Source organism: Klebsiella sp. 141251 (genome assembly GCF_050600725.1).
Lineage (GTDB): Bacteria > Pseudomonadota > Gammaproteobacteria > Enterobacterales > Enterobacteriaceae > Klebsiella > Klebsiella aerogenes.
Window position 1 is genome coordinate 1 of record NZ_JAQIRG010000010.1, and the last position, 57,671, is coordinate 57,671.

Sequence of the window (57,671 nt, forward strand, 5' to 3'; positions counted from 1 at the left end):
GGCGTATATTACGCTTTCCTCTTTCAGAGTCAACCCTGAATTTCAGAATTTTTCTCTTCAACCGAACCGGCTGTTTGTGTGAAGTGATTCACATCCGCCGTGTCGATGGAGGCGCATTATAGGGAGCCCGCCGGGAATGACAAGCGGAAAAATACATTTTTATTTCAACCGCTCATCTTTTATACGTAACGCTTATTTTTGCTGCTTTTTGATAGCCGCAGGCAGGTCCGCCAGGCTATTTAGCACCCAATCCGCGGCGCTTTCCGCTTCTGCGGTAACCGGCTTACCGGTACGCACCAGCACTTTCGTTCCGACATTCGCCGCCGCAGCCGCCTGCATGTCTTCGAGTTTATCGCCCACCATATAAGAAGCAGCCATATCAATATGCAGGAAATCGCGTGCGGAAATGAGCATCCCCGGATGCGGCTTGCGGCAATCGCAGGTCTGGCGGAACTCTTCAACGCTCCCCTGCGGATGATGCGGACAATAATAGATACCGTCGAGATCCACGCCGCGGTCTGCCAGCGACCAGTCCATCCATTCGGTGAGGGTCTCAAATTGCGCTTCCGTGAATTTACCGCGCGCGATGCCTGACTGGTTGGTCACCAGCACTAACGCAAATCCCATTGCCTTTAGTTCACGCATGGCATCAATGACGCCGTCGATAAACTCAAAGTTGTCGATTTCGTGGACGTAACCATGATCGATATTAATCGTGCCGTCACGGTCGAGAAAAATTGCGGGTACAGACTTTGCCACCGGTTTGCTCCTGATAAAGGCTAATGCCGTTAGTATCGCATGTTTCGCCATGCAAGAAAGTGCTCATTATAAAGAGTCAGATTGATTTAGACGTCTGGATGCCTTAACATCCATTTCATTGACAGGCATCGCCTGCACACGGCAGAAGAAAATGCCACGGCAAACGGCTAAACGATAATAAATAACTGATGATTAAACTTTCGAATATTACCAAAGTGTTCCAGCAGGGGAACCGCACCATACAGGCGCTGAACAATGTCAGCCTGCATGTCCCTGCCGGGCAAATTTACGGCGTGATCGGCGCTTCCGGCGCAGGTAAAAGTACGCTGATTCGCTGCGTTAACCTGCTGGAACGCCCAACCGAAGGCAGCGTGCAGGTTGATAACCAGGAACTCACCGCACTGACTGAAAAAGAACTGACTCGCGCACGCCGTCAGATTGGAATGATCTTCCAGCACTTTAACTTGCTTGCTTCACGTACCGTTTTCGGCAACGTGGCGCTGCCGCTTGAGCTGGACAACACGCCGCCGGCGGAAATCAAACGCCGCGTTAATGAACTGCTGGACCTGGTTGGTCTTGGCGATAAGCACGACAGCTATCCGGCAAACCTCTCCGGTGGCCAGAAACAGCGCGTGGCGATTGCCCGCGCGCTGGCCAGTAACCCAAAAGTGCTACTGTGCGATGAAGCCACCAGCGCGCTCGACCCGGCAACGACCCGTTCAATCCTCGAACTGTTAAAAGACATCAACCGTCGTCTGGGGCTGACCATTCTATTGATCACCCATGAAATGGACGTGGTTAAACGTATCTGCGACTGCGTGGCGGTCATTAGTAACGGTCAACTGATCGAGCAGGACACCGTGAGCGAAGTCTTCTCGCATCCTAAGACGCCGCTGGCTCAGCAGTTCATTCAGTCTACCCTGCATCTGGATATTCCAGATGACTATCAGGCACGCCTGAAGCCCACCCCGCTGCCTGACAGCGTGCCGATGCTGCGTATGGAGTTCACCGGCCATTCCGTCGATGCGCCGCTGCTGTCGGAAACCGCCCGCCGCTTTAATGTGAATAACAACATTATTAGCGCGCAGATGGATTACGCCGGCGGAGTGAAGTTCGGCATCATGCTGACCGAAATGCACGGCACACCGGAAGATACCCAGGCGGCGATCGCCTGGCTGCAGGAACATCATGTAAAAGTAGAGGTACTGGGATATGTCTGAACCAATGATCTGGCTGCTGGTTCGCGGCGTGTGGGAAACGCTGGCTATGACGTTTGTCTCCGGCTTCTTTGGCTTTGTGCTCGGCTTGCCGGTCGGGGTACTGCTGTACGTTACCCGTCCGGGGCAGATTGCCGCCAACGCCCGACTGTATCGTACGCTATCGGCGCTGGTTAATATCTTCCGCTCGATTCCATTCATTATTCTGCTGGTGTGGATGATTCCGTTTACCCGCGTGATCGTTGGTACCTCAATCGGCCTGCAGGCAGCGATTGTGCCGTTAACGGTCGGCGCCGCGCCGTTTATCGCACGTATGGTGGAAAACGCGCTGCTCGAGATCCCGACCGGGCTTATCGAAGCCTCACGCGCGATGGGCGCAACGCCGCTGCAGATCGTGCGTAAGGTCCTGCTACCTGAAGCATTACCGGGTCTGGTGAACGCCGCTACCATCACGCTTATTACCCTCGTGGGCTATTCTGCGATGGGCGGTGCGGTGGGTGCCGGTGGTCTGGGTCAGATTGGCTATCAGTACGGCTACATCGGCTATAACGCGACGGTAATGAATACCGTGCTGGTATTGCTGGTTATTCTGGTTTATTTAATTCAATTCTCAGGCGATCGTATCGTCCGGGCTGTGACTCACAAATAACGTTATTGACACACAACACTAATTCTTACAGGAAGGAAATAACATGGCCTTTAATTTCAAAACCTTTGCGGCAGTTGGCGCATTAATCGGTTCTCTGGCTCTGGTGGGTTGCGGTCAGGATGAAAAAGATCCTAACCATATTAAAGTCGGCGTAATCGTCGGCGCGGAACAGCAGGTTGCTGAAGTCGCGCAGAAAGTGGCAAAAGAGAAGTATGGCCTCGACGTTGAGCTGGTGACCTTCAACGACTACGTGTTGCCGAACGAAGCGCTGAGCAAAGGCGACATCGACGTTAACGCCTTCCAGCACAAACCGTATCTCGATCAGCAGATTAAAGACCGCGGTTATAAACTGGTTTCCGTCGGCAACACCTTCGTCTATCCGATCGCTGGCTACTCGAAGAAAATCAAATCTCTGGACGAACTGCAGCCGGGCTCACAGATTGCCGTTCCGAACGATCCGACCAACCTCGGCCGTTCCCTGCTGCTGCTGCAGCAAGTGGGCCTGATTAAACTGAAAGAAGGCGTAGGTCTGCTGCCGACGTCTCTGGACGTGGTTGAGAACCCGAAAAACCTGAAGATTGTTGAGCTGGAAGCGCCGCAGCTGCCGCGTTCTCTGGACGACGCGCAGATCGCTCTGGCGGTCATCAACACCACTTACGCCAGCCAGATTGGCCTGACGCCGGCGAAAGACGGTATCTTCGTTGAAGACAAAAACTCGCCGTACGTAAACCTGATCGTCGCCCGCGAAGATAATAAAGACGCGGAAAATGTTAAGAAATTTGTTCAGGCTTACCAAAGCGATGAAGTTTACGAAGCCGCTAACAAAATCTTTAACGGCGGCGCAGTGAAAGGCTGGTAATCTGCTTTCAGCGTAATATCATTCAGGACGGGCTTTATGCCCGTCTTGTCATTTATGCAAGCACCTGATTCAATAGCGCCCTGTTTATAATTCATTGAGGAAATACTATGCGTGCTTTACCGGTCTGTTTGTTAGCACTCATGTTAAGCGGTTGTTCTATGCTAAGCAGATCCCCCGTTGAGCCTGTTAAAAGCACCGCAACCACGCCAGTCCAGACGGAAACGGCTAAACCAAAAGTCTCACGTCCCGCGCCGGTCAGAATCTATACCGATGCCGCCGCGCTGGTAGGCAAACCCTTCCGCGATCTGGGTGAAGTGAGCGGCGAATCATGCCAGGCTTCAAACCAGGACTCCCCGCCGAATATCCCGACCGCCCGTAAACGCATGCAAATCAACGCGGCCAAAATGAAGGCCAACGCCGTGCTGCTGCACAGCTGCGAAGTGACCAGCGGTACGCCAGGCTGCTACCGTCAGGCCGTTTGCCTGGGTTCAGCGCTTAACGTCTCGGCACAATGAGTGCATTTCAGTTCGCGCAGATAGGCGTCATCCGCTCGCCGTATAAAGAGAAGTTTGCCGTTCCTCGCCAGCCAGGCCTGGTTGAACACGGCAGCGGAGAGCTGCATCTGCTCGCGCCTTATAACCAGGCTGACGCCGTGCGTGGGCTGGAAAACTTCAGCCATCTGTGGGTCCTGTTTGTCTTTCATCAGACCATGGCTGGCGGCTGGCGTCCGACCGTGCGCCCTCCCCGCCTTGGCGGCAACGCACGCATGGGCGTCTTTGCAACCCGCTCGACGTTTCGCCCCAACCCTATCGGCATGTCGCTGGTTGAACTAAAAGGCGTTCGCTGCCAGAAGGATCAGGTGATACTGGAACTTGGCAGCCTCGATCTCGTGGACGGTACGCCGGTGGTTGATATCAAACCTTATCTTCCCTTTGCCGAAGCCCTGCCGGACGCCAGCGCCAGCTATGCGCAGCAGGCGCCGCTGGCAGGCATGAATGTCAGCTTTACGCCGGAAATAGAAGCACAGTTACTGACGCTGGAAAAACGCTACCCGCATATCAAAGCGTTTATCCGTGAAGTACTGGCGCAGGATCCGCGTCCGGCTTATCGTAAAGAGGAAGAAGCAGGGAAAACCTACGCCGTCTGGCTGCTCGATTTCAACGTGCGCTGGCGGGTAATCCCCTACGGTTTTGAAGTCTTTTCTCTCGAACCGCGCTAATTTTATTTTCCTCTCTTTTGGCATCTTTGCCACACTGGTAAACTAAACCACTTTTTTTGTTTCAGGCTGGCTCTCCAGCCTGTTCCGATCGTCCAAATGGAACCGTAACAACATGCGTACTAGCCAATATCTGCTCTCCACTCTGAAGGAGACACCTGCCGACGCCGAAGTCATCAGCCATCAGCTGATGCTGCGCGCCGGGATGATCCGCAAGCTGGCCTCAGGGTTGTACACCTGGCTGCCGACCGGCGTGCGCGTTCTGAAAAAAGTCGAGAACATCGTGCGTGAAGAGATGAACAACGCCGGTGCTATCGAGGTGTTAATGCCGGTAGTTCAGCCTTCTGAACTGTGGCAGGAGAGCGGTCGCTGGGAGCAATATGGCCCTGAGCTGCTGCGCATTGCCGATCGTGGCGATCGCCCGTTCGTTCTCGGCCCGACTCACGAAGAGGTCATTACCGACCTGATTCGCAACGAGCTGAACTCTTATAAACAGCTGCCGCTGAACTTCTATCAGATTCAGACCAAGTTCCGCGATGAAGTCCGCCCGCGTTTCGGCGTGATGCGCTCCCGTGAGTTCCTGATGAAAGATGCTTACTCTTTCCATACCTCTCAGGAATCGCTGCAGGAAACCTACGACGCGATGTATACCGCTTACAGCAAAATCTTCAGCCGTATGGGGCTGGATTTCCGCGCGGTACAGGCTGACACCGGTTCGATCGGCGGTAGCGCTTCTCATGAGTTCCAGGTGCTGGCGCAGAGCGGCGAAGATGACGTGATCTTCTCTGATAGCTCCGACTACGCGGCGAACATTGAGTTTGCCGAAGCCGTCGCGCCGAAAGAGCCGCGCGCCGCCGCGACGCAAGAAATGACGCTGGTAGACACGCCGAACGCGAAAACCATCGCCGAGCTGGTTGAGCAGTTCAATCTGCCAATCGAAAAAACCGTGAAGACCCTGCTGGTGAAAGCGGTGGAAGATAGCAGCTACCCGCTGGTCGCCCTGCTGGTACGCGGCGATCACGAGCTCAACGAAGTGAAAGCGGAAAAACTGCCGCAGGTCGCGAGCCCGCTGACCTTCGCCAGCGAAGAAGAGATCCGCGCTATCGTTAACGCGGGACCTGGTTCTCTCGGTCCGGTTAACATGCCGATTCCGGTGGTTATCGACCGTACCGTCGCGGCAATGAGCGATTTCGCCGCCGGCGCTAACATCGATGGCAAACACTATTTCGGCATTAATTGGGATCGCGACGTCGCGACTCCGGAAGTTGCTGATATTCGTAATGTCGTTGCCGGCGACCCGAGCCCGGACGGCAAAGGTACCCTGCTTATCAAACGCGGTATCGAAGTCGGCCACATCTTCCAGCTGGGCACCAAGTACTCTCAGGCAATGAATGCCGCGGTGCAGGGCGAAGATGGCCGTAACCAGATTCTGACCATGGGTTGCTACGGTATTGGGGTGACCCGCGTGGTGGCCGCCGCTATTGAGCAGAACTTTGACGATCGCGGGATTATCTGGCCGGACGCCATCGCGCCGTTCCAGGTCGCTATTCTGCCGATGAACATGCACAAGTCCTATCGCGTGCAGGAGCTGGCCGAGAAGCTGTACGTCGAGCTGCGTGCGCATGGCATCGACGTGCTGATGGACGACCGTAAAGAGCGTCCGGGCGTGATGTTCGCCGATATGGAGCTGATCGGTATTCCTCACACCATCGTGCTCGGCGACCGTAACCTCGACAACGATGATATCGAATACAAACATCGTCGCAACGGCGAGAAGCAGCTGATTAAGACCGGGGATATCGTGAATTACCTGGTGCAGCAGATTAAGGGGTAATTTCCCCTTAAAAGCTAAAAGGCCTCGCAATAGCGAGGCCTTTTTTATAGCAACTGCAAGAATTAATTACCGCAGTCTTTACCCGGAATAAATTTACTGTCTTTATCCGTCATTAGCGTTTTCATCATCTCGCCGGTATCCGGGTTTGCTTCAAGGGTGAAATGTCCTTCAACCACCAGCAGCACCGGACGAGTATCGGTACCGCGCGCGGCGGCATAATCGCGCTCAAGCTGGGCGTTATTCGCGACCGCGATCGTTTTACCGGTCACGCAATCGGTAAAGGTTGCCGCATCCGCCATATAGAAATACATCCCGCGCATCGCCATTGGCGTCGTCGGCAGGCTGGCCTTCACAGGCTCAAGCGTATAATTCAGCGTTGATTTAATCGGATTGCCGTCGCGATCGAGCATTTCCAGCTTGTCGCCTTTCGCCCGATAGTAAGATTTCTCGCCTTTGCTGTTGGTCAATACCAGTTTATCGGCGGTACGCGCCCAGGTACCATATGAAGCGAAAGATGACGGCTCGCGGCTAACGCCCTGATAACGTTCGTTCATAACCCAGGTGCCATCTTTCTCAAGGAACAAAGAGGTCTCAATCCCTTCGCAATCCGCGCAAGGCAAAATACCGCGCCAGCTTTGCTGCATCGGTTTCAGCTCTTCCATCGCCGCCGGCTGAACCGTCTCCACCTCAGCGCGATGATTGCAGCCAAACAGCGCAAAGAGCGAACAGGCCGCTGCGAGCGAAAATACAATTTTCTTCACTGTGAATTCCTTATAATCCATTCCACCCGTCCGCCACGCCGCTCAATGGCGAACCTTCCCACGCAGCGCTTTGACTGAGGACTTTTGCGCCTTGGAGGCAAGTCGTCGCTCTTTTGACGCCCGAGTCGGTCGCGTCTCCCGGCGGCTTTTTTGCACTGCGGTTAATTCTTTTATCAGCGTAACCAGTCGCGAGATCGCCGCTTCGCGGTTCATCTCCTGGCTACGATATTCCTGAGCCTTAATGATAACCACACCGTCAGCAGAAATTAAGTGGTGACTGGCGGCGAGCAGGCGTTCTTTATAAAACTCAGGCAGGCTCGATGCTTTAATATCAAAACGTAAGTGAATCGCCGTCGAGGCCTTATTCACATGCTGACCGCCCGCCCCCTGTGCGCGGACCCCGGTAAGCGAGATCTCCTCATCCGGGATGGAAACGCTGCGGCTAATCGTTATCATGCCGGCTGCTGCCAGGCCGTTAAATGAATTTCCAGATTATTCCGATCGTCGGATAACCAGATACCGCCGTCCTGCAGGGTTGCCTGCAGCGTCATAGTGCGATCGGCAAAAGCACTTAGCTGCGCCAGCTGCGTATCATCAAGATACCAGATAGTCAGCTTCGGATACGCCGCAAGCTTGTTCTGATTTTGCTGCCACCAGATTTCAGCCGCCCGGCTATTATAGGCAAACAGCGCCACCTCCTGCGCCCGCGAGCAGGCTTTCTTGAGGCGCTTCTCGTCCGGCAGCCCCAGCTCAATCCACAGATCAACACCCAAATGGTCGTTCAACTGCCACAGCTCCGGTTCATCATCCGAGGACAACCCGCGGGTAAACTGCAGACGTTCGTTGGCATATTTAATCCACGCCAGCAGACGCAGCATCATACGCTCCTGGGTTTCTGAGGGATGTTGCGCCAGCGTCAGGTTAGCATCCAGAAACTGGTTGCGATCTAAATCGGCAACATTAACCACAGCTTTATAAATCGTCGCTTTCAGCGCCATGAATAAACTCCTGAAAAAAATGGCGTACATTGTAGCGAAACTGGCGACAAAAGGCTGTCGGCAATCGCAGGTACTCCTTTCATCCTGCTGATATTGCTTAGATGACTATGGTATAGTCACCTTGCTAAACAGAGTTTATCTTCGTAGGCTTAAACTTGCATCCCACGGTTAAGTCAGAACGCTGACAGGAGGGCATGTGGATCAATATTGTGAGTTAATACGCAAGCGGTATGCGGAAATAGCCAGCGGAGACTTAGGGTATATCCCGGATGCGCTGGGCTGCGTGTTGAAAGTATTAAATGAGGTTGCGGCGGATCAGGCCCTTTCGGAGTCAGTCAGGGAAAAGGCCGCTTATGCGGCGGCAAACTTATTGGTGAGCGATTATGTCAATGAATGATACTTATCAACCCATTAACTGCGATGATTATGACAACCTCGAACTTGCCTGCCAGCATCACCTGGTGCTGGCGCTGGCCCTGAAAGATGGTGAACAGCTACAGGCCAAAGCGAGCGATCTTATCTCGCGTAAAAATGTCGAGTATCTGGTGGTAGAACTTGCCGGTAACGTCCGCGAGCTACGCCTGGATAAAATCGCCAGTTTCAGCCACCCGGAAATCGGCACCGTGGTGGTCAGCGAATCCTGAAGCCCACCGGGCGGCTTAGCCGCCCGTTTTCCGCCATATCAGCTGTAACCCTTCGCCTTCCTGTACTTGCCCCTCTCTGGTGACAAACAGCCCATCGGCTGCGGCAATCAAGGTTTCGCCATAAAACAGCAGCGGCGTGGCGTCGCGACGCCAGGGCGCGACCGCCATTTCCTGCCAGATTTTCTTAAGCTTACGGCCACCCTGACGCCCAACAATGTGCAGATTACCGCTGGCGCGAAAACGTATCGATACCGACTCATCCGCGCGTGGCGCGCGTAGCGGCCCGCCGGACTGCAATGCCAGTTCTCCCAGCGCTTCCGGTAGCGTCAGCGCTTTAGTCGCATCGCCCCAAGGTATTTCCCGTTCCGCCAGGCTTGCCAGATGCTTTACCCAAAACAGGCGCTGCTGGTAGCGCCGAACGGCAAAACCGCCTAACCGCAGGCAAGGCGCGGCGTCTTCACGCGCCAGCGCCACTTCCTGCCAGATGCGCTCCGGCATTTCGCGCGACGGCATCGGCGCCTGTTGGGAAGCCAGCCAGCGGCGCAGCAACGCCGCACGACGCGGCGCGCTCATCGCGCTCAGCGGTTCTATCGCCAGAGAACCACGCTCATCAACCAGCGCGGCAAGTTCTGCCGACAGCATTTCATCGAGCAACTGTTCCTGTTCGCCACATAAGCTGGCACTGCGGGCGACAGCCTCGGCAAAATGCGGCCAGCGCTCGCTCAGCAGCGGTACCACACGCAGACGCAGAAAGTTACGATCGTACGCATCGTCCTGATTACTTTCGTCTTCAATCCACCGCAGTTGATGAGTCAGCGCCCATTGATGCAGGGATTCACGGCTCTCACTGAGCAGCGGACGCAGCAATTTTCCGCCAGCGAACTCGCTACTGGCGGCCATCGCCGACAAGCCGGTCGGGCCGCTACCGCGCTTAAGCGCCAGCAGGAAGGTCTCGCATTGGTCGTCGAGATGTTGTGCCGTCAATAACGCCTCGCCTGGCAGCAGCGCCTCACGGAAAGCCTGATAGCGCGCCTGGCGAGCATGCGCTTCAATCCCCAACCCCTCATCCGCCAGCGTCACGCGCACCACCTGTAACGGTACCTGCCATTGCTGGCAAATCTGTTCGCAATGCTCAACCCAATGGTCAGCGTTGGCGCTCAGGCCGTGGTGAATGTGAATCGCGCGCAGCTGAATCGCTGGCTCGCGCTGGCGCCAGCGTACCAGCCGGTGCAGCAGGACGGTTGAGTCCAGGCCGCCGCTGAAGGCCAGCAGAAACTGACGATGTGGTCGAAGCGATGAGGCAATATCCGGCGTCATGATCGTGCGTACGCAGCTAAGAAGAGATAGCCCGGCACGTTACGCGCCAGGGCTGGTTCTGGCAAGTATTACTGTTGGTAAATCTCCAGCGGCAGGCCGTCGGGATCGTTGAAGAAGGTGAAGCGCTTATCGGTAAACGGATCGATGCGGATAGCCTCGCAGGCGACGCCGTGCGCCTGCAGATGCGCAACCGCGGCATCAATATCGTCGACGCTAAACGCCAGGTGGCGCAGACCACAGGCCTCCGGACGGCTGGGGCGCGCAGGAGGGAACGGGAACGAAAACAGCTCGATGACATACTCGCCGTTCAGCGCCAGGTCGCCCTTCCACGAATCACGCTCGGCGCGGTAGAACTCGCTCTGCAGCGTAAACCCGAGGATGTCGCAATAGAACGCTTTGCTCTTCGCGTAATCTGTCGCGATGATGGCAATATGGTGAACTCGTTTTAAACCCAGCATGGTTGCTCTCCTCCTGTTGAAGCCCAACACGTTACTCGCGCCGCCCGCCGCCGCGCAAGCCCCTAATTATTTTTTAAGACTCGTACACGGTAGACGCCGTCTTCGTCGCGTTTGGCCCCGTGGATGTCGGTTTCAAAACCTGGGTAGTGGCGACCGATCGAACAGAGCATCAACAGGAAGTCGAGCACCGCGCGGCTCTCTTCGGTGATCATCTCGCCCGGCATCAGCAGCGGCACGCCAGGCGGATACGGCAGGATCATGTTTGCCGAAATACGCCCCACCAGATTCTCCAGTTCGATGGTTTCGACTTCGCCCTTAATCTGTCGCTGCCAGGCCTGATGCGGGGTCATTTTCATCTCCGGCAGCACGTCAAAGGCCCGCAGCATCAGCTGTGAGAGCTGATGCTGGCGGATCAGGCGGTGGATCCCCTGCGCCAGATCCTGGATGCGCATATTGCGGTAGAAGTCCGGATCCTCGGCATAGAGATCCGGCAACATGTTTTTCACCCGCAGGTTGAGATCGTAGGCGCGTTTAAACTCGGTCAGACCGCGCAGCAGGCCCATCGCCCGGGTTTTATCAATGCCGATACTGAACAAGAACAGCAGATTGTACGGCCCGGTTTTCTCCACCACTACGCCGCGCTCATCGAGGAATTTCGCCACCAGCGCCGCCGGGATCCCCTCTTCCGCCATATTGCCCTGCTCGTCCATCCCCGGCGTAAGAATGGTAACTTTGACCGGATCGAGGAACATATGGTCGGCATCGGCATCCTGGAAACCGTGCCACGTTTCTCCCGGCGAAACCGGCCAGCACTGCGCCTCCTCAACCTCTTCCGGTTGCCAGATATCAAAGAACCAGCCGTCGGCCTCCTCACGCAGGCGCTGAACCTCCTTACGGAAGTGCAGCGCACGCTCGATGGAACGCTGAATCAGGCGTTTACCGGAGTTACCGCGCAGCATCGCCGCCGCGGTTTCTATCGAGGCGACGATCGGATAGCTTGGCGAGGTAGAGGTATGCATCATAAAGGCTTCATTGAAGGTATCTTCATCGTAGCTGCCTTTAATATGGATAAGCGAAGCCTGCGACAGCGCCGCCAGCATTTTATGCGTCGACTGGGTTTCGAAGATCACTTTCCCCGGTACGCGGTCGCCGCTCATGCCGCTTTTGCCCTGATAAATCGGGTGGAAGTGGGTATAAGGCACCCAGGCGGAATCAAAGTGGATCGACGGCACGTCGAGAGTCTGTTTAATCCAGGTGGTGTTATACAACAGGCCGTCATAGGTGGAGTTGGTGATCACCGCATGCACCGGCCACTGCGCGCCGCGAGTTGTCTCAACTTTGCGCTGGACGCTGTCGCGGGTAAATTCCCGTTTCGGAATGCCGCCGAGGATCCCCAGCGCGTTACGCGTCGGTTTTAGCCATAGCGGCACGATATCGCTCATCATCAGCAGATGCGCCAGCGATTTATGACAGTTACGATCGATAAGCAGCGTACTGCCGGCAGGCGCCGAATACATGCCGACAATTTTATTTGAAGTCGAGGTACCGTTGGTCACCATGTAGCTCTGCTCGGCGCCAAAGGCGCGGGCGATATACTCTTCCGCTTCCAGATGCGGGCCGGTATGGTCCAGCAGCGACCCCAGTTCGGTAACGGAGATAGAAACATCAGCCTTCAGCGTATTACCGCCGAAGAAATCATAAAACAGGCAGCCGACCGGGCTTTTCTGGTAGGCGGTTCCCGCCATGTGTCCGGGAGTGCAAAAGGTATATTTTCCCTCCTGCACATAGTTAAATAACGCTTTGGTAAATGGCGGCGTGATGTTGTCCAGATACTCGTTGGTATACTGACGAATACGAGTAGCGATATCTTCCGCCAGCCCCAGCGCATATTCAAAGAACCATAGCGCCATGCGCAGGTCCTGGCTGCTGACGTCCATCGTCGAGTGCGTATTGATAAAAGCATACAGCGGCAGGTATTCGTTCAGACGATTGATATCGCTACATAAATCAACGCTGTACTCATCCCAGTCGAAGATAACGCCGCAGATGCGCGGATTGTGTTCGATAAACTGCAGCAGGTCGGCGCTGTTTTGCGGCCAGATAGTCTGGAATCCTTGCTTCCGCAGAGCGGCTTCCAGCTCTTTGATCGGTTCGTCTTTATGGTAGACGCCGTGGGGCCCCATGATGGCGATGATATTCACGCTTTCCTCCTGGATTTACCTAAGGTAAGCATAATATCAATCGCGCCAGTGCTTAGCACTGGCGGATTTATCTTAGTCCTGAATCAGAGTAAAACGATAATTACAGCGCCTTCCACGCATCTCCCCAGGCCAGACCTGCGCCCGGTTCGTAGTAGGTTGGCGCTACGTTGCACCAGGCCCCTTCCGGCAGCGGTTTACACTGGAAAAGCGCGCCGTGGTTATTGACGATATCACCCGGTTTCCAGCTCTGGCTGGCGCTCCACGCCGGATAACTGATGGCGCCGCTGTCGCCAGCCGGCTCATCCTTCGCTTCATCCGCCGCCTTCGCCTTCACATTGAGAGTATAGGTGGCCGTACTGGATAAACTGCCATCGCTAACGGTCAGGCTAACCACATACTGGGCATCTTTATCGCTCTGTGGGGCGCTGAAATTGATCACCGCTTTATCCGCGCCGCTTAACGTCTGTCCATCCTGCGACATCCAGCGATAGTTCAGCTTGTCGCCGTTAGCATCGGTAGACCCTTCCCCGCTCAGCGACACCAGGCTGCCAGCTTCAACAGCGCCCACCGGGCCGGCAATACGCGCCACCGGCGCGACGTTCACTTGAGGCGCTGGTGTCGTGTCATCTGTCTTATCAGACGCGCCATCGCTGCCCGCATCATCAACCACGGTCACGTTGAAGTAATGCTGAACGCATTTGCTGTAATCCCCCTCTTTGAACGCGCTGTACGGTGTCTGATAGCTCACCAGCTGGCAGGCATTGGTTTTGCCGTCTGCGCTGTTCGGATCCCATCCCCAATCCTGTTCCCAGTAGATGGGCAGCGCGCCGGCTCCGCCTTCATCAAACTGCTTCATGTTCTTACAACCCAGCACTTCATCATCGGCAATAGGCACTTTGAGGTAGTTGGCGAACTCTTTGTAATAGGCAATACGGTTAAGCGACTGGGCGTTTTCCGTTGCGCCGCCGCACTCGACGCCGCCGTTGATGATCTGGATGCTCACGCCAAACCCCGGCACCAGGCCATTGCTCTTATCACGATCGTTCGGCTGCCAGGTGCCATCAATGACGTGCAGCATGGAAGGTTTCGGCGGCTGCGGATAAACAAAGAAAAAGACCGCGCTGGCGAGGTTCATCCATGAGTCCGCCACCAGCTCAGGTTTATCCAGCAGCGGGCGGACGTCGCCATACATTGCCTCGGAGAACGGGCCGTAGTTGTAGTTATAGGAGAGCTGTTTAGCCCCTCGACCAAAGTAGCTGAGGAAATCGCCATCGGCATCTTTACCGCAAGGCCAGGTCTGTCCCTGCCAGACATCCGGGTTACATTCGCCGTTATAGCCGCCTTTTTGTCCTTCGGTCCAGCCAACTTCGCGCAGATAGACCAGCGCCTGGCGCCATTCCGGGATATCGCGCCAGCTTTCGTGGCCGCCGGTTTCCTGGGCGAAGTGGGCAAACATGGTGGCCAGCGATTTACGGCAGATAGCATCGCTGTCACGGCCATCGGTGTAGGTGCCGCAGACCGCCGGGAATTTACCGATCGCCTTCAGGAAGTTGCTGTAGGTATATTCCGGCGCGCGCATCGGGAACAGATAATCCCAATCCTGCTCGCTGAGCATGCCTTCGACGCGTTTAACGTTTTCCGGGTTAGCCGCCCTGCCAGGCTCAATCTTTTCGACTGAAGCGTTATCGAGGGTACGAATGGAAGACTTCACCGCATCCATTAATGGAAAATCGGTTAATGCTTTTTCTTTTGCCGCCAGCTCGCTGGCTGTCATGGTGGTGGCTTCAGTAGCGCTGAGCAGCGGCGCGGCCTGTGCGGCGCTCAGACTTAACATGATCCCTGCGGCCACGGCGCTCAAGGCGACAGTTTTATGAATTGCCATAATATTATTCTCCTTTTCCTTGTGAACGGTCTGCCCAGGCGTTGTCCCCGGCAGTTAGCGCAGTGTCGCGGGAGAAGAACATCATCGGCTAATCACATCACCTCATTGGCGCATCATCTTGCCTCAGTAAAAAAATGATAAAAAAAGGGGCCGGAAATCCGGCCCCTTAGAGAAAATATGATGCTGAATAATCAGGCGTAGCCGTAGCTCATCAGACGCTGATAGCGGCGGTTACGCAGCTCTTCTTCGCTGAGAGTATCCAGGTCAGCCAGGTCGGCCAACAGCTGTGCCTTCAGGCTCGCCGCCATCGCTTCCGGGTTACGGTGGGCGCCGCCCAGCGGTTCCGGAATGATGGAATCAATCAGCTTCAGCTCTTTGAGGCGCGGCGCAACGATACCCATCGCTTCCGCGGCCAGCGGCGCTTTATCCGCGCTTTTCCACAGAATAGACGCGCAGCCTTCCGGCGAGATAACCGAATAGGTGCTGTACTGCAGCATGTTGACCTTATCACCTACGCCAATCGCCAGCGCGCCGCCGGAGCCGCCTTCGCCGATGACGGTGCAGATAACCGGCACGCTCAGACGCGACATTTCACGCAGGTTGCGGGCAATCGCTTCCGACTGGCCGCGCTCTTCCGCGCCAACGCCCGGATAGGCGCCAGGGGTGTCGATGAAGGTAATGATCGGCATTTTGAAACGCTCAGCCATTTCCATCAGGCGCAGCGCTTTGCGGTAGCCTTCCGGCGCCGGCATACCAAAGTTACGACGGATCTTCTCTTTGGTCTCACGGCCTTTCTGATGGCCGATGATCATCACCGGGCGACCATCAAGACGCGCAATACCGCCAACGATAGCTTTATCGTCAGCGTAGGCGCGATCGCCTGCCAGCTCGTCAAACTCGTCGAAAGCCAGGCGGACATAATCCAGGGTATAGGGACGACGTGGATGGCGCGCCAGCTGGGCTACCTGCCATGCGCCAAGATCGGCGAAGATTTTGCGCGTCAGCTCTACGCTTTTTTCGCGCAGACGATGCACTTCTTCATCGATGTTAATATCCAGTTTCTCATCCTGACGGCTTACTGCAGTCAGGGAATCGATTTTCGCTTCCAGCTCTGCGATAGGCTGTTCAAAATCTAGGAAATTCAGACTCATAGTATTCCTGTATTAGTCAAACTCCAGTTCCACCTGCTCCGAGCCGATAAGGCCACGCAGATCGTTGAGTAAACGATCGCTCGGAGAGACGCGCCATGTTGCGCCAAAACGCAACCGCGCGCGCGCATCCGCCCTCTGATAATAGAGGTGTACTGGAATGGTTCCCGAACGGTGGGGTTCCAGAGACTGACGGAGTCGGTTTAAAAGCTGGTCATCAATTTGCCTGTCCGTCAGCGAGATAGCAAGCCCGCGAGCATATTTTTCCCGGGCTTCGTCAATATCCATGACTTCACGGGCGGTCATTTTAAGGCCCCCGCTGAAGTCATCAAAGCTGACCTGTCCGCTGACGATAAGTATGCGGTCTTTTTCCAGCAACTGCTGGTATTTATCCAGCGCGTCGGTGAATAACATCACCTCCAGACGCCCGGAACGGTCATCCAGCGTACAGATGCCGATACGATTGCCGCGCTTGGTGACCATTACCCGCGCAGCAATAACCAGACCCGCCGCCGTGGTCACTTTACCACGATCGGTCGGGTGCATGTCTTTGAGTCTCACGCCGCCAACGTAGCGTTCGATCTCTTTCAGGTATTGGTTAATCGGGTGGCCGGTCAGATACAGCCCCAGCGTTTCCCTTTCACCATCCAGCACCACCTGCTCCGGCCACGGCTGGCAGCTGGCGTAGGATTGCTCAATTTGTTCCGGCTCTTCCGCCAGCACGCCGAACATATCCGCCTGGCCGATGGCTTCGGCTTTGGCGTGCTGATCGGCGGCTTTCAGCGCATCGTTGAGCGAGTTCATCAGCGCCGCGCGATGCGGGCCGAGGCGGTCGAACGCCCCGGACATAATCAGCTTTTCCAGTACCCGGCGATTGAGTTTTTTAATATCGGTACGGGCGCACAGATCAAACAGCTCGCGGAAATAGCCGCCATTGTTACGTGCTTCAATGATCGCTTCAATCGGGCCTTCGCCGACACCTTTAATGGCGCCGATACCATACACGATTTCCCCGTCATCATTGACGTGGAAATGATACAGGCCGGAGTTAATGTCCGGCGGCAGGATTTTCAGGCCCATGCGCCAGCATTCATCGACCAGACCCACCACCTTCTCGGTGTTGTCCATATCGGCGGTCATCACCGCCGCCATAAACTCGGCCGGATAGTGCGCCTTCAGCCACAGCGTCTGGTAGGAGACCAGCGCATAGGCGGCGGAGTGGGACTTGTTAAATCCGTAACCGGCGAATTTTTCCACCAGGTCAAAGATTTTCATCGCCAGTTCGCCATCAACGCCGCGCTTTTTCGCCCCTTCTTCGAAGGTGCCGCGCTGCTTGGCCATCTCTTCCGGCTTTTTCTTACCCATCGCACGACGCAGCATATCCGCGCCACCGAGGGTATAACCGGAGAGCTCCTGGGCTATCTGCATGACCTGTTCCTGGTACAGGATGATGCCGTAAGTCGGCTCCAGTACAGGTTTCAGACATTCATGCTGCCACTGGACGTCCGGGTAGGAAATCTCTTCACGGCCGTGCTTACGGTCGATAAAGTTATCTACCATCCCCGACTGCAGCGGGCCCGGACGGAACAGCGCCACCAGCGCGATCATATCTTCGAAGCAGTCAGGTTGCAGACGCTTAATCAGATCTTTCATGCCGCGCGATTCAAGCTGGAAGACCGCGGTGGTTTCCGAGCGCTGCAGCATGTCGAAGCTTTTCTTGTCATCCAGCGGGATCGCGGCGATGTCCAGCGGCCCTTCGCCGTTCTTCGCCCGCCGCTTGTTGATCATCTCCAGCGCCCAGTTGATGATGGTCAGCGTACGCAGGCCGAGGAAGTCGAATTTTACCAGCCCGGCGTATTCGACGTCGTTCTTATCAAACTGGGTAACCGGGTGTAGCCCCTGCTCATCGCAGTACAGCGGCGCGAAATCGGTGATTTTGGTCGGCGCGATAACCACGCCGCCCGCATGCTTACCGGCGTTACGCGTCACGCCTTCCAGCTTACGCGCCATATCAATCAGCGCTTTAACTTCTTCGTCCGCTTCGTAGATTTCCGGCAGCTGTGGTTCCGCTTCAAAGGCTTTCGCCAGCGTCATGCCAGGATCCGGCGGCACCAGCTTGGAGATACGGTCAACAAAGCCGTACGGGTGACCCAGCACGCGGCCCACGTCGCGAATAACCGCCTTCGCCGCCATGGTACCGAAGGTGATGATCTGCGATACCGCGTCGCGGCCATACATATCCGCAACGTGCTCAATAACCTGGTCGCGTTTCTCCATGCAGAAGTCGACGTCGAAGTCGGGCATCGAAACACGTTCCGGGTTAAGGAAACGTTCGAACAGCAGGTCAAACTCCAGCGGGTCAAGGTCGGTAATTTTCAGCGCGTAGGCCACCAGCGAGCCGGCGCCGGAACCACGTCCCGGCCCTACCGGCACGCCGTTATCCTTCGACCACTGGATAAATTCCATGACGATCAGGAAGTAGCCCGGGAACCCCATCTGGTTGATAACCTGCAGTTCGACATCCAGACGTTGGTCATATTCCGGGCGACGCTTAGCGCGCTCTTCGGGATCCGGGAACAGGAATTCGAGACGTTCCTCCAGCCCCTCTTTCGACTTCATTACCAGGAAGTCTTCGGTGGTCATGTCGCCGGTCGGGAACTGCGGCAGGAAGTATTCGCCAAGGCGCACGGTAACGTTGCAGCGTTTGGCGATCTCAACGGTGTTTTCCAGCGCTTCCGGGATATCGGCAAATAGCTCGCACATCTCCTCTTCGCTACGCATATATTGCTGCGGCGAATAGTTGCGCGGTCGCTTCGGATCGTCGAGGGTGAAGCCATCGTGAATGGCGACGCGAATTTCATGGGCGTCGAAGTCGCCGGTTTCCAGGAAACGCACATCGTTGGTCGCCACTACCGGCAAACCATGCTCCTCCGCCAGTTGAACCGCGGCGTGAAGATAGCTTTCTTCGTCCTGACGACCGGTACGGATCAGCTCCAGATAGTAGCGATCCGGGAAATGTTGTTCATAGAAGGCGAGACACTGTTCGACCAGCGGCATATTTCCGCGGATCAGGCTGACGCCAACATCGCCTTTACGGCCGCCGGACAGCAGAATCAGCCCTTCCTGATGCTCAACCAGCCAGTCGCGATCGATCCACGGCCCCAGCGCGCCATAGCCGCGCTGATAGGCACGAGAAATGAGCAGAGTCAGATTCTGATAGCCGGTATTGTTGGCCGCTAAAACCGTCAGTTCAGTGAATTCATCGCCCAGCAGATCGCACTGAACATGGAAGTCAGCGCCGACAATGGGCTTAATCCCGGCGCCATGGCCCGTTCCGTAGAACTTAACCAGACCGCAGAGGTTGGTAAAATCGGTGATCGCCAGCGCAGGCATGCCCAAAGCGGCCGCCTTTTTCACCAGCGGCCCGGTTTTCGCCAGCCCATCGATCATGGAATAGTCGCTGTGCACCCGCAGGTGTACGAAACGTGGTTCAGACATCTTTAGATCCCAGTGACTTAGTTGGACGCCAGACCCAGCGCGCGTTTCACCGGGCCGAAGCTACGCCGGTGGTGCTCTGTTGCGCCGTGTTCCTGCAGCTTTTGCAGATGTACAACGGTAGGATAGCCTTTGTGCTGGGCAAAGCCGTATTGCGGAAATGCGATATCCAGCGTAGCCATTTCGGCGTCGCGAGTGACTTTAGCCAGAATAGACGCTGCGCTGATTTCCGCCACCCGGCTATCGCCTTTCACCACCGCCTGCGACGGCATCGGTAGCGATGGACAGCGGTTGCCATCGATAAGCACGAACTCGGGGGTAATACTCAGGCCAGCGACGGCGCGCTGCATTGCCAGCATCGTGGCATGCAGGATGTTCAGCTCGTCGATTTCATGCGGCTCGGCGCGGCCCAGGCTCCAGCATAGCGCTTTGTCTTTGATTTCATCGAACAGCGCCAGGCGGCGCTTTTCGCTCAATTTCTTTGAGTCATTCAGCCCAACAATCGGCTTGCGCGGATCAAGGATCACCGCCGCAGTGACCACTGCGCCGACCAGCGGCCCACGGCCAACCTCATCGACGCCGGCGACCAGATGGGTATGTGGATAGACGAACTCCATCATTTTGCTAACTCCAGTACTGCGTCCGCCGCCTGCTCATCCGCGTTGCAGCGGATCTGCTGATGCAGCGCGCGGAAAGTATCATGCATATCGTGGCTGGTTTTGCCGTCGGCCAGCAGCGGCTTCAACGCGGCGGCCAGCGCCTGCGGCTCGCATTCATCCTGCAGCAGCTCTTTCACCAGCTCGCGCCCGGCCAGCAGATTTGGCAAGGAGACATAATCGGTTTTCACCAGCCGCTTCGCCAGCCAGAAGGTAAACGGCTTCATGCGGTAGCCAACGACCATCGGGCATTTCGCCAGCATGCACTCCAGCGCCGCCGTCCCAGAGGCCAGCAGCGCGGCATCGCTGGCGATCATCGCATCGCGCGCCTGACCATCCAGCATATGTACCGTCATGTCGGGCGCCGTTTCAGCTTTAATTCGCTCAAACTGTTCCCGCCGTTTGGCGTTGACCAGCGGCACCACGACCTGCAGGTCGGGATAGGTGTTACGCAGAAGCTGCGCGGTTTTCAGGAAGTCGGCGCTGAGCATTTCGACCTCCGCGCCGCGGCTACCGGGCAGTAAAGCCAGACAGTGAACATCATGCGGGATGCCCAGACGATCGCGCGCCGCGCCTTTATCAGGATCCAGCGGCATCGCATCCGCCATGGTATGGCCGATAAAGCGGCAGGGAACGTTAAATCTGTCGTAAAACGCTTTTTCGAAAGGCAGGAATGCCAGGACCAGATCGGTGGATCTGCCAATTTTGAAAACGCGTTTTTGTCGCCATGCCCAGACGGACGGGCTGACGTAATGAATGGTTTTGATGCCCTTCTTTTTCAGATTACCTTCGAGGGTAATATTGAAATCAGGGGCGTCGATGCCAACGAAGACATCGGGACGCAGCTCGCCGAAGCGGCGCGTTAAATCGGCGCGAATATGCAGTAAGCGGCGCAGGCGACCAAGCACTTCAACAATGCCCATCACCGCCAGCTCTTCCATTTCGTACCAGGCTTCACATCCTTCCGCCTGCATCAGCGGCCCCGCCACGCCGACAAAGCGCGCATCAGGGATGCGAGCTTTGAGGGCGCGAATGAGACCAGCGCCAAGAATATCGCCGGAAGTTTCTCCGGCGACCAGGGCAATCGTCAGGGGACGCTGTTCGGCCATTAACGAATCAAGCCGCGAGTTGAACGGGCGAAGAAATCGACAAACGGCTGAACTTCAGGGTGCTGAGCCGCCAGTTCGGCAATTTCCGGTTTGGCTTCGTCCAGCGTTTTGCCGCTGCGGTACAGCAGTTTATAGGCGTTACGAATCGCGGTAATCGCTTCACGGCTAAAGCCGCGGCGTTTCAGCCCTTCGATGTTGACGCCAAACGGCGTGGCGTGGTTGCCCTGGGCAATCACGAACGGCGGAACGTCCTGAGCGACGCCGGAGCAGCCGCCAACCATTACGTGCGCGCCGATGATGCAGAACTGATGTACTGCAGTCATGCCGCCGATGATGACGAAATCATCCAGAGATACGTGACCGGCCAGCGTCGCGTTGTTGGCCAGAATACAGCGGTCGCCAAGCGTGCAATCATGCGCCACGTGGGCGTTGATCATCAGCAGGTTATCGCTGCCCACCTTCGTTAATCCACCGCCCTGTACTGTACCGCGATGAATGGTCACGCTTTCGCGAATGCGGTTGCGATCGCCAATTTCCACTCGGGTCGGCTCGCCAGCATATTTCAGATCCTGGTTGACTTCGCCGATAGAAGCGAACTGATAGATCTCATTGTCGCGACCAATTTTAGTGTGGCCATTCACAACGACATGAGACTTCAGTACGGTGCCCTCGCCAATTTCGACGTTGGCGCCCACGATACAAAACGGACCAATGTGAACGTTAGCGCCAATAACGGCGCCCTCTTCTACAATGGCGGTAGGATGAATAAAGGCGGTTTTATCAATCACGTATCAGGCCTCCCGGCTACGCGCACACATCATCGTCGCTTCGCAAACCACTTTACCGTCAACCAGCGCAACGCCTTTGAAACGGGTCAGGCCGCGGCGGGTTTTCTCGAAAGTGACTTCCATAATCATCTGATCGCCTGGTACTACCGGACGTTTGAAACGCGCTTCATCGATACCCGCGAAGTAGTACAGCTCGCCCGGCTCAAGTTTTCCAACGCTTTTAAATGCCAGAATACCGGTGGCCTGCGCCATCGCTTCCAGAATCAGAACGCCAGGTAAAATCGGCTTACCAGGGAAATGCCCCTGGAAAAACGGCTCGTTTACGGAAACATTTTTTACTGCGCGCAGAAAACGACCTTCTTCAAAATCCAGCACGCGGTCTACCAGCAGGAACGGGTAACGGTGAGGCAGAAGTTCCAGAATCTCTTCAATGTGCAGAGTATGAGTGTCAGTAGTCAAAATACTCTTCCTGTCTAAATATACTAAAAGGCAATAATAACACGGCCTGCGGCAATCTTATTAACGAATGCAACAGGCCGGGAATGTACGTGACCAAATGAGAAATTAGTCTTGTTGATTAACCTTGCGCTCAACGGCTTTCAGGCGCTTGCTCATCTCGTCAATATTCATCACCAGCGCCGCGGTTTTACGCCACGCCTTGTTCGGCTGTAGCGGAATACCTGAGGAATAGACGCCAGGTTCAGAGATAGGACGCATAACCATCCCCATCCCGGTAACGGTGACTTTATCGCAGATTTCCATATGGCCGTTAATCACGCTGGCGCCGCCAATCATGCAGTAACGGCCAATTTTCAGGCTGCCGGCCATAATCACGCCGCCAGCGACGGCGGTATTGTCGCCAATCACCACGTTATGCGCAATCTGACACTGGTTATCAATGATAACGCCGTTACCGATCACGGTATCGTCCAGCGCGCCGCGATCGATAGTGGTACAGGCGCCGATCTCCACGCGATCGCCAATAATAACGCGACCAAGCTGCGGGATCTTCACCCAGTTACCGCGATCGTTAGCGTAACCGAAACCGTCCGCGCCGATCACCGTACTGGACTGGATCAGGCAATTTTCACCGATCTCAATCTCATGGTAAACAGCAACGTTAGCCCACAAACGCGAGCCGGCGCCGATTTTACTATTTTTGCCAACGAAGCAGCCCGCGCCGATAACCACGTTATCGCCCAGCACCACGCCGGATTCGATAACGGCGTTCGCGCCAACGGAGACGTTGTTACCCAGCTTCGCCGTGGGATCGATCACCGCGCTTGGCGCGATGTCTTTCGCCGGCTGCGGCGTGGTATCTAAAATTTGAGCCATGCGCGCGTAGGTCAGGTAGGGATTACGCACTACCAGCGCGGCGCTATGGGCAAAGGGTAAATCGTCCGGCGTCATCACAACGGCGGAGGCCTGGCAAGCGGCCAGGTGTTCACGGTATTTAGGATTTACCATGAAAGTAATTTGGCCTGCTTTAGCGCTCTGCATGGACGCAACGCCGGTGATGACGATATCGCCATCACCGTGTAACTCTGCATCCAACTGCTGTGCTAAGTCAGCCAGTCGAATTGAAGGCATTACTTATTTAACCTGTTTCAGTACATCAGCGGTAATGTCTTTAACATCGCTGCTGTTGTATGCCACGGCATTAGAGTCAACAACCAGATCGATGCTCTGATCTTTCGCTACGCTCTGAACGGCGGTCTGGATACGGGTAACCAGTTTGCCACGTTCTTCGTTGGAACGACGTGCGCGATCCTGCTCAAAAGCCTGCGCTTTCTGCGCGAAGGACTGACGCTGAGACATCACGTCTTTTTCCAGCTTGCTACGATCTGCGCCCGGTTTCATAGACTGCAGACGCTGCATTTTGGACTGCAGATCGCCTTCCATACGCTGCAGTTCGCTAGCGCGGCCTTTGAACTCGTTTTCCAGCGTGTTGGAAACGCCAGTTTTCTGGGCTACCTGTTGGAACAGGTTGTTCATGTTAACCATTGCAATTTTATCTGCCGCCTGAGCGGAAGTTACCATTGCTAAACCCAGACCTGCAGCTAATAACCACTTTTTCACAATTGACTCCTTACCATCCCATGAGTACCCAGGGGTACCGTTATTTGCGTGGCCAGGCGATAGCATCCGCTATCGCCTACAGTCAGCGCTATACTGCACTTACATTCCGTTGTTGCCAACAATTACCAGGTTTTACCAATGTTAAACTGGAACTGCTCGGCTTTGTCTCCATCGTACTTTTTAAACGGTTGGGCGTAGGAGAAGACCAACGGCCCCAACGGCGACATCCACTGTACCGCGATACCCGCAGACATACGAATGTTGTTCGGATCGCTGTAGTCAGGCACGCCTGCTGCTCGAGTCGCCGCAGTATTTTCCCAGTTTGTATCCCATACGGTACCCATATCCCAGAAAATGGAGGTACGTACCGAGTTCGCGTATTTATCACTGATAAACGGCGTCGGGGTAATCAGCTCAAGACTGGCGACCGCCATGGCGTTACCGCCGACCGCATCGTCTGATTTACAGTATGAACCGTCAGAGTTGGAACATTCTTCGTAGTCGTTATTATCTCCGGCATAAGCCCCGGATTTATAGACCGCTTTCGGACCGATGGTGTTCGACTGGAAGCCACGCACGGTACTTGAACCACCGGCGTAGAAGTTCTCATAGAACGGCATCTCTTTGCTGCCGATACCGTCGCCATAACCCAGTCGGGTACGTCCCAGCACAACCCACTGGTGATCGTCATCGATCGGCACGTACGTCGCGGTATCCAACGTCGCTTTGTAGTATTCGTTGTCAGACCCCGGAATGGTCACTTTGCCGTTCAGGTTGACGCGCGAACCTTCCGTCGGGAAGTAACCACGGTCCAGCTTGTTATAGGTCCAGCCGTAGTTAAAGGTGAAGTCATTCGCGGTAAAGCTGCCGGTGCTGTCTGAACCTACAGAGTCAAGGTAACGATCCATCGCCACCTGCGGCTGCATGTTGGACAGGGAGTTATGAACGTAACCTAAGCCTGCGCGCAGCGAGTTGTATTCGTTGATCGGGAAGCCGAGGGTGACGTCTGTACCATAGCTTTTGTTGGTATAGTCAGACAGATCCGCGTCATTCGCATCAAAGTCGTTATAGAAGAGGCGGCCGCCGAGGCTCACGCCGTCTACGGTGAAGTACGGGTTGGTGACCGACAGTTCAGCGTAGGTCTGGTAGTCGTTCTTGGTCCCGTTGATGCCGACGGAGTAGCCGGTACCTAACCAGTTATCCTGCTGTACGCCCGCCTGGAAGCTGACGCCGCTTTCGGTACCGTAACCGATACCGAAGTTCAGGCTACCGGTGTTACGCTCTTTCACCTTGTAAACGACATCGACCTGATCCGGGCTACCCGGCACGCGCTGGGTATCGGTATCGACGGTTTCGAAATAACCTAAACGGTTAAGACGGTCTTTACCCTGGTCAACCAGGTCGCTGCCCAGCCACGCCCCTTCCATCTGGCGCATTTCGCGGCGCAGAACGGAATCTTTGGAGGTGTCGTTACCTTCGAAGCGAATTTTACGCACGTAGTAACGGTTACCAGCATCAACGTTAATGTGCAGCTTCACGGTTTTATCCGTGTCGTTGATTTCCGGCTGCGACTGGACGCGCGGATAAGCGTAACCATAGCGACCGAGGAGTTTCTTAATGTCATTCTCCATTTTGGTCACTTTGGTGCCGTTATACAGCTCGCCCGGCTCAATTTTGGTCAGCGATTCGATTTCCGCAGAATGGCCCGCCAGATCGCCCGTTATCTGCACGCCGGAGAGCTTGTACTGCTCGCCTTCGGTGATGTTAACGGTGATGTAGATGCCTTTCTTGTCCGGCGTCAGGCTAACCTGCGTCGAATCGATGTTGAAACGCGCGTAACCGCGATCCAGATAGTAGCTGCGCAGGGTTTCAAGGTCGCCCGCCAGTTTCTGTTTCTGGTATTTGCGATCGCCGACCACGTTCCACCACGGCACTTCATCGCGCAGTTGGAAGTGAGAGATCAGTTCGTCAGTGGTGAACGCGTGGTTACCGACAATGTTAATCTGCTGGATTTTCGCCGAGACGCCTTCCTGGAACACCAGTTTCAGGTCGACGCGGTTACGTGGCAACGGCGTCACGACAGCTTTTACGCTGGCGCTATATTTACCGACGCTGTAGTAGAAATCTTCCAGCCCTTTTTCGATATCGGCAAGCTTGGTGCGATCGAGAGATTCCCCAACGCGAACGCCGGATGCCTCAAGGTTTTGCTTGAGCATGTCATCCTTCACCGACTTGTTGCCGGAGAAGGTAATGCTCGCAATTGTTGGGCGCTCTTTCACCTGCACCAGCAGGGTATCACCATCGCGCAGGACGCGGACGTCCTCAAAGTTGCCAGTGGCAAACAGAGCGCGAATGGTGTTACTGATATCATCATCGGTCACCGTATCGCCAGGACGCACTGGCATGCTGAGGAGGGCCGCACCAACAGCGACACGCTGCAAGCCTTCGAAATGAATGTCCTTCACCACGAACCCTTCAGCACCGTATACAGTCGCGCTGCTAAACAGCAGCGACGCTATGAGCAACTTTTTCATCGCCATCGTTATTATGCGTTCTTCCTAACAAACTCTCTTACAACCGAGAGAAATCATTGAAAAGTGCAAGCCCCATTAACAGCACCAGCAGTATTGAGCCAATGCGATAACTAAAGTCTTGAACTCGCTCGGATACCGGCCCGCCCTTCAGCTTTTCAATCGCCAAAAACAGCAGATGCCCCCCGTCGAGGACGGGTAACGGGAACAAGTTGATTATTCCAAGGTTCACGCTAATCAGCGCAAGGAACATCAGATAGTAAATCAACCCAAATTCCGCTGACATTCCAGCCCCCTGAGCGATAGAAATCGGCCCACTGAGGTTGTTCAGTTTGACATCACCGGTTATCAATTTGCCCAGCATCCTGACCGTTAACGACATCAGTTGCCAGGTTTTATCCGTGGCTTCGGCGATGGCGGCAAACGGCCCGTACTGACGCACTGTCTTGTATTCATCAGGCAGCGGGATAACTTTTGGCACTACCCCTGCAAACCCTTCAGCCTTGCCTTTCACCGACTTCGTATCCGGAGTCAGGGTCAACGACAGCGGCGTACCTTGTCTGTCGACCTCCAGAGCCAGCGCCTTGCCCGGATTATCACGCACCAGATTAACAAACGTCATCCACTGCGTTAACGGTTGACCATCGACTTTAACGATCCTGTCTCCCGCTTGCAAACCTGCTTTCTGCGCGGCCGACTGAGATTGAACCTCAGCCAGCGCGGTATCAATCTGCGCGCTACGCGGCTTGATGCCTAACGAGGCCACCGGATCTTGCTTATCCGGCTCAAACGCCCAGTGCCGCAGATCGAGGATTTTATCCTGACGTTGGTTCGTCCCGAAAGGGGCGACGGTAAGTATTGTTTGTTGGTCGCCAATCTTCGCGACTAACGCCATACGTACTGCATCCCAATCAGGCGTTTCGATGCCATCTATCGCTTTAAGTTCCATTCCTTTTGCAATTTGTGCTTGCGCAGCGATGGAATTGGGCGATATTTCATCAACAACCGGACGCACGCCAGGGACGCCGATGATAAACACCAGCCAGTAGGCAAAGATGGCAAAAATGAAGTTGGCAATAGGGCCTGCGGCGATGATGGCCGCGCGCTGACCGACGGTTTTATTATTGAAAGCGTAGTGACGCATTTCCGGCGCCACCGGTTCGACGCGTTCGTCGAGCATCTTCACATAACCGCCGAGCGGGATCAGCGCGATAACAAACTCGGTCCCCTGCTTATCCACGCGGCGCCACAGCGCTTTACCAAAACCAATGGAGAATCGTTCAACGCGCACGCCGCAGCGACGAGCCACCCAGAAATGGCCGAACTCGTGCACGGTGATCAGTACGCCAAGCGCAATAATAAAAGCGGCCAAATTCCAGAGAACGCTCAGCATAAAACCTTCCGTCAAATCGTCCTGAAGACTAACAACAGCAGACAAGCGAACACCGGTACCGCAGCCGTCAGGCTGTCGATACGGTCTAAAATACCGCCATGTCCAGGGATCAGATGCCCGCTATCCTTGATGCCGGCTTCACGCTTAAACATACTTTCCGTCAAATCACCCAGCACTGAAGCCAGCGCCGCCACCACCGAGCAGATCAGCAACACGGTTGGGGTGACATCCAGATGAGCCCACACGCCATAAGCCCAGGAGATAACAGCTGCCGTCAACAGGCCGCCGAAGAAACCCTGCCAGGTTTTACCCGGAGAAACCTTCGGCGCCAGCTTATGCTTACCGAACATTTTACCAAACATGTAGGCGCCGGAATCCGCGCCCCACACCAGAATCATGACGTACAGTAGCCACACCGCGCCGCTGTAGTGGTTATCGGCATAATGCCATGCGCGCAGCGCCAGCATGCCCCAGAAAAACGGGACGATAGTCAGCAGGCCGAAGATCAGACGTAACGCTTTGGAATGACGCCACAGCGTCGCCGAGGCCGGATAAGAGAGCACCAGCAACAGCGCAACAATCCACCAGCCAAATGAGGCCCATAACGATCCTTCAACCATCGGTTGATGCGCGTCATAGTGGTATTCAGGCAACATAAAGAGCATCAGCGCCAGCAGCAGGCCGCAAAGCACCGCAAGCCACACGCGCTGCGTCGTTGAGGTAAAACCGCTTAATTGCCCCCACTCCCACGCGGCGAGCATACAAACGACCAGGGTGACGATGGCAAAACCCGCGGGCGGCAATAGAAAAAGCGCCGCAATAACGACGGGAATTAAAACGAAAGCGGAAATCAGGCGATACTTCAGCAAAAGTGACCCCCATCAGGCATGACTGCCACCCGGCTCTTCTGTGCCGCCAAAACGACGCTCTCGACTAACGAATGCATGGAGTGCACCTTCAAAGTCCTGTTCAGCAAAATCGGGCCAAAGAACATCCGTAAAGTAAAGTTCGGCATAGGCAATTTGCCAAATCAAAAAGTTACTTATTCGGTGCTCTCCCCCGGTCCTAATAACTAAATCAACGGGAGCCAGTTCATGCATACACACCCGCTGGCTAAGCATCTCTTCCGTGATCTCTTCAGGTTTTAACAACCCGTTTTGTACCTGTTCGGCCAGTTGACGCGCGCCCTGGACAATATCCCAGCGGCCGCCGTAATTAGCGGCGATATTCAGCGTTAACCCGGTATTGTTTGCCGTTAGCGCTTCCGCCTTACGGATACGCTCCTGCAGCCGGGCATTAAAGCGCGTCGTCTCGCCGATAATCCGCAGGCGGACATTGTGACGATGCAGGCTTTTGACTTCGCTATCCAGCGCCCAGACAAACAGTTCCATCAGCGCGCTCACTTCCTGCGCCGGACGGTTCCAGTTTTCACTACTGAATGCGTAAAGCGTTAATGCTTCAATACCATTATTCGCCGCGAAGGAGACCGCGCGACGAACAGATTTCGCTCCAGCTTTATGGCCAAAGGCGCGAATTTTACCTTGTTGTTTCGCCCAACGACCGTTGCCGTCCATGATAATGGCGACATGGCGACAACCATGTGCAGGCGACATTTTGCTGACAGTTTGATTAGCAGACAACATAACGCGTTTTAAGTCCATAATAAGGATTAGCTAAGCCACATCACACACGCCGCCGGGCAGCGCTGAATACGCATTTTTATCCGGCGCCGGAGCTACAGCCAATCGCAGAGAACAACCAAAAGCTTTACGCAAAAAAGCCGTGTCTTGCCACGGCCACCGTAATCTTTCACAACAAAATGCAACGATCGGGTGGCGCAGACTATATCACTGAAGCCCAGCGCCCACAAATATCACAACGCGTTGTAGGGGCTCCCCTGCGCCATGTGTTATCGAAGTTGTCGCTGTGCGGCGACGCGCGCTTCGGCATCAATTGCAACCACTTCATCAATACTTTGCGGTTCATTGAGCGCCATACTATCCAGCACTGCCTGGTTCACCGCCGCAATATCGGTAAAGCGGATTTCACTATTCAGAAACGCCGCCACTGAGACTTCGTTAGCGGCATTCAACGCCGTCGTCGCCGCCTGGCCGACATCAAAAGCGTCCATCGCCAGCTTGAGGCACGGATAGCGATCGTAATCCGGCGCCGAGAAGCTCAGGTTGCTCAACTGGCAGAAATCCAGCGGTTTAACGCCAGAGTTCAGGCGCTGCGGCCAGCCCATGGTATGGGCGATCGGCGTGCGCATATCCGGCTCGCCCAATTGCGCCAGCACGCTGCCGTCTTGATAGCGAACCATGGAGTGAATCACCGATTGCGGATGAATTATGACTTCCATCTGCCGAGCAGAAGCATTAAACAGCCAGCGGGCTTCGATATACTCCAGCCCTTTATTCATCATCGTGGCGGAATCAACGGAAATTTTGCGTCCCATTGACCAGTTCGGATGGCGGCAAGCCTGATCCGGCGTCATTGCCGCCAGCTCTGAAATCGCCGTTTCCCGGAAAGGACCACCGGAACCGGTCAGCAGAATCGACGAGACGCCGTTCTGCGTCAGGTCAGCGTATCCCAGATGATTTTGAATTGTTTCCGGCATACTCTGAAAAATAGCGTTATGTTCGCTATCAACCGGCAACAGGCGAGCGCCATACTGCTGAACCGCATCCATAAACAGGCGGCCGCAGGTCACCAGAGACTCTTTGTTCGCCAGCAATACCGTTTTGCCGGCGCGAATTGCCGCCAGCGTCGGCGCCAGGCCTGCCGCGCCAACGATGGCCGCCATCACCTGATCGACCTCATCCAGCGCCGCGACGTCGGCCGCCGCCTGCTTGCCGCTCAGCACTTCCGTGCGGCAGCCCTGTTCGCGCAGCAGCGTACGTAAACGCTCAGCGCTTTGCGCGTCATCCATCACCGCGAATCGGGGGGAAAATTCCAGACATTGTTCAACCATACGGTCGACATTTTTCCCCGCGACCAGCGCGGCGACGGAAAAGCTTTCGGGATTATGGCGCACCACGTCCAGCGTGCTGCAGCCGATTGAACCGGTCGAACCGAGAACGGTTAATTGCTTCATGAGACGTCCAGAAGAATTGTGACAGGATAAAAAGCAAAACGCCGCCAGCAAGCCCTTTACGCATCAATTCTCGGGGCTAAAACGGCGGCGAATGACCTTCGGTATAAACCGGAAGGCTACAAGGCCTGCTATTTTAACGCAATCCCAAATATTGAGCGTACGGTCTTCTGTACGGCGTTTCAGACTTTACGCAGCCCCGAATGCCCCGGGCCTGCGTAGCGGCAGAAAATCAGAACTGCATCAGTTCCGCTTCTTTCTCAGCCAGCGCCGCATCAACTTTCTTAATGGCGGCGTCAGTCATTTTCTGCACGTCGTCCTGAGAACGGCGATCGTCATCTTCGCTGATCTCTTTCTCTTTGAGCAGAGCTTTAACTTTGTCGTTCGCGTCACGACGAACGTTACGCACGGCAACACGCGCCTGCTCAGCTTCGCCACGCACGATCTTAGTCAGATCTTTACGACGTTCTTCAGTCAGCGGCGGCAGCGGAACGCGGATATCGCTACCCGCAGAGCTCGGGTTCAGACCCAGGTCAGACGCCATAATCGCTTTTTCAACGGCCGGGCTCATGGAGCGGTCGAAGACGTTGATTTTCAGCGTACGGGAATCTTCTACCGTAACGCTTGCCAGCTGGCGCAGCGGGGTCGGCGTGCCGTAGTATTCCACGATGATGCCATCCAGCAGGCTTGGAGAAGCACGGCCCGTGCGAATTTTGCTGATTTGGTTTTTGAATGCTTCTACGCATTTTTCCATGCGTACTTCAGCATCTTTTCTGATATCGCTAATCACGTTACGAATCCTTGAAAACTTGTCTCAGACAGACCACACGGTCGCCCACTGCAAAAGTGAGCTAAGTATAGTCCGGATTAATTCTATTAACCGGGCAACTTCCCCGCTAAAGTAAAGCGGAATATTACCCGGAATTAGCGCCGACGGGAATTATTCCGTAATCAACGTGCCTTCTTTTTCGCCCATGACCACGCGACGCAGCGCGCCTGGCTTGTTCATGTTAAATACGCGAATCGGCAGTTTGTGGTCGCGCGCCAGGGTAAAGGCGGCAAGATCCATCACTTTCAGCTCTTTATCCAGCACTTCGCTGTAGGTGAGCTGATCGTACATGGTAGCGGAAGGATCTTTCGCCGGGTCAGCGGTAAACACACCGTCAACCTTGGTCGCTTTCAGTACCACGTCGGCTTCGATTTCAATACCGCGCAGGCAGGCTGCGGAGTCGGTGGTAAAGAATGGGTTGCCGGTACCCGCGGAGAGGATCACCACGCGATTGTTACGCAGCAGGCTAATCGCCTCCGCCCAGCTGTAGTTGTCGCACACGCCGTTCAGCGGGATTGCGGACATCAGGCGAGCGTTCACATAGGCGCGATGGAGCGCATCACGCATTGCCAGGCCGTTCATGACCGTTGCCAGCATGCCCATGTGGTCGCCCACAACGCGGTTCATACCCGCTTTCGCCAGACCAGCACCACGGAACAGGTTACCGCCACCAATCACTACGCCAACCTGAATACCCAGTTCAACCAGTTCTTTGATTTCCTGAGCCATACGGTCAAGTATGCTTGCATCAATACCGAAGCCTTCTGAACCCTGCAGAGCTTCGCCACTTAACTTCAGCAGAATACGTTTGTAGACGGGTTTTGCATTGGTAGCCATGTTTCTTTCCTGAGACTGTCAACGATTGAGATGAGTTAATTCTGACGACATTGTATGTCATCGTTCAGCGCAGTCACTATAAGCGATTGGCTGATTTTACAAGAGAGGCGCAAAAAGAAGCCGCCCTCAGGCGGCTCCTTTTTTAAAAAATTAAGACTGCTTGGACATCGCAGCAACTTCTGCTGCAAAGTCAGTCTCAACTTTCTCAATGCCTTCGCCCACTTCAAAGCGGATGAAGCCAGTAACGTCGGCGTTGTGCTCTTTCAGCAGCTGACCAACAGATTTGCTCGGTTCCATAACGAAAGGCTGACCAGTCAGAGAAACTTCGCCGGTGAATTTCTTCATGCGGCCTTCAACCATTTTCTCTGCGATTTCTTTCGGCTTACCGGACTGCATCGCGATGTCCAGCTGAACCTGGTACTCTTTTTCTACTACTTCAGCAGAAACGTCTTCCGGCTTAACGAATTCCGGCTTGCTTGCAGCAACGTGCATTGCCAGCTGCTTAACCAGCTCTTCGTCAGCGCCTTTAGCGGCAACCAGAACGCCGATGCGAGCACCGTGCTGGTAGCTGCCCAGAACGTCGCCTTCCAGGATAGCGATACGACGGATGTTGATGTTCTCGCCGATTTTAGCAACCAGGGCAACACGTTCTTCTTCGAACTGCGCTTTCAGAACTTCAACGTCGGAGATTTTACCAGCAACAGCGGCGTCCAGTACTTTGTCAGCAAATGCCTGGAAACCACCATCTTTAGCAACGAAGTCAGTCTGGCAGTTAACTTCCAGGATGTAACCGTAGTTGCCGTCGATTTTGGTTTTGATCACGCCGTCAGCAGCAACGTTGCCTGCTTTTTTCGCCGCTTTGATCGCGCCGGATTTACGCATGTTTTCGATTGCCAGCTCGATGTCGCCATTAGCTTCAGTCAGTGCTTTTTTGCAATCCATCATGCCTGCGCCAGTACGTTCGCGCAGCTCTTTTACCAGGGAAGCGGTAATTTCAGCCATTCTAAAATCCTCGGGAGATGTGGAAACTGCCCGGCCTGCGGCCAAACAGCATAAATTGAAAAAAGGGGCCTAAAATTGGCCCCTATTCATACACGGTACTAATAAGGGCTTAAACCTTATTATTCAGCTTCTACGAAGCTTTCTTCCGCCTGAGAAGCCAGGTCCTGAGAGCGACCTTCACGAACGGTAGCAGCAACAGCGCCCAGGTACAGGCTAACTGCGCGGATTGCATCGTCGTTACCCGGGATAACGAAGTCTACGCCGTCCGGATCAGAGTTGGTATCAACGATAGCAAATACCGGGATACCCAGGTTGTTTGCTTCTTTGATAGCGATGTGCTCGTGGTCAGCGTCGATAACGAACAGTGCGTCCGGCAGGCCGCCCATGTCTTTGATACCGCCCAGGCTGTTTTCCAGCTTGTCCAGCTCACGAGTGCGCATCAGCGCTTCTTTCTTGGTCAGCTTCTCGAAAGTACCGTCCTGGGACTGAGTTTCCAGGTCTTTCAGACGTTTGATGGACTGACGAACGGTTTTCCAGTTAGTCAGCATACCGCCCAGCCAGCGATGGTTCACGAAGAACTGGTCGCAGCTGTTAGCAGCTTCTTTTACCGCTTCGCTTGCAGCGCGCTTAGTACCAACGAACAGGATCTTGCCTTTACGGGCAGAGATTTTGTTCAGCTCAGCCAGAGCTTCGTTGAACATCGGTACAGTTTTCTCAAGGTTGATGATGTGAACTTTGTTACGCGCGCCGAAGATGAAAGGCTTCATTTTCGGGTTCCAGTAACGGGTCTGGTGACCGAAGTGAACACCAGCCTTGAGCATGTCGCGCATGGAAACAGTTGCCATGTTTAAAACCTCTATAGATTAAATTGGGGTTATGCCTCCACGTATCCCATATTACCGACCCCAAAGGGCACCCCGGAATATGTGCCGATACGTGTGTGTTATTTACACAATATGAGTATGTCGCTTACGTCCATCCTTGTGTATCTGAGATGGAACGGAAGTCCGGCGCGCTTTATACCACAAAACCTGGCCAGACACCAACTCTTGTTGACGTCGCGTGCTGTTAATGATTCTCAATTTGGCACCAGCGTACCCGGACTGTTACCATTGACAGGACTTAATCTATTATTGTCGAAAAAATCGACACTGCTGGACATATTCCATGGCTATCTCTATCAAGACATCTGAAGACATCGAAAAAATGCGCGTTGCCGGCCGCCTGGCCGCCGAAGTGCTGGAAATGATCGAACCCTACGTTAAACCGGGCGTCAGCACCGGCGAACTGGATCGCATCTGCAACGACTACATTGTTAATGAACAGAAAGCGGTCTCCGCCTGCCTCGGCTATCACGGCTTCCCGAAATCGGTCTGTATCTCTATTAATGAAGTGGTGTGCCACGGCATCCCGGATGACGGCAAACTGCTGAAAGACGGCGACATCGTCAATATCGACGTGACCGTGATTAAAGATGAATTCCACGGCGATACCTCAAAAATGTTCATCGTCGGCAAACCGACTATCCTCGGCGAGCGCCTGTGCCGCATCACCCAGGAAAGCCTCTATCTGGCGCTGAAGATGGTCAAGCCGGGGATTAACCTGCGTGCGATCGGCGCGGCGATCCAGAAATTCGTCGAAGCGGAAGGTTTTTCCGTAGTACGTGAATACTGTGGCCACGGTATCGGCCGCGGCTTCCACGAGGAACCACAGGTACTGCACTATGATTCGCCGGAAACCGACGTGGTGCTCAAGCCGGGTATGACCTTCACTATCGAACCGATGGTCAACGCCGGTAAGAAAGAGATCCGCAGCATGAAGGACGGCTGGACGGTGAAAACCAAAGACCGTAGCTTGTCTGCGCAGTATGAGCATACTATTGTGGTAACTGATAACGGCTGCGAAATTCTGACGCTACGCAAGGATGACACCATCCCGGCGATAATCTCGCACGAAGCATAATGAAAAGCCGGCGCCCGCCGGCTTTTTTATTAGATAGTTTTTTCTTATGGTGACGCGATGAGCAACTCTTTACCTGACACAGCCTCCCCTCTTCTGCCCATCCCGCCGGAACATCCCGTGAGCTGGCCGCAGGGCGATCTTAACTGTGCCGCCATCAAGACGCATCTCGATACCTTCCAACGCTGGCTGGGCGAGGCTTTCGATCGCGGTATCGCCGCGGAACGACTGATAGCGGCGCGCACCGAGTTTATCGACCAGTTGCTGCAGCGGCTGTGGGTCGACTACGGTTTTGGCGCGCAGAGCGATATGGCGCTGGTAGCCGTCGGCGGCTATGGGCGCGGCGAGCTGCACCCGCTCTCCGACGTCGACCTGCTGATTCTGAGCCGTAAAAAGCTGCCGGACGAGCAGGCGCAAAAGGTCGGCGAACTGCTGACGCTATTGTGGGACGTCAAGCTGGAGGTGGGCCATAGCGTGCGCACCCTCGAAGAGTGTCTGCTAGAAGGGCTTTCGGATCTCACCGTCGCCACCAACTTAATCGAATCCCGCCTGCTGATCGGCGACGTCGCGCTGTTCCTTGAACTGCAAAAACATATTTTTAGCGACGGCTTCTGGCCGTCGGAGAAGTTCTTCGCCGCCAAGGTTGAAGAGCAGAATGTCCGCCACCAGCGCTACCACGGCACCAGTTACAACCTGGAGCCGGACGTCAAAAGCAGCCCCGGCGGCCTGCGCGATATACATACCCTGCAGTGGGTGGCTCGCCGCCACTTCGGCGCAACCTCGCTTGATGAAATGGTCGGTTTCGGCTTCCTCACCGAAGCCGAGCGCAACGAGCTTAACGAGTGCCTGCACCAGCTCTGGCGCATCCGTTTTGCCCTGCATCTTGAAGTGAATCGCTACGATAACCGCCTGCTTTTCGATCGTCAGCTGAATGTCGCCCATCGCCTCGGCTATGAAGGCGAAGGCAATCAGCCGATCGAACATATGATGAAGGATTTCTTCCGCGTTACCCGTCGGGTAAGCGAACTCAACAATATGCTGCTGCAGCTGTTTGATGAGGCGATCCTCGCTCTCACCGAGAATGAAAAGCCGCGGCCTATTGATGATGATTTCCAACTGCGCGGTACTCTGATAGACCTGCGCGACGACACCCTGTTTATTCGCGAGCCGCAGGCGATTCTGCGGATGTTCTTTATCATGGTGCGTAACAGCAGCATCACCGGTATTTACTCCACCACCCTGCGCCACCTGCGCCACGCGCGCCGCCACCTGACGCAGCCGCTGTGCTATATCCCGGAGGCACGAACCCTCTTCCTCAGCATGCTCCGTCATCAGGGCGCGGTGAGTCGTGGTCTGCTGCCGATGCATCGCCACAGCGTGCTGTGGGCCTATATGCCGCAGTGGTCGCATATTGTCGGTCAGATGCAGTTCGACCTGTTTCACGCCTATACCGTCGACGAACACACCATACGCGTCTTGTTAAAACTGGAAAGCTTCGCGAAAGAAGAGACCCGCAGCCGCCATCCGCTGTGCGTTGAGCTGTGGCCGCGGCTGGCCCATCCTGAACTTATCCTCATCGCCGCCCTGTTTCACGATATCGCTAAAGGCCGCGGCGGCGACCATTCGATTCTCGGCGCCGAAGACGTGCTGAAATTCGCCGAGCTCCACGGGCTCAATTCGCGGGAGACGCAGCTGGTCGCCTGGCTGGTACGCCAGCATCTATTGATGTCGGTAACCGCCCAGCGCCGCGACATTCAGGACCCGGAGGTAATTAAACAGTTCGCCGAAGAGGTACAGACGGAAAATCGCCTGCGCTATCTGGTATGCCTGACCGTCGCCGATATCTGCGCCACCAACGAAACGCTGTGGAATAGCTGGAAGCAAAGCCTGCTACGCGAGCTCTATTTCGCCACCGAAAAACAGCTGCGTCGCGGTATGCAGAGCACGCCAGATATGCGCGAACGCGTACGCCACCATCAGCTGCAGGCGCTGGCGCTGTTGCGCATGGACAATATCAATGAAGAGGCGCTGCATCAGATCTGGAACCGCTGCCGGGCTAACTACTTTGTGCGGCATACGCCGAATCAGCTCGCCTGGCACGCCCGCAACCTGCTGAAGCACGATCTCAGTAAGCCGATGATCCTGCTGAGTTCGCGGGCCACCCGCGGCGGCACCGAGATCTTCATCTGGAGCCCGGACCGCCCTTACCTGTTCGCCGCCGTCTGCGGCGAACTGGACCGCCGCAACCTCAGCGTTCATGATGCGCAGATATTTACTACCCGCGACGGCATGGCGATGGATACCTTTATCGTCCTTGAACCCGACGGCAGCCCGCTTTCCGCCGATCGCCACGAGGCGATTCGCCACGGTCTGGAGCAGACGATAACGCAGCGCAGCTGGGAGCCGCCGGCCCCGCGTCGTCAGGCGGCGAAACTGCGTCACTTTTCTGTCGCTACTGAGGTGAATTTCCTGCCGACCCACACCGACCGGAAATCATTTCTTGAGCTCATTGCGCTCGATCAGCCGGGGCTGCTCGCCCGCGTTGGTCAGGTGTTCGCCGACCTCGGAATATCGCTTCACGGAGCGCGAATTACGACAATTGGTGAGCGAGTAGAAGATTTATTTATAATCGCCACCGCCGACCGGCGTGCCCTTAATAATGAGCTGCAACAAGAAGTGCAACAACGGTTGACAGAGGCCCTCAATCCAAACGATAAAGGGTAACGTATTTTTTTTAAGTGAATGGAAAGAAACAATGCAGCAGTTACAGAACGTTATTGAGTCCGCCTTTGAGCGTCGCGCCGACATCACGCCGGCAAATGTGGATACCGTCACCCGCGAAGCGGTGAACCAGGTTATTGCCCTGCTGGATTCCGGCGCGCTGCGCGTCGCTGAGAAGATCGATGGTCAATGGGTGACGCATCAATGGCTGAAGAAAGCGGTACTGCTCTCTTTCCGTATTAACGATAACCAGGTTATCGATGGTGCGGAAAGCCGCTACTTCGATAAAGTTCCGATGAAATTCGCCGACTACGACGAAGCGCGCTTCCAGAAAGAAGGCTTCCGCGTAGTGCCGCCGGCGGCCGTTCGCCAGGGCGCGTTCATCGCGCGCAATACCGTGCTGATGCCGTCCTACGTCAACATCGGCGCTTACGTTGATGAAGGCACCATGGTTGATACCTGGGCCACCGTCGGTTCTTGCGCGCAGATCGGTAAAAACGTTCACCTGTCCGGCGGCGTCGGCATCGGCGGCGTTCTCGAACCGCTGCAGGCTAACCCGACCATCATCGAAGATAACTGCTTCATCGGCGCGCGCTCTGAAATCGTTGAAGGCGTTATCGTTGAAGAAGGCGCGGTGATCTCCATGGGCGTGTACATCGGCCAGAGCACCAAAATTTACGATCGCGAAACCGGCGAAGTCCATTACGGCCGCGTGCCGGCGGGCTCGGTTGTCGTTTCCGGCAACCTGCCGTCGAAAGATGGCAAATACAGCCTGTACTGTGCGGTGATCGTGAAAAAGGTTGATGCGAAGACCCGCGGTAAGGTCGGCATCAACGAACTGCTGCGTACCATCGACTAAGCAGAACAAAAAGCGGGAGATATCCCGCTTTTTTTATATCTGACGCTGGCGAAGATGGATTTTTTCGTTAATTATTCAATGGTTATGATGATATCAAAGGTACCGTTATGTACGATAATCTGAAGAGTCTTGGCATTACCAATCCTGATGAAATCGATCGCTATAGCCTGCGCCAGGAAGCTAACAACGACATCCTGAAGATCTATTTCCAGAAAGATAAGGGCGAGTTCTTCGCCAAAAGCGTGAAGTTTAAATACCCACGCCAGCGTAAAACCGTGGTCGCCGACGGCGTCGGTCAGGGTTACAAAGAAGTGCAGGAGATAAGCCCAAACCTGCGCTATGTGATCGACGAGCTGGACCAGCTCTGCCAGCGCGACCGTACCGAAATCGACCTCAAGCGTAAGATCCTTGACGATTTACGCCATCTGGAAAGCGTTGTCACCAATAAGATCAGCGAAATTGAAGCCGATCTGGAAAAACTGACGCGTAAATAACCCAGACTGCTACGGGCCAGCTACTGGCCCTCTTCCCCTGCCCCAACCTCTATTTCCTCAGCCATAGATCATCTTCGCCATCAGCAAACCTCAGTTATCCCTCACTGATATCATTTCACATCACAACCCTATCCATATGAATTACTTACTATTTTATTTCGTTTATGTTCAGTTTCCGCGAAAAAGGAGATAGCTCTATGACACAGGAAATTGAACAAAAATGTTATACCCTGCAATCCGCAACCTGGCTGGATAACGCAGGCTTTGAAAAAGGACGAAAACACGATCGTCAGGCGCTTGGCTTTATTCTGCCCGCCAACACGGTGCTGAAAATTCGGCAAACGGACCTCAGTAACGGCATCTCGACCCTGCGCCTGATGTGTGATGATAGCGCTCTGGAGAAAACCAGCGCTCTGACCACCTCCTGGACAACGATTAGCACCACCGTCGATTCTGTGCCGTTTGTCGATACGTTGTTTACCGACAGCCCCTGCGAGTTCTCCGTGATTTACCAACAACCTGCGGCGACGAAACCGCTCCCCTGCTGGAAATCAGGACAGTCTGAAGAAACGTTTTTCCTCGACTGGGAGAATAATAAATCGTCGTTCGCACTGGTGGATCTGGATGTTATCAACCTGCTGCTGCCTTATGCCGACCGCGACAATGCGATGAAAGCGGGATTAGCGTCATTACACCGTTTTTATAACCACCTTTTCACCTGCTATAACGATTGGGCCGGATTAAGCGATAATTCAGATTCGCAATGGAATCAGAATGTTGCAAACCGTTATTTTCTACGGCCGGATAAACATGGCGTCGGATCAGCTTATTACAATAGCACCTGGTGCGCGCAAACTGCCGCCACGGTTGGCGAAGGCTGGCTGGATAACGTTGCCACGCAGTGGGTTATCCTGCATGAAATTGGCCACGGCTATCAGGGGAAATTTATGCAGGACTCCACGCTGTCGGTCAGCGAAGTGTGGAACAACATTTACGCCTCTTTCTATCAGCAGCTCACGCTGGGTCAGGATAATCATCTGTATACCGATGGCTGGCTGTACAACTATGGCAAGCTGGCCGCGCAGGAAGCGCAGTTGGTTAACTATATTACCGATAAGACGCCGGTCACCAGTTGGAGCCTGCGTTCGCGCCTGCAATTCCTGATGCTGATGTTATTGAAAGCTGGTGTCGCATCCTTCCGCGTCTTTAACCAGAATTATCGCCAACTCGCCAATAGCGAGGGCTTCCAGCCGACCGATCATCAGCTTGCCGATATGCTGGCAACCGCTATTGCCGCTACCGCTGGATATGATGTCACGCCGTTTATCGAGCTCTGCGGCTTAACGCTGAAACATGCCACCCGGGAAAATATCGTCTCGCTGACGACAAAACCGCTCTATCCACTGTATCGCTTTCTGCCACAAAGCGAATGGGACAGCGCGCGCCAGCAGTTAGGGCTGGATTCCTTCTTCTGGCTGGTGGATAACAGCGAACTGGCGAAATTGAACAAAACGGGTAACCTGACCCTGACGTTGAATATCGACCAGCTGCAACAAATTTACGGACAAACGCTGACTATTCAGGATAATTGCGGTACGCATTATTCACTGATTGTTGATGGTGACACTTTTGTCCTGAATAACATGCCAATGGGTGTATACCAGCTCGTACTGCCTAAAGGTCGTTCACAAAAATACCGTCCGGATATCAGCTATATCACCGTTAAAGAAGGCGCCAATAAGATTAGCGTCAACTACATCCGGCAAAACGATACCAGCGAACGTAACGTGACCATCACCTTTTTAGGGCTAAATGATGCGCCTTTCGCGCGCCTTGATATCGACTACGAAAATCAGCAGCTTATTCTTAATGTCACCAGCGCCACGCCGCACAGCTACTACCCAGGCGCGTTGTATGCCGCAGTAAACGTACTTTCCGCCAGTGGGGAAAAAGTATTTGAACGCAAAATGACCGGTACCAATTGCGCTACCGGAAAAGTGGTTATTCCATTCAGCCCCCACTATCACCTATACATCACTCACGTGGAGCCTGGACGGCTGAAAGCCTCTCTCGGATATTTAACGTTAGTCGCTCGCGAGAAATACCAGCTGATACGCATTGATGATAATGGCGTGTATAACTTTATCCTCAATAATAATCCGGCGGCTGATTTACAGGCTATTTTCGAGCATAACGCTCAGGCGATCCGTAACCAACCCTCGCTGCTCGCGCAGAAAGAGTGCGTCTGTAAAAACGACCTCTGGCTGATGCTCCCCCATATTGAAGAACCCCAACGCAGCAGCTTGCGGAAAACCTATGCCGATGTCCTGCCTCAGGATAATAGCGATCCGGGGGAGTTGACGGGCAAGAGCGTAACCCTCAATCTCCGCGGTCAGGGCAATAACGAGTTTTGCCAGATCGTTATTGATAATCAACAACGTGCGATGACCGTCGCCACGCGCGCCGGCACGCCGCACTCGTATTACACCTCCCATACCTACGCCAGCATTATGGTTACCGGCGCGGACGATACGGTTGTTTATCAACGCAGCTACGCCGGCGCCACCAGTAATCTGGCAAACAGTGAAACTATCGCCCTCGCAGAGGGAATGATCATCGATATTTTCCATGATGAACCATTCCGCTCCAGCGCCACGAATGGCACGAGCCAAAAAGCCGTTCCCCTTAAGCAGCACAACCGCTGGCGCGTGGTGAAAACGGGCCTCGAAGCCTTTGCGCTCGCGCTTGATGAACCGGATGAGGAAGCCGCTGATACAGAAGAGGACACTCAGGATGCCACCGCACTGTATGGCGATAGCTTCAGCTGGCAACTGCTTGGCGATGGTGATGTTTGCTTTGCCGCGATGGAGATGGATATTGGCAGCGGCGCGTTGACCTTTACCGCGAGTCCAGTGGTGCCGAACAAGCACTTCACAACCACTTACGCCACGGTCAATATCTACAATACGCGTGGTTCGGTGGTGTATCGCCAGTCGATTAAAGGATCGTCGCAGCTTGGCGACTATATTGATACCGCTATCCTGGATGAGGGCTATACCATTGAAGTCTTCCATGCCGAAGCGGGGAATCGCTCCGTCATTATTAATCCGCTCAATGGCAATAGCTGGCACCAGCCCAATACCGTTACCTGGCAAGTGACCGCTCGCGGACTACAGCGCCTGTAGCCCGCCATTTCCTCTCCCGCCGCCTGCGGCGGGAGTTTTAGCGTTGCTCATCCAGTTGCAGCGCAATGTACAGCAACAAGCGGTCGTCAAAACTACCGAGGTCTAACCCGGTCAGTTCCGAAATCCGATTGAGCCGATACTCCAGCGTATTACGATGAATAAACAACGCCTTTGAGGTCGCCAGCGGCTGCACGTTATGGCGAAACCACGCCTGCAGAGTACGCCGTAGCAGACCATTGTTATCCATCGCCTTTAGCCGCGTCAGCGGGCGCGCCAGCTCGTTAGCCTGCCAGCCGCCCCGTAGACTATCCAGCAGCACAGGCAGCATCAGATCCTGATAAAAATAGCAGCGGCTCTCCGGCATCCGCTGCTTACCAACCATCATTGTCGTACGCGCGGTCCGGTAAGAACGCGCAATACTGCCGGGGCCGGTGAAGAAATTGCCTAATGCAACGCGGAACTGCAGTTGGCCATTCTCTTTCATACGGGCAATCAGTTGCTCAACGCGTCTGCAGTGGTCGTCGGCATCCCAGCGGCCAAAGGCGTTTAACGCCGGTTTCAGCACCACCATTTCGGTCAACGAGACAATCGCCACCAAGTTGTTGCGATCCGGCGTGGTCAGCGCCGTCTGCAGCTGCTGCAGCTCCGCCATCGCGCTATCGACGCCGAGCTGACCGCTATCGACCTCAATCATCGCCACCACCCGCGGTTGATTGAGATCGATACCCAGTCGCTGCGCCCATTCGTTCAGCGCCGGGGTATTCTCTTCCGCCTGAATCAGGTTCATAACCAGTTCTTCACGCAGGCGGCTATCCTGGGCCAGCAAATGCATCAGCCGCGACTGTTCGAGCATCATCTCCGCGGTCATACATACCAGCTCACCGTACTTGCGCAGCGATTCGGGCTCGCCGGTTAACCCGATTACGCCGACGATTTCCCCTTCGAGACGCAGCGGCAGGTTGATCCCCTGGCGCACGCCGTGCAGATGGCGAGCAACCGCATCATCGATATCAACCACCCGTCCCTGCGACAGCACCAGCAGCGCGCCTTCGTGCAATTCACCAATACGCTCACGATCGCCGCTGCCGATAATGCGCCCGCGGGCATCCATTACGTTAATATTGGTATCAATGATGCGCATCGTACGCGCCACGATATCCTGCGCCATTTTGGTATCAAGATGCCAGCCAGCCATAAACCCCTCCCCTGAGCAGGGCATCAGCATAAAAGAGTGACGAAGAGGACGCACTGTGCATATGCACAAAGCATGACAAAGAAGTATGGAGTTGTGGCGGGAATCACAGAACCGACGGGCAGAATAAAAAAGCCCCCTTCCCTTACCGGGAAAGGGGCATTCACGCTAGTATCAGTTACTGCATCAGCAGATAGATAGAAGTATCACCACGCTGAATATTCAGCGCCAGCACGGACGGTTTCGCGTCGAAGATTTTGCGCAGGTCGGCGATGTTTTTCACCGGCTGCTGGTTAGCGCCGACAATAATGTCGCCTTTCTTCAGACCAATTTGCGCCGCCGGGGTGCCCGCTTTCACGTTGCTCACCACGACGCCTTTATCCTGGCCTTTATTGCTCATTTCCGCGCCTTCAATACCGTTAAAGATGCTGCTGGAGTCAACCTGGTTCTGGTTGCTCTGCTGTAGTTCAACGGTAACGTTAACCGGCTTGCCGTCGCGCAGCAGTCCCAGCTCGACTTTGCTGCCGATAGGCATCGTACCAACCTGCGCACGCAGCGCCGCAAAGCTGCTGATCGCCTTACCGTTGAGGGTAGTAATCACGTCGCCGGCTTTAATACCCGCTTTCGCCGCCGCCGAGCCCGGCATCACCTGGCTTACGAACGCGCCACGCTGGGCATCGACTTTCATCGCCTTCGCCAGCTCGGAGTTCAGCTCGGTACCCATGATCCCCAGTTCACCGCGTTTCACCTGGCCAAACTTGACCATCTGCTCGGTCAGGTTTTTCACCATGTTGCTCGGAATAGCAAAACCGATACCGATGTTGCCGCCGTCCGGAGCAAGGATCGCGGTGTTGATACCGATCAACTCACCGTTGAGATTCACCAGCGCGCCGCCGGAGTTACCGCGGTTAATAGCCGCATCGGTCTGGATAAAGTTTTCATAGTTTTCCACGTTCAGGCCGCTGCGGCCCAATGCGGAGACGATACCGGAAGTCACGGTTTCGCCGAGGCCGAACGGGTTACCGATCGCCACGGTGTAGTCGCCGACGCGCAGCGCGTCAGAGTCGGCAAGCTTAATCGCCGTCAGGTTTTTCGGATCCTGGATTTGAATCAGCGCGATATCGGAGCGCGGATCTTTACCTACTACTTTCGCGTCAAACTTACGACCATCGCTCAGTTGAACTTTAATCGTGGTGGCATTATCGACCACGTGGTTGTTGGTCACTACGTAGCCTTTGGCCGCATCAATGATGACCCCGGACCCGAGCGCCATAAATTTCTGCTGCTGCGCATTATCGCCAGGCGCGCCCTGGCCGCCGCCCTGACAGAATGGGGAGCTCTGGAATGGCGAACCGTCCTGGCAGAACGGCGAGTTGTCACCGAAGAACTGCTGGAAGTTACGCGGCATCCGCGGCGTGTTAACAGTCGTGCTGCCTTCAACGTTGATGCTCACCACCGACGGCATCACTTTTTCCAGCATCGGCGCCAGGCTCGGCATCTGCTGCGCAGTGGTCGCCGAGGAAGCCGTTTCAGCCGCGCTCGCAGAGAGCGGGGACAACGCCAGACCTAAACTCAGAGCCAGAGCACTCATTGCTAACGTGGTTTTTTTCATAGGTTTCAATCTCAATTTCAAATTTCGGATAACGAAAAAGTTGCTGTGTACGCACTCTCAGAGTCATTTTATAGCGCGAAGTTCCAGAGTTAAGTTTCGGTAAAAGTAAAAATTTATTGTCCGTCTTTACAAAACTCAGACTTATTCCACCGCCATCAGACGGCGATATTCATCCCACGCATACAAATCCGTCATTCCGCTGATATAGTCCTGAATCAATCGACAGCGGTAATAATACTCCAGCACGGGATATTCTTCGGTATCGCGCGAAAGCTTATTTACCGCCTCCACATAGGCCAACCGATGTCGGGTCGAGAGTTTCTGGAACAACCTCGAGGCAATAGGTAAACTGCGTACCCGCTCTTGTTCCACCAATTGGCTGAACTCCTCCAGCGATAATTTCAGTAGCGGCTCGTAGATATCAAGCAGCCCGCTGATAACGCGGTAACCCTGTAATTCCAGCTGTTCAACATCAGGATGGCTAAACACCTGTTTTATGGCGACGTTTTTATAAAGTTCAAGTAGCTGACTACAATCGCTATCATCCTCTAACAGCGCGTGATTAAAGTCGCCGCTAAAAATGGCCGGTAAGTTTTCGATAAATCGATGCGCCGCATAAGGCACCAGTTTATTCAGCGTATTGACCCGTAAATACATAAAGAACTGATCTTCAGTGCTGCGGCTGAGTGAATTAGCGCGCGATTTCTCCCAGGCATTTTCTACGACTTGAGCGAACAACGATCCTTTTTCATGAGCACCCCATGCGTCATACAGATGCTGATACAATTGTTCCGCGCTGAATATCCGTTTTTCTACCGCATCTTCGAGGTCAGCAACGCAATATGAGATATCATCGGCAGCTTCCATAATCCACGTTAATGGAAAGCGATTGTAAGGCGCCAGATCCAATTCTTTACGCAGCCGCGCGATATACTCTTCTTCGGCTAAATAATAACCAGGCTTTTTCATTAAATAGCTATGGCTGGCTGGCGTATCTCCCCGCCACCACGCCGGTCGCGTATATTTCAGAATGCAGCCGACCTGGGTCCAGGTCAGGTTCATACGCATCAGCGTGTGCACCAGACGGATCCCCTGCGCATTGCCTTCAAAGCAGCACAAATCCTGACGCACTTTACGCCGCAGTTCGTTGAGCAACCCTTCGCCATCGTGCAGACGCAGCGCGTCAACCTGGCAGCGATCCTGACTTAACGGCTGGCTGGCGGCATCTTTCGGCGCCAGCCGTTTGCTGAACCAATCGTTAATTGCCGCTTCGCCAAAATGGCCAAATGGCGGATTGCCGATATCGTGCATCAGGCAGGCCATCTCCACGACGCTTTCAAACGGGCCGCTCAGTTCATCCAGTCCGTAGCGTTCCAGCAGCTTTTGCTCCTTCAGGCGGCTTAACACCTCTTTGGCGATGTAGCGCCCGACCTGCTGGACTTCGAGCGAATGGGTGAGCCGGGTGCGGACCGCCGCGTTGCGCTCAAGTGGAAAGACCTGGGTTTTTTGCTGCAGGCGGCGGATGGCCGGTGAATTGATAATGCGCCCGCGATCGCTTTCAAACACCCGCAGGATCTCGCGTTCCGTCTCTACCCCCTGCGGCGAACGGTAGCGCCGACGCCAGTGAATCTTGTTGCGAAAATCAATATTTGCCATAGCCTCTCCCGCGCGAGCAATACGCTTCCCCTTAAGCGCATGATAGACTATGCAGCTAATCCTGACACATCGCGAGTAAATCTATGAAAATTGGCATTATTGGCGCCATGGAAGAAGAAGTTACCCTTCTGCGCGACAAAATCGAGAACCGCCAGACTATCTCTATCGGCGGTAGCGAAATCTATACCGGCCAACTTCACGGTACCGAGGTTGCTCTGCTGAAATCCGGCATTGGTAAAGTGGCCGCCGCCATGGGCGCCACCCTGTTGCTGGAGCGCTGCAAGCCGGATGTGATTATCAATACCGGTTCCGCCGGCGGACTGGCGCCGACGCTGAAAGTCGGCGACATCGTGGTCTCTGACGAAGCGCGCTACCACGATGCCGACGTCACCGCGTTTGGCTACGAATACGGCCAACTGCCGGGCTGTCCGGCCGGTTTCAAAGCTGACGACAAACTGATTGCCGCGGCGGAAACCTGCATCAAAGCGCTGAATCTTAACGCCGTTCGCGGGCTGATCGTCAGCGGCGACGCTTTCATCAACGGCTCGGTAGGACTGGCGAAAATCCGCCACAACTTCCCGCAGGCCGTTGCCGTAGAAATGGAAGCCACCGCCATCGCCCACGTCTGCCATAACTTCAGCATTCCTTTTGTGGTGGTGCGCGCAATCTCTGACGTCGCTGACCAGCAGTCGCATCTCAGCTTCGACGAGTTCCTCGCCGTCGCCGCTAAGCAGTCCACCCTGATGGTGGAAAATCTGGTGCAGAACCTGGCGCGTGGCTAAGTCGTTACAGAAGGCGTTAACCGCCCTGCTGTTGCTCGCCCCGGCGTGGCTTTTCGCCGCGCCGCGGGTGGTGACGCTCTCCCCGGCCAACACTGAATTGGCCTTTGCTGCCGGCATTACGCCGGTCGGCGTCAGCAGTTATTCCGATTACCCTCCCGCCGCGGCTAAAATCGAACAAGTCGCCAGCTGGCAGGGAATGAACCTTGAACGTATCGTCGCCCTGAAACCCGATCTGGTACTGGCGTGGCGCGGCGGCAATGCCGAACGCCAGGTCAATCAGCTCAGCTCGCTGGGAATCAAGGTTATCTGGGTTGAAACCGGTTCGATTGAGCAAATCATCCATGCTTTGCAGATGCTTGCGCCGTGGAGCCCGCAGCCGGAAACAGCCCGGCAGGCTGCCCGGAAGATGCAAGACGATTACGAGGCGCTAAAATCCCGCTATGCCAACGCGCCGAAAAAACGCGTATTTCTGCAGTTTGGCGCCAACCCGCTGTTCACCAGCAACAGCGCCTCGATCCAGAATCAAGTATTGCGCCTGTGCGGCGGAGAGAATATTTTTGCCGCCAGCCGCGTTCCCTGGCCGCAGGTTAGCCGCGAACAGGTGCTGTCACGGCATCCGCAGGCAATCGTCATCACCGGCGATCCGGATAAAATTCCCGCCGTGGACCGCTATTGGCAAAATCAGCTCACAATTTCGCTCATCGCCTTACATAGCGACTGGTTTGAACGCGCGGGCCCACGTATTATCCTTGCCGCAAAACAACTCTGTACTGCGCTTGAGCAGGTAAAATAACCGCCTGGCAGCAGGCTTTTAGCGGGAACTGACGATGCTTGTCTATTGGCTGGATATTATTGGCACAGCCGTATTTGCTATCTCCGGCGTATTGCTGGCGGGGAAATTACGCATGGACCCTTTCGGCGTGCTGGTATTAGGCGTAGTGACCGCCGTGGGCGGCGGGACGATTCGCGATATGGCGCTGGCCAACGGCCCTGTGTTCTGGGTTAAGGACCCTACCGATCTGGTCGTGGCGATGGTCACCAGTATGTTAACGATTCTGCTGGTCCGCCAACCGCGGCGCATGCCGAAATGGGTACTGCCGGTACTGGATGCCGTCGGCCTGGCGGTGTTTGTCGGCATCGGCGTGAATAAAGCCTTTATTGCCCATACCGGCCCGCTGGTGGCTATTTGCATGGGCGTGGTCACCGGCGTCGGCGGCGGGATTATCCGCGACGTGCTGGCGCGAGAAGTACCGATGATTCTGCGCACCGAAATCTACGCCACCGCCTGCATTGTCGGCGGTATCGTGCACGCAACGGCGCACTACACCTTTCAGTTGTCGCTGGAAAACTCGGCGATGTTAGGCATGGTGGTGACGCTGGGGATACGCCTGGCGGCGATTCGCTGGCACCTGAAGCTGCCGACCTTTGCGTTGGATGATAACGGACGGTCATAAAAGCAAAACGGTAACCCTGAGGTTACCGTTTTTCGTGTTTGCCGCTCTCTTTGTGGGAGAGGGCTGGAGTCGCTTGCGTTAAACGCTGAACGAGGAGCCGCAGCCGCAGGTGCTTTTCGCGTTCGGGTTAGTCACGATGAAACGCGACCCTTCCAGGCCTTCGGTATAATCGACGGCGCCGCCAACCAGATACTGCAGGCTCATTGGGTCAACCACCAGGCCGACGCCCTGTTTCTCGATGGTCATATCGCCTTCGTTAACCTGATCGTCAAAGGTGAAGCCATACTGGAAACCGCTGCAACCGCCGCCGGTGATGTACACGCGCAGTTTCAGGTTCGGATTGTCTTCATCCGCAATCAGATGTTTTACTTTGTTCGCTGCGGCTTCGGTGAACTCCAGCGGCAACGCTACGTCATCACTCATTTTTTGCTCCCATTGATACTTCCGGCCGATTAAAGAATAACCGGACCTTTTGAGCCATTATCTAATACCCTGGTAAATCGTTCAAGTATTCTCCCGGGGTACCTGCTGCGCTTTCGCCGCCTCTTCGGCCTTCTGTTTTGCCAGGGTACGCTGCAGAATGGTTGAATACAAAGGTTTACCGCCGAGGAACTGCGCCAATAGTGTTGCCCCAAGGCAGGTAATAATCATTGGCAAAATGAGCTGATAGTTATCGGTCATCTCCAGCACCAGTACAATCCCGGTGAGCGGCGCGCGCACCGAAGCCGCCAGCAGCGCCCCCATCCCGGCGATAGCGAAAGTGCCGGCATCCAGATGATAGGATGGAAACAGCGGAATGGCAGCCATGCCGAATGCCGTCCCCAGCAGCGTGCCGAGCGCCAGCATCGGAGCAAAAATCCCCCCCGGCGCGCCGGAAGAGAAGCACAGCAGCGTGGTGATGACGCGGGCAATAAAAATGAACAGCAGCAGCCCAACCGAGAAGTTGCCGGCAGCGGCGATCGGGATAAGGTTAAAACCGCCGCCCACCGCGGTCGGCTGCATCAGACCCAGCAGGCCGCACAGCCCGCCGATAAGCCCGCCAATCAACACCCATTTTTTGATATTGCCGCCGTGGAGGCGCTGGAACATATCCTGCGTCCGCAGCACCAGGGTATTAAACAATGGCCCGAAACAGCCGAAAATCATGCCCAGCACCAGGTACAACCACAGGGTATTCACCGGCGCATTGCTCAGCTTGCCGACTTCGATAATCGCCCCTTCGCCGTTAAAAATACGGAACACGATGCTCGACATGATCACGCCGGTAAACACGGCTTTAATCGAAATCAGGTTGTAGCGGAACTGCGGGCGCATCTCTTCGATGATAAACAGAATGCCCGCCAGCGGCGCGTTGAAGGCCGCGGAGAGGCCCGATGCCGCACCGGTGGCTAACAGCGTATGCCGCGCTTCCGGGCTACGCAGACGAAACACATCCACCACCATGCGCCCGATATTACCGCCAAGCTGTACCATCGGCCCTTCGCGCCCCAGCACCATCCCGGCGCCCAGCGTCCCCATGCCGCCGATGAATTTTACCGGCAGCACGCGCCACCAGCGTACCGGACGCAGCTCTTCCAGCGCGCCTTCGATTTCCGGGATCCCGGAACCGCCGGCTTCCGGCGCAAAGCGGCGCACCAGAAAATAGCCGACCATCGCCAGCAGCGCCGACAGGATGAAGGCCAGCGGCCAGACGAGGTACCAGTGGTCCGCCACCTGCACCAGCGCCCCGATACGTTGGTTCTGTACCCAGTTCACGCTCTTTTCAAACGCCACGCCCACCAGCCCGGCCAGCGTGCCGACCACCGCCGCCATCAACAATACCGCCAGCGGCGTTTTATCGCGTTGAATTAACCGGCGGACCGCATCGCTACGGCGCACGCGAACAAACTGATGTGCTTCAAAAGAGGGAGTTTCTGATTTCATGCCATTATCATTTATTGGTAATACAAATGAGAAGAGAGGCATTCTAGCCGCCTCCGCGCCGCGCGTCGTCAAAAAATTGTTTCGTCTGCTTAATGTTTCAATTGGGCAAAACTTTCATAACCTTCATGGAATAACTTAGAATAGCCCGATAACTTTATTCACGAACCAGGATCCTGGCCATGAGCAAATCTGAAAATCTGTATAACGCCGCCCGCGAACTTATCCCCGGCGGCGTCAACTCGCCGGTCCGCGCCTTTACGGGCGTCGGCGGCACCCCGCTGTTTATTGAACGTGCGGATGGCGCCTACCTGTACGATGTCGATGGTAAAGCTTATATCGATTATGTCGGTTCCTGGGGGCCAATGGTGCTGGGTCACAACCATCCGGCCATTCGTAACGCGGTGATTGAAGCGGCAGAGCGCGGGTTAAGCTTCGGCGCGCCAACCGAAATGGAAGTCAAAATGGCGGAACTGGTTACTGAACTGGTACCGACCATGGATATGGTGCGCATGGTGAACTCCGGCACCGAAGCCACCATGAGCGCCATTCGCCTGGCGCGCGGCTTCACCGGCCGCGACAAAATCATCAAGTTCGAAGGATGCTACCACGGTCACGCCGACTGCCTGCTGGTGAAAGCCGGTTCCGGCGCGCTGACTCTCGGCCAGCCGAACTCGCCGGGCGTACCGGCCGATTTCGCGAAGCATACCCTGACCTGCACCTATAACGATCTTGCCTCGGTACGCGCGGCGTTTGAACAGTATCCGCAGGATATCGCCTGTATCATCGTCGAACCGGTGGCCGGCAATATGAACTGCATTCCGCCACAGCCGGAGTTCCTGCCGGGCCTGCGCGCGCTGTGCGACGAGTTTGGCGCGCTGCTGATTATTGACGAAGTGATGACCGGCTTCCGCGTCGCGCTGGCGGGCGCTCAGTCCTATTACGGCGTGGAGCCGGATCTGACCTGTCTGGGTAAAATCATCGGCGGCGGTATGCCGGTGGGCGCTTTCGGTGGTCGCCGCGAGGTCATGGACGCGCTGGCGCCGACTGGTCCGGTGTACCAGGCCGGTACGCTGTCAGGCAACCCTATCGCCATGGCCGCAGGCTTCGCCTGCTTAAGCGAAGTGGCGCAGCCGGGCGTGCATGAAACCCTGACCGAGCTGACCAATCAACTGGCGGATGGCCTGCTGAACGCGGCGCGCGAAACCGGGATCCCGCTGGTGGTGAATAATGTCGGCGGCATGTTCGGTATCTTCTTTACCGATGCCGAAACCGTCACCTGCTATCAGGACGTGGTGAAGTGCGATGTTGAACGTTTCAAGCGTTTCTTCCACCTGATGCTGGAAGAAGGGGTTTACCTCGCCCCGTCGGCGTTTGAAGCCGGCTTTATGTCCGTCGCCCATAGCGAAGAGGATATCAACAACACTATCGACGCCGCGCGTCGGGTGTTTGCCAAACTGTAAGGTACTTGAATGCCTGGTGGCGCAGGGATTTTCCCGGAGGCGGCGCGCTGCGCCTTGTCCGGGCTACCAAATCGAGCGGCGCTGTAGCCCCGGTAAGCGCTAGCGCCACCGGGGATTTTCCCGGAGGCGGCGCATTGCGCCTTGTCCGGGCTACCAAATCGAGCAGCACTGTAGCCCCGGTAAGCGCTGGCGCCACCGGGGATTTTCCCGGTGGCGGCGCATTGCGCCTTGTCCGGGCTAGCAAATCGCACAGCACTGTAGCCCCGGTAAGCGCTGGCGCCACCGGGGATGGTGAGGCCATTCGGGATCGTTAGCGGCTCTGCTTTCTCAGCAAATAGATAAAGTACGGCGCGCCGATAAACGTCGATAACAGCCCCGCCGGGATTTGGTAGGGGAACATGAGCATTCGCCCGCACCAGTCGGCGAACACCAGCAGCATCCCGCCAATTAGTCCGGAAATGACCATATGCGGCATCGTCCGGCGAAAGCCCATCATCCTCGCAATATGCGGCGCCATTAAACCAACGAAACTTAACGGCCCAATGGTTAGCGTCGCCGTTGCCGTCAGGCTCGCCGCCAGCAGCAGCAACCCAATACGCGATGGCGTTAATGCCATTCCCACCGCCCGCGCCGCCTCGCCGCCGAGCGGCAGGATGGTCAGCCAGCGGCGACAGAGCGGCGCCAGCGCCAATAGCGCCAACATTACCACCCCGCTACGCAGCACCATCTCCGGCGTCGCGCTATAGGTCGAACCGGACATCCACGTCAGGATTTGCGCCATTCGCGGATCGCCGCTGGCCTGTAGCATCATCAATAGCATGGTGAAAGCGGTGCTCAGCGCCATCCCCGCCAGCAGCATCCGGTGCGGCGAGAACCCCCCGCGCCCGGCGGCGACCAGGATGACCAGCAGCGTCGCCGCCGCGCCAAGACTGCCGGCTGGCAGCAGCCAGACAAAAGCGTTGCCTGGTACGAAGAATAGCATCAACACCACGCCGAACGCCGCGCCAGAGCTGATACCCAGCACTTCCGGGCTGGCCATCGGATTACCGGTCAGGCGTTGAATAATGCAACCCGCGACGGCCAGCATCACCCCGGCGAACAGCGCCGAGAGCACCCGCGGCCAGCGCCATGGCATTAATTGCTCCAGCAGATCGCCGCTGGCCCATTGCCACCCCTGCGCATCACGGCCAAAGGTCAGCGCGGCGGTTACCGCCAACAACATCAGCGCCAGTCCGCCCAGCGCGAACCACTGCACGTTGCGGCGCTCAATCAGCGCTTTATCGCCGCCGTTCATCACCGGCGCGCTGATACTACGCAGCCGCGGCAGTAGCCACAGTAATAAAGGCGCGCCAATCAGCGCGGTGACTGACCCGGTCGACACTTCCCGCCATACCCGGCTGAGCCAGAGAATAATTTGGTCGGAAAGCCACAGGATCAGCGCGCCAAGTAGCGCCGCCAGTACCAGTCGCGATAACAGGCGGCGGGCGCCGAGCATTTTCGCCAGCAGCGGCGCGAACAGACCGATAAAACCAATAATGCCGACCGCGTTGACCAGCAGCGCGCTTATTACTATCGCCAGAGTCAAGACGCCAAGGCGCGCCAGAGAAAGCGCCAGCCCGAGATTTCGCGCCACGCCATCATCCAGCCCCATCAACGTTAACGGGCGTAGCAACAACAGCGTCAATATTACGCCGCCAAGCAGCTGCGGCCACAGGCGCTGCGCCACGCTCCAGTCGGTCTGCGTCAACGTCCCGGTACTCCACAGGAACATGCTTTGCAGCTGGTCGTGATGGAAAATCACCATCAGCTGATTGACCGCGCCGCAATAGAGACTCACCACCAGACCGGCCAGAATCAGCGTCACCGGCGACAGACGTTTGCCCCACGAAACGCCGAACACCAGCGCGCCGACCAGACAAGCGCCTGCCAGCGCGGCAAACTGCGACGCCAGCACGCCGGGGATCGCCCATAACGCCGTCACCGTCATTCCAAGCTGCGCGCCGGTGGCGACGCCGAGCGTGGTCGGCTCCGCCAGCGGGTTACGCAGCACCTGCTGGAACAGTACGCCAACGAGCCCCAGCCCGGCGCCGACCAGCAGCGATACAGCCAGCCTCGGCAGCAGGCTGTAATGGAACAACATCTGGGCGATATTATCGCTATCCGGCTGCCACAGCGCCTGACGCCACTGCGCGTAAGGTAAAGCAACCTGAAGGTTGATGATGCTCAGCGCGAAAGCGGCAACCAGCAGTACGACCAACAGGATAATGGCTAACGGCGAGAAACGCGCGTTCATACCGCCCTCCCCTGCGCATCGGCCAGTACGCGGGCGAAATGCATCGCCGACAGCGTCGCGCCATAGAACCACACCGCCGGAAGACGCTGGAAACGCCCCGCGCGCACGAAAGGCATCGCCTGCCACAGCGGGGTCGCCATCATCTGGGCCATCTCCCGATCGTTGCCGTGATCGAAACAGATAACATCGGCCTCTTTAAATTCCGCCAGCCGATCGATGCCTACGGTGATACTGCCCCAGAATGCCGCTTCACCGCGCCAGGCGTTTTTGATGCCAAAACGATCGAGCACTTCCTGGAACAGGCAGTTCTCGCCGAATACCAGCACATGTCGGGCATCAAGTAACGAAATCATCAGCAGCGGGCGATCGCCACGCTCGGCAAATCGCGGACGCAGGCTTTCCATCAACGCGTCGAACTCCGCCAGATGGCGCTTCGCCTGCTGTTGCTTACCCAGCAGGTCGGCCATTTCCAGCAGCGAACGCTGGGCTATCGCCAGCGGTCGTTTGCCGTCGCTGAAGGTGAAACCGCGGCCGGGCGCAATGCGCGCCAGCTTTTCCGGCGACGGGCCATAGCCCGCCGACCAGACGATAAACGACGGTTTCATCTGCGTCAGTAATTCAAGATTGGGTTCAGTGCGCAGGCCGACATCAATCACCGAAGCGGGTAACGCCGGCTCATTGACCCACAGGTTGTAGTTGGGAATATCGGCCACGCCGTAGGGCGTAACGCCGAGCGCCAGCAGCAGCTCGGCCGGTAGCCACTCCAGCGCGACGACGCGCTGCGGGTCAACGTTCGCCGCCTGCGCGCCGCGCATCTGCCACAGCAGCGGCGACAGCGCCATTGCCGTCAACAGGCGTCGGCGTGAGAAGAAGTTCGAATTTTCCATCAATAGACAAAACTTACCGGCGCTGCGCCCGCCGGGTGCGGCAGGATCCCCATCGGGATGCCGTAGATTTGTTCCAGCGTTTCGCTGCGCATCAGTTCCGCCGGCGTCCCCTGGGCGATCATTTCGCCGCCGCGCAGCGCCACCAGATAATCGCAATAGCGGGCGGCCATATTAATATCGTGCAGGACCGCGATCACCGTCAGGCCACGCTGCTGGCTGAGACGATGCACCAGCGCCAGCACATCGACCTGATGGGCGATATCCAGCGCCGACGTCGGTTCATCGAGCAGCAGACAGCGGCTATCCTGCGCCACCAGCATGGCGATCCACGCGCGCTGGCGTTCGCCGCCGGAAAGGCTGTCCACCAGCCGATGCGCCAGCGGTTTCAGCCCCACCAGCGCAATGGCCTCTTCTACTTTTTCGCGATCCGCCACGCCGAAGCGCCCCAGCGCGCCGTGCCACGGATAGCGGCCAATCGCCACCAGTTCGCGCACCGTCATCCCTTCCGCCGCCGGCAGTTGTTGCGGCAGATAGGCCACTTTGCGGGCAAACGCCTTGCTGCTCCAGCTGTCCAGCGGCTGGCCGTCAAGCAGCACATCGCCCTCGGAAGGCGGCTGATGGCGGCCAAGCATTTTGAGTAACGTGGATTTGCCGGAACCGTTATGGCCAATCAGGCCAGTGACTTTTCCTGCCGGGAAGGTCAACGAGAGGGGATGAAGCAGCGTGCGGCCAGGCACGCGAAAGGTCACGCGATTTAACGCAAACGTCGTCTCAGAGTGCGGAGTCTGTTCCTGCATAGCAACAACCTGATATTGGGCGCGGCGAACCGCGCCCGTGAGTAGTTAGAAGCGGAAGGTTGCGGTAGCAACAACCTGACGTTCCGCCCCCCAGTAGCATGCGTACTCGCTATAGCAGCTGGAGACATATTCGCGGTCAAACAGGTTGTTGACGTTGACGCCGACCGAGGACCCCGGCAGGCCAAAGCGCGCCAGATCGTATTTCACCGTCGCATCCATCAGCGCATAACCGGCCACATTGAAGGAGTCATTTTTCTTACCGGTGCTGGTGTCATTTTTGTAGTAGCTGACCGTCGAACCGATATAACGCGCGCCCGCGCCAATCGTCAGCCCGCTAAGCGCGGTTTCGTGGAAGGTGTAATCCGCCCACAGCGAGGCCATATTACGCGGCACTTCCGCCGGACGCTTGCCTTCGAAGACGGTGTCGTGAGTGTATTCGGCATCGGTATAGCTGTATGCCGCGGTCAGGTTGATATTGGCATTGACCGCCGCCTTCGCCTCCAGCTCAAAGCCGCGGGAGCGGATTTCGCCGGTTTGTACGCTGAACAGTCCAGTCGGATCGTTCGGGTCTGCCGTCAGGTTCTTATCTTTAGTCAGCTGATAGACCGCCGCGGTCACCACCACCGGCATATCTTTCGGCACGT

The 57,671-nt window shown here is 55.8% G+C and carries 51 protein-coding genes (1 of these 51 running past the window's edge); 17 read left to right on the forward strand and 34 right to left on the reverse strand.

The window, feature by feature from the left end; translation table 11 throughout:
• Positions 1-192: 192 nt before the first annotated feature.
• Positions 193-759 (reverse strand): D-glycero-beta-D-manno-heptose 1,7-bisphosphate 7-phosphatase, encoded by a 567-nt coding sequence (gmhB, locus tag PGR09_RS20185; protein WP_045376647.1) that lies wholly within the window; start codon positions 757-759, stop codon positions 193-195.
• A gap of 188 nt (positions 760-947) precedes the next feature.
• On the opposite strand from gmhB, the gene metN reads away from it, so the two are divergent.
• From metN to proS, 6 genes are all read left to right on the forward strand, one after another.
• Positions 948-1,979, forward strand: coding sequence for a methionine ABC transporter ATP-binding protein MetN (metN, locus tag PGR09_RS20190; RefSeq protein WP_045390179.1), 1,032 nt, complete (start codon positions 948-950; stop codon positions 1,977-1,979).
• Positions 1,972-2,625 (forward strand): methionine ABC transporter permease MetI, encoded by a 654-nt coding sequence (locus PGR09_RS20195; RefSeq protein WP_045390177.1) that lies wholly within the window; start codon positions 1,972-1,974, stop codon positions 2,623-2,625. The genes metN and PGR09_RS20195 overlap by 8 nt, the downstream gene beginning before the upstream one ends.
• A gap of 43 nt (positions 2,626-2,668) precedes the next feature.
• Complete coding sequence (gene metQ, locus PGR09_RS20200; protein WP_015368138.1) at positions 2,669-3,484, forward strand: methionine ABC transporter substrate-binding lipoprotein MetQ; 816 nt, start codon at positions 2,669-2,671, stop codon at positions 3,482-3,484.
• A gap of 107 nt (positions 3,485-3,591) precedes the next feature.
• On the forward strand, positions 3,592-3,999 hold the full coding sequence (gene rcsF, locus PGR09_RS20205; protein ID WP_015704458.1) for an Rcs stress response system protein RcsF: 408 nt from the start codon (positions 3,592-3,594) through the stop codon (positions 3,997-3,999).
• Entirely contained in the window at positions 3,996-4,703 is a 708-nt protein-coding gene (tsaA, locus tag PGR09_RS20210) for a tRNA (N6-threonylcarbamoyladenosine(37)-N6)-methyltransferase TrmO (RefSeq protein ID WP_047047010.1), read from the forward strand. The genes rcsF and tsaA overlap by 4 nt, the downstream gene beginning before the upstream one ends.
• 112 nt (positions 4,704-4,815) lie before the next feature.
• On the forward strand, positions 4,816-6,534 hold the full coding sequence (gene proS / locus PGR09_RS20215) for a proline--tRNA ligase (RefSeq protein ID WP_047047007.1): 1,719 nt from the start codon (positions 4,816-4,818) through the stop codon (positions 6,532-6,534).
• 62 nt (positions 6,535-6,596) lie between these two features.
• On the opposite strand, the gene nlpE is transcribed toward proS, so the two are convergent.
• The 3 genes from nlpE to PGR09_RS20230 are packed head-to-tail and all read right to left on the reverse strand — an operon-like array spanning position 6,597 to position 8,293.
• Positions 6,597-7,295: an envelope stress response activation lipoprotein NlpE gene (gene nlpE / locus PGR09_RS20220; RefSeq protein WP_072251482.1), complete on the reverse strand. Its 699-nt coding sequence runs from the start codon at positions 7,293-7,295 to the stop codon at positions 6,597-6,599.
• 42 nt (positions 7,296-7,337) lie between these two features.
• Positions 7,338-7,751 carry an alternative ribosome rescue aminoacyl-tRNA hydrolase ArfB gene (gene arfB, locus PGR09_RS20225; protein WP_045390167.1) on the reverse strand — a complete coding sequence of 138 codons (414 nt, stop codon included), beginning with the start codon at positions 7,749-7,751 and terminating at the stop codon, positions 7,338-7,340.
• Positions 7,748-8,293, reverse strand: coding sequence for a YaeQ family protein (locus tag PGR09_RS20230; protein ID WP_045390165.1), 546 nt, complete (start codon positions 8,291-8,293; stop codon positions 7,748-7,750). The genes arfB and PGR09_RS20230 overlap by 4 nt, the downstream gene beginning before the upstream one ends.
• Positions 8,294-8,489: 196 nt before the next feature.
• Between PGR09_RS20230 and PGR09_RS20235 the strand changes: the two genes are divergently transcribed.
• Both PGR09_RS20235 and rof read left to right on the forward strand, forming a co-directional pair.
• Complete coding sequence (locus PGR09_RS20235) at positions 8,490-8,690, forward strand: YaeP family protein (RefSeq protein WP_015368145.1); 201 nt, start codon at positions 8,490-8,492, stop codon at positions 8,688-8,690.
• Entirely contained in the window at positions 8,677-8,937 is a 261-nt protein-coding gene (gene rof, locus PGR09_RS20240) for a Rho-binding antiterminator (protein ID WP_045390162.1), read from the forward strand. Before PGR09_RS20235 ends, rof begins: the two co-directional genes overlap by 14 nt.
• Positions 8,938-8,952: 15 nt before the next feature.
• Here the strand turns inward: rof and tilS are convergent, their stop codons facing one another.
• From tilS to rpsB, 21 genes are all read right to left on the reverse strand, one after another.
• Positions 8,953-10,254 carry a tRNA lysidine(34) synthetase TilS gene (tilS, locus tag PGR09_RS20245; RefSeq protein WP_430916464.1) on the reverse strand — a complete coding sequence of 434 codons (1,302 nt, stop codon included), beginning with the start codon at positions 10,252-10,254 and terminating at the stop codon, positions 8,953-8,955.
• 68 nt (positions 10,255-10,322) lie between these two features.
• Positions 10,323-10,712 carry a VOC family protein gene (locus PGR09_RS20250; RefSeq protein WP_015704453.1) on the reverse strand — a complete coding sequence of 130 codons (390 nt, stop codon included), beginning with the start codon at positions 10,710-10,712 and terminating at the stop codon, positions 10,323-10,325.
• Between the two features lie 62 nt (positions 10,713-10,774).
• A complete protein-coding gene (locus PGR09_RS20255; RefSeq protein ID WP_063447728.1) occupies positions 10,775-12,913 on the reverse strand; it encodes a lysine decarboxylase LdcC in 2,139 nt (712 codons plus the stop codon).
• A gap of 100 nt (positions 12,914-13,013) precedes the next feature.
• Positions 13,014-14,795, reverse strand: coding sequence for a chitinase (locus PGR09_RS20260; protein ID WP_047065178.1), 1,782 nt, complete (start codon positions 14,793-14,795; stop codon positions 13,014-13,016).
• 191 nt (positions 14,796-14,986) lie between these two features.
• Positions 14,987-15,946 carry an acetyl-CoA carboxylase carboxyl transferase subunit alpha gene (accA, locus tag PGR09_RS20265; protein ID WP_045390153.1) on the reverse strand — a complete coding sequence of 320 codons (960 nt, stop codon included), beginning with the start codon at positions 15,944-15,946 and terminating at the stop codon, positions 14,987-14,989.
• Between the two features lie 12 nt (positions 15,947-15,958).
• The gene (gene dnaE / locus PGR09_RS20270) at positions 15,959-19,441 is read right to left on the reverse strand and encodes a DNA polymerase III subunit alpha (protein ID WP_045390151.1); all 3,483 of its coding nucleotides are present in this window, start codon (positions 19,439-19,441) and stop codon (positions 15,959-15,961) included.
• 17 nt (positions 19,442-19,458) lie between these two features.
• A complete protein-coding gene (rnhB, locus tag PGR09_RS20275) occupies positions 19,459-20,058 on the reverse strand; it encodes a ribonuclease HII (RefSeq protein WP_015368153.1) in 600 nt (199 codons plus the stop codon).
• The gene (gene lpxB / locus PGR09_RS20280; RefSeq protein ID WP_047046994.1) at positions 20,055-21,203 is read right to left on the reverse strand and encodes a lipid-A-disaccharide synthase; all 1,149 of its coding nucleotides are present in this window, start codon (positions 21,201-21,203) and stop codon (positions 20,055-20,057) included. Before lpxB ends, rnhB begins: the two co-directional genes overlap by 4 nt.
• Positions 21,203-21,991, reverse strand: coding sequence for an acyl-ACP--UDP-N-acetylglucosamine O-acyltransferase (gene lpxA / locus PGR09_RS20285; protein ID WP_015368155.1), 789 nt, complete (start codon positions 21,989-21,991; stop codon positions 21,203-21,205). Before lpxA ends, lpxB begins: the two co-directional genes overlap by 1 nt.
• A gap of 3 nt (positions 21,992-21,994) precedes the next feature.
• Complete coding sequence (fabZ, locus tag PGR09_RS20290; protein ID WP_004145858.1) at positions 21,995-22,450, reverse strand: 3-hydroxyacyl-ACP dehydratase FabZ; 456 nt, start codon at positions 22,448-22,450, stop codon at positions 21,995-21,997.
• Positions 22,451-22,555: 105 nt separating this feature from the next.
• Positions 22,556-23,581, reverse strand: coding sequence for a UDP-3-O-(3-hydroxymyristoyl)glucosamine N-acyltransferase (gene lpxD, locus PGR09_RS20295; RefSeq protein WP_045390147.1), 1,026 nt, complete (start codon positions 23,579-23,581; stop codon positions 22,556-22,558).
• A gap of 3 nt (positions 23,582-23,584) precedes the next feature.
• Complete coding sequence (gene skp / locus PGR09_RS20300; protein ID WP_045390145.1) at positions 23,585-24,070, reverse strand: molecular chaperone Skp; 486 nt, start codon at positions 24,068-24,070, stop codon at positions 23,585-23,587.
• Between the two features lie 122 nt (positions 24,071-24,192).
• Positions 24,193-26,610: an outer membrane protein assembly factor BamA gene (gene bamA, locus PGR09_RS20305; RefSeq protein ID WP_045390143.1), complete on the reverse strand. Its 2,418-nt coding sequence runs from the start codon at positions 26,608-26,610 to the stop codon at positions 24,193-24,195.
• A 31-nt stretch (positions 26,611-26,641) separates the two neighbouring features.
• On the reverse strand, positions 26,642-27,994 hold the full coding sequence (gene rseP, locus PGR09_RS20310; protein ID WP_045390141.1) for a sigma E protease regulator RseP: 1,353 nt from the start codon (positions 27,992-27,994) through the stop codon (positions 26,642-26,644).
• 11 nt (positions 27,995-28,005) lie between these two features.
• A complete protein-coding gene (cdsA, locus tag PGR09_RS20315) occupies positions 28,006-28,863 on the reverse strand; it encodes a phosphatidate cytidylyltransferase (protein WP_430916465.1) in 858 nt (285 codons plus the stop codon).
• 12 nt (positions 28,864-28,875) lie between these two features.
• The gene (gene ispU / locus PGR09_RS20320; protein WP_045390181.1) at positions 28,876-29,637 is read right to left on the reverse strand and encodes a (2E,6E)-farnesyl-diphosphate-specific ditrans,polycis-undecaprenyl-diphosphate synthase; all 762 of its coding nucleotides are present in this window, start codon (positions 29,635-29,637) and stop codon (positions 28,876-28,878) included.
• Between the two features lie 266 nt (positions 29,638-29,903).
• Entirely contained in the window at positions 29,904-31,088 is a 1,185-nt protein-coding gene (ispC, locus tag PGR09_RS20325; RefSeq protein ID WP_045390136.1) for a 1-deoxy-D-xylulose-5-phosphate reductoisomerase, read from the reverse strand.
• A 229-nt stretch (positions 31,089-31,317) separates the two neighbouring features.
• Positions 31,318-31,875, reverse strand: coding sequence for a ribosome recycling factor (gene frr, locus PGR09_RS20330; protein ID WP_015368165.1), 558 nt, complete (start codon positions 31,873-31,875; stop codon positions 31,318-31,320).
• A 150-nt stretch (positions 31,876-32,025) separates the two neighbouring features.
• The gene (gene pyrH / locus PGR09_RS20335; protein WP_004098747.1) at positions 32,026-32,751 is read right to left on the reverse strand and encodes a UMP kinase; all 726 of its coding nucleotides are present in this window, start codon (positions 32,749-32,751) and stop codon (positions 32,026-32,028) included.
• Positions 32,752-32,901: 150 nt separating this feature from the next.
• Positions 32,902-33,753: a translation elongation factor Ts gene (tsf, locus tag PGR09_RS20340; RefSeq protein WP_015368168.1), complete on the reverse strand. Its 852-nt coding sequence runs from the start codon at positions 33,751-33,753 to the stop codon at positions 32,902-32,904.
• Positions 33,754-33,872: 119 nt separating this feature from the next.
• Complete coding sequence (gene rpsB / locus PGR09_RS20345) at positions 33,873-34,598, reverse strand: 30S ribosomal protein S2 (RefSeq protein ID WP_004858107.1); 726 nt, start codon at positions 34,596-34,598, stop codon at positions 33,873-33,875.
• A gap of 322 nt (positions 34,599-34,920) precedes the next feature.
• On the opposite strand from rpsB, the gene map reads away from it, so the two are divergent.
• The 5 genes from map to PGR09_RS20370 all read left to right on the forward strand — a co-directional run bounded on the left by map (position 34,921) and on the right by PGR09_RS20370 (position 42,971).
• Positions 34,921-35,715, forward strand: coding sequence for a type I methionyl aminopeptidase (map, locus tag PGR09_RS20350; RefSeq protein ID WP_045390135.1), 795 nt, complete (start codon positions 34,921-34,923; stop codon positions 35,713-35,715).
• Positions 35,716-35,772: 57 nt separating this feature from the next.
• Positions 35,773-38,436, forward strand: a complete 2,664-nt coding sequence (gene glnD / locus PGR09_RS20355) for a bifunctional uridylyltransferase/uridylyl-removing protein GlnD (protein ID WP_047046984.1) — start codon at positions 35,773-35,775, stop codon at positions 38,434-38,436.
• A 31-nt stretch (positions 38,437-38,467) separates the two neighbouring features.
• A complete protein-coding gene (dapD, locus tag PGR09_RS20360; protein WP_015368172.1) occupies positions 38,468-39,292 on the forward strand; it encodes a 2,3,4,5-tetrahydropyridine-2,6-dicarboxylate N-succinyltransferase in 825 nt (274 codons plus the stop codon).
• 107 nt (positions 39,293-39,399) lie between these two features.
• Positions 39,400-39,786: a DUF3461 family protein gene (locus PGR09_RS20365; RefSeq protein WP_015368173.1), complete on the forward strand. Its 387-nt coding sequence runs from the start codon at positions 39,400-39,402 to the stop codon at positions 39,784-39,786.
• A gap of 197 nt (positions 39,787-39,983) precedes the next feature.
• Complete coding sequence (locus PGR09_RS20370; protein ID WP_430916466.1) at positions 39,984-42,971, forward strand: putative mucin/carbohydrate-binding domain-containing protein; 2,988 nt, start codon at positions 39,984-39,986, stop codon at positions 42,969-42,971.
• A gap of 37 nt (positions 42,972-43,008) precedes the next feature.
• Here the strand turns inward: PGR09_RS20370 and PGR09_RS20375 are convergent, their stop codons facing one another.
• The 3 genes from PGR09_RS20375 to dgt form a co-directional block, all read right to left on the reverse strand.
• Entirely contained in the window at positions 43,009-44,166 is a 1,158-nt protein-coding gene (locus PGR09_RS20375) for a CdaR family transcriptional regulator (RefSeq protein WP_045390129.1), read from the reverse strand.
• 175 nt (positions 44,167-44,341) lie between these two features.
• On the reverse strand, positions 44,342-45,775 hold the full coding sequence (degP, locus tag PGR09_RS20380; RefSeq protein ID WP_045390127.1) for a serine endoprotease DegP: 1,434 nt from the start codon (positions 45,773-45,775) through the stop codon (positions 44,342-44,344).
• Positions 45,776-45,916: 141 nt separating this feature from the next.
• A complete protein-coding gene (gene dgt, locus PGR09_RS20385; RefSeq protein ID WP_047065185.1) occupies positions 45,917-47,431 on the reverse strand; it encodes a dGTPase in 1,515 nt (504 codons plus the stop codon).
• Between the two features lie 83 nt (positions 47,432-47,514).
• On the opposite strand from dgt, the gene mtnN reads away from it, so the two are divergent.
• The 3 genes from mtnN to PGR09_RS20400 are packed head-to-tail and all read left to right on the forward strand — an operon-like array spanning position 47,515 to position 49,667.
• Positions 47,515-48,213: a 5'-methylthioadenosine/S-adenosylhomocysteine nucleosidase gene (gene mtnN / locus PGR09_RS20390; RefSeq protein WP_015704439.1), complete on the forward strand. Its 699-nt coding sequence runs from the start codon at positions 47,515-47,517 to the stop codon at positions 48,211-48,213.
• Entirely contained in the window at positions 48,206-49,006 is an 801-nt protein-coding gene (btuF, locus tag PGR09_RS20395) for a vitamin B12 ABC transporter substrate-binding protein BtuF (RefSeq protein WP_049061679.1), read from the forward strand. Before mtnN ends, btuF begins: the two co-directional genes overlap by 8 nt.
• A 34-nt stretch (positions 49,007-49,040) precedes the next feature.
• Positions 49,041-49,667, forward strand: a complete 627-nt coding sequence (locus PGR09_RS20400) for a TRIC cation channel family protein (protein ID WP_032709911.1) — start codon at positions 49,041-49,043, stop codon at positions 49,665-49,667.
• A gap of 78 nt (positions 49,668-49,745) precedes the next feature.
• Here PGR09_RS20400 and erpA read toward each other — a convergent pair whose 3' ends face one another.
• Together erpA and clcA are read right to left on the reverse strand one after the other, a co-directional pair.
• On the reverse strand, positions 49,746-50,090 hold the full coding sequence (gene erpA, locus PGR09_RS20405) for an iron-sulfur cluster insertion protein ErpA (RefSeq protein WP_008807363.1): 345 nt from the start codon (positions 50,088-50,090) through the stop codon (positions 49,746-49,748).
• 81 nt (positions 50,091-50,171) lie between these two features.
• A complete protein-coding gene (gene clcA / locus PGR09_RS20410; RefSeq protein WP_072251481.1) occupies positions 50,172-51,590 on the reverse strand; it encodes a H(+)/Cl(-) exchange transporter ClcA in 1,419 nt (472 codons plus the stop codon).
• Positions 51,591-51,769: 179 nt separating this feature from the next.
• On the opposite strand from clcA, the gene hemL reads away from it, so the two are divergent.
• Positions 51,770-53,050 carry a glutamate-1-semialdehyde 2,1-aminomutase gene (hemL, locus tag PGR09_RS20415; RefSeq protein WP_045376565.1) on the forward strand — a complete coding sequence of 427 codons (1,281 nt, stop codon included), beginning with the start codon at positions 51,770-51,772 and terminating at the stop codon, positions 53,048-53,050.
• A 310-nt stretch (positions 53,051-53,360) separates the two neighbouring features.
• Here hemL and fhuB read toward each other — a convergent pair whose 3' ends face one another.
• The 4 genes in view from fhuB to fhuA are tightly spaced (at most 45 nt apart) and all read right to left on the reverse strand, a layout consistent with a single transcriptional unit that may run on beyond the window.
• On the reverse strand, positions 53,361-55,343 hold the full coding sequence (gene fhuB / locus PGR09_RS20420) for a Fe(3+)-hydroxamate ABC transporter permease FhuB (RefSeq protein WP_430916467.1): 1,983 nt from the start codon (positions 55,341-55,343) through the stop codon (positions 53,361-53,363).
• Positions 55,340-56,230 (reverse strand): Fe(3+)-hydroxamate ABC transporter substrate-binding protein FhuD, encoded by an 891-nt coding sequence (gene fhuD, locus PGR09_RS20425; RefSeq protein ID WP_430916468.1) that lies wholly within the window; start codon positions 56,228-56,230, stop codon positions 55,340-55,342. Before fhuD ends, fhuB begins: the two co-directional genes overlap by 4 nt.
• Complete coding sequence (fhuC, locus tag PGR09_RS20430; protein WP_045390112.1) at positions 56,230-57,027, reverse strand: Fe3+-hydroxamate ABC transporter ATP-binding protein FhuC; 798 nt, start codon at positions 57,025-57,027, stop codon at positions 56,230-56,232. Before fhuC ends, fhuD begins: the two co-directional genes overlap by 1 nt.
• A 45-nt stretch (positions 57,028-57,072) precedes the next feature.
• On the reverse strand, positions 57,073-57,671 hold the final stretch of the coding sequence (gene fhuA, locus PGR09_RS20435; RefSeq protein WP_045390109.1) for a ferrichrome porin FhuA. Its footprint extends 1,612 nt past the window's final position; the window shows 599 of its 2,211 coding nt (coding positions 1,613-2,211); its start codon lies off the right edge, out of view; it ends in the stop codon at positions 57,073-57,075.

Bases quoted from the DNA above. Each gene is read 5' to 3' on its own strand.
- pyrH (WP_004098747.1), bottom strand. From the start codon at position 32,751: ATGGCTACCAATGCAAAACCCGTCTACAAACGTATTCTGCTGAAGTTA.
- dgt (WP_047065185.1), bottom strand. From the start codon at position 47,431: ATGGCAAATATTGATTTTCGCAACAAGATTCACTGGCGTCGGCGCTAC.
- PGR09_RS20370 (WP_430916466.1), top strand. From the start codon at position 39,984: ATGACACAGGAAATTGAACAAAAATGTTATACCCTGCAATCCGCAACC.
- dnaE (WP_045390151.1), bottom strand. From the start codon at position 19,441: ATGTCTGAACCACGTTTCGTACACCTGCGGGTGCACAGCGACTATTCC.
- rnhB (WP_015368153.1), bottom strand. From the start codon at position 20,058: ATGATGGAGTTCGTCTATCCACATACCCATCTGGTCGCCGGCGTCGAT.
- dapD (WP_015368172.1), top strand. From the start codon at position 38,468: ATGCAGCAGTTACAGAACGTTATTGAGTCCGCCTTTGAGCGTCGCGCC.
- PGR09_RS20365 (WP_015368173.1), top strand. From the start codon at position 39,400: ATGTACGATAATCTGAAGAGTCTTGGCATTACCAATCCTGATGAAATC.
- accA (WP_045390153.1), bottom strand. From the start codon at position 15,946: ATGAGTCTGAATTTCCTAGATTTTGAACAGCCTATCGCAGAGCTGGAA.
- fhuD (WP_430916468.1), bottom strand. From the start codon at position 56,230: ATGGAAAATTCGAACTTCTTCTCACGCCGACGCCTGTTGACGGCAATG.
- tsf (WP_015368168.1), bottom strand. From the start codon at position 33,753: ATGGCTGAAATTACCGCTTCCCTGGTAAAAGAGCTGCGCGAACGTACT.
- bamA (WP_045390143.1), bottom strand. From the start codon at position 26,610: ATGGCGATGAAAAAGTTGCTCATAGCGTCGCTGCTGTTTAGCAGCGCG.
- ispC (WP_045390136.1), bottom strand. From the start codon at position 31,088: ATGAAGCAATTAACCGTTCTCGGTTCGACCGGTTCAATCGGCTGCAGC.
- rpsB (WP_004858107.1), bottom strand. From the start codon at position 34,598: ATGGCAACTGTTTCCATGCGCGACATGCTCAAGGCTGGTGTTCACTTC.
- arfB (WP_045390167.1), bottom strand. From the start codon at position 7,751: ATGATAACGATTAGCCGCAGCGTTTCCATCCCGGATGAGGAGATCTCG.
- PGR09_RS20375 (WP_045390129.1), bottom strand. From the start codon at position 44,166: ATGGCTGGCTGGCATCTTGATACCAAAATGGCGCAGGATATCGTGGCG.
- rof (WP_045390162.1), top strand. From the start codon at position 8,677: ATGTCAATGAATGATACTTATCAACCCATTAACTGCGATGATTATGAC.
- clcA (WP_072251481.1), bottom strand. From the start codon at position 51,590: ATGAAATCAGAAACTCCCTCTTTTGAAGCACATCAGTTTGTTCGCGTG.
- degP (WP_045390127.1), bottom strand. From the start codon at position 45,775: ATGAAAAAAACCACGTTAGCAATGAGTGCTCTGGCTCTGAGTTTAGGT.
- map (WP_045390135.1), top strand. From the start codon at position 34,921: ATGGCTATCTCTATCAAGACATCTGAAGACATCGAAAAAATGCGCGTT.
- hemL (WP_045376565.1), top strand. From the start codon at position 51,770: ATGAGCAAATCTGAAAATCTGTATAACGCCGCCCGCGAACTTATCCCC.
- metQ (WP_015368138.1), top strand. From the start codon at position 2,669: ATGGCCTTTAATTTCAAAACCTTTGCGGCAGTTGGCGCATTAATCGGT.
- rseP (WP_045390141.1), bottom strand. From the start codon at position 27,994: ATGCTGAGCGTTCTCTGGAATTTGGCCGCTTTTATTATTGCGCTTGGC.
- tsaA (WP_047047010.1), top strand. From the start codon at position 3,996: ATGAGTGCATTTCAGTTCGCGCAGATAGGCGTCATCCGCTCGCCGTAT.
- glnD (WP_047046984.1), top strand. From the start codon at position 35,773: ATGAGCAACTCTTTACCTGACACAGCCTCCCCTCTTCTGCCCATCCCG.
- metN (WP_045390179.1), top strand. From the start codon at position 948: ATGATTAAACTTTCGAATATTACCAAAGTGTTCCAGCAGGGGAACCGC.
- lpxD (WP_045390147.1), bottom strand. From the start codon at position 23,581: ATGCCTTCAATTCGACTGGCTGACTTAGCACAGCAGTTGGATGCAGAG.
- tilS (WP_430916464.1), bottom strand. From the start codon at position 10,254: ATGACGCCGGATATTGCCTCATCGCTTCGACCACATCGTCAGTTTCTG.
- lpxB (WP_047046994.1), bottom strand. From the start codon at position 21,203: ATGGCCGAACAGCGTCCCCTGACGATTGCCCTGGTCGCCGGAGAAACT.
- erpA (WP_008807363.1), bottom strand. From the start codon at position 50,090: ATGAGTGATGACGTAGCGTTGCCGCTGGAGTTCACCGAAGCCGCAGCG.
- proS (WP_047047007.1), top strand. From the start codon at position 4,816: ATGCGTACTAGCCAATATCTGCTCTCCACTCTGAAGGAGACACCTGCC.
- PGR09_RS20195 (WP_045390177.1), top strand. From the start codon at position 1,972: ATGTCTGAACCAATGATCTGGCTGCTGGTTCGCGGCGTGTGGGAAACG.
- PGR09_RS20230 (WP_045390165.1), bottom strand. From the start codon at position 8,293: ATGGCGCTGAAAGCGACGATTTATAAAGCTGTGGTTAATGTTGCCGAT.
- mtnN (WP_015704439.1), top strand. From the start codon at position 47,515: ATGAAAATTGGCATTATTGGCGCCATGGAAGAAGAAGTTACCCTTCTG.
- PGR09_RS20400 (WP_032709911.1), top strand. From the start codon at position 49,041: ATGCTTGTCTATTGGCTGGATATTATTGGCACAGCCGTATTTGCTATC.
- PGR09_RS20250 (WP_015704453.1), bottom strand. From the start codon at position 10,712: ATGCTGGGTTTAAAACGAGTTCACCATATTGCCATCATCGCGACAGAT.
- fhuC (WP_045390112.1), bottom strand. From the start codon at position 57,027: ATGCAGGAACAGACTCCGCACTCTGAGACGACGTTTGCGTTAAATCGC.
- rcsF (WP_015704458.1), top strand. From the start codon at position 3,592: ATGCGTGCTTTACCGGTCTGTTTGTTAGCACTCATGTTAAGCGGTTGT.
- fhuB (WP_430916467.1), bottom strand. From the start codon at position 55,343: ATGAACGCGCGTTTCTCGCCGTTAGCCATTATCCTGTTGGTCGTACTG.
- ispU (WP_045390181.1), bottom strand. From the start codon at position 29,637: ATGTTGTCTGCTAATCAAACTGTCAGCAAAATGTCGCCTGCACATGGT.
- PGR09_RS20260 (WP_047065178.1), bottom strand. From the start codon at position 14,795: ATGGCAATTCATAAAACTGTCGCCTTGAGCGCCGTGGCCGCAGGGATC.